The organism is Cohnella faecalis, from assembly GCF_003570905.1.
Classification (GTDB): Bacteria; Bacillota; Bacilli; order Paenibacillales; family Paenibacillaceae; genus Cohnella; species Cohnella faecalis.
Map to the genome: position 1 here is coordinate 1 of NZ_QXJM01000027.1, position 57,671 is coordinate 57,671.

The window sequence follows — 57,671 nt, forward strand, 5'->3', positions numbered from 1 at the left end:
TCGAATTCGAAGGCACTTATAACTTGCCCGAAGCGCAGCTTGACCGGTTTCTAATGAAAATCAAGCTTGGCTATCCCGACATCGCATCCGAAAAAAGGCTGATCATGGAGCCCCGGGCCAGCCGCGCCAGCGACAACATTCAAGCCGTCGCCACCGTCGAGGACGTCGCCGAGATTCAGAGGCTGGCGGCCGCCGTACATCTCGACGCGAGCGTGGCCGATTATTTGATCGCGCTCATTCGCGGCACCCGCGAACACGCTTCGATTCTGCTCGGAGCGAGTCCCGCGCGACAGTCGCCCTCGCTTCGGCCGCCAAAGCCTATGCGTTCCTTCAGCATCGCTCATTCGTTTTGCCTGACGATATTAAAGCAATGGCCGTGCTCGTGCTGGGACATAGGCTCCACCTTCGTTCGGAAGCCCGCATGCAAGGCACCAACGCGTCTTTCGTGCTCCAAGACGTCATGCGTCGCATCGCGGTTCCGGTCGGATCGGAGCGTTGAGCATGAATCGGCTGCTTTTTCCCGGATATGGTGGCTGAGCGGCTTGCTCTATGTCAGCTCGCTCTTATACTTGTTGTTTCAGGGCGGCAAGACGTCGCTTATGCTGTTCGCCATTTTGAATGTGTTAGGTTTTTATTTGCTCTTGGGAAGATGGAGCGGGATCGGCGGAGTCGCCGGCGACAGGCTGGTGGATTCGGCGGGCGTCAGCCTGTTGACCGCAGGCAATCAATTGAAGGTGAAGCTGCGGATGCAGGTGCCCGGCATATGGCCGATTCCGTATATAATCGTCAGGGACAAGCTCGTGAGGACGTCGGGAGGAGAATCCCAGGTGTACGAGCTGTCGTTCGTGCCCGATTATCGCCGTCGCGGCGAAGTCAGCTATGAGACGGCTCCTCTGCGCAGAGGCAGGTATCGGTTCCAAACGACGGAATGCTCGACGAGAGATATATTCGGGCTTTTCGAGCACCGGGGCTCCTTCGAGCAGCAGGCCGATGTCACCGTCATGCCTCGTATTATCGAGTTGAAGGAATGGCGGCTGTTTCGCCGTTCGGACAGAGGAATGTTTCAGCAGACGTATTCCTCGCGCTGGGCCAAGGAGACGACGCAAATCGACGGAGTGCGGGAATACATCCACGGGACCGGTTTTCCCGGATTCATTGGAATGCAACCGCCAAGACAGGGCAATGGAAGTCGAAGGAGTATGAACGGGAAGCTTTGCCGCGAGTCGTATTCGTCCTGGACCGCAACGCGGCTTCCTACCGTACGCCCGAACTGTTCGAGCTCGCTCTGTCGACCGCGGCCTCCCTTGTGGAGCTGTCGCAGCAAAAAGGAATGCAGATCGGATTCGTGTCGGCGGGCCGCATCGCCTCATACTTCGGTTCCGGCCATGCCGGGTATCGCGCGAGGAGGTGCTGCACCATCTGGTCGATGCCGAAGCGGACGGCTCGGAGAAATTAGGCGATATTATCGGCCAAATTATCGAGCGCTACGAGCCCGGCATTCAAATCATCCTCATTAGTCCGTTCAAGGAAGATAAGACGCTTGCTTCGCTTAGCTCGCTGGAAAGCAGACGGATGGTCCCTTGCCTCATCCATGTAGCCGAGCAAGTCGAAATGCCGGACGAACAAAACCGGCTTCGGCTATGGCGGCAAATCAGCAGGTCGAAGCAGTGGGATTGGTTCAGCGTCAAGAAATTGGACGATTTGCCGCGAGTATTGGGGTGGGCTCGGCATGAAGACGGCTACCGCATCGCCTCAAGGGCTGCCCTCGCTTCGTTCGCTCAAGGAAGCGTCCTTTTGGCATCAGCTCATCCTGGAAAGGCTCCACAGGCTGTTCGCGGCGATTATCGTCCTGCAGCTCGTTCAATGCTTCGGAAGCTTCTGGTGGGAAGAGACGTACTCCATCATTTACGGCACGGTAACGGTAACGATCCTTTTGGAGCTGTTGTCCTCGCGAGGATATTATTGGAAATTTGCCGTGCAAGTGATATTTGCCGCTTTGTTTACGCTAGCGTTCGCGCCCTACTTCCATTGGGACGGATGGCCGGATAACTGGCATTCCATCGAGCAGCTTCGCCATTTGATCGTTTTTCACGCAAGACAGCTTCATCCGTTCATCGAGATCGCAGCTGGCGTCGTGTTGTGTATACGGCTGTTGTCCTGGATTGGCGGCAGCAGACCGGGAGTCGTCGCCGTGATCGTAGGCTCGCTGGGCTCTATGGCAATCGCCGATTCTTTCTTTCCGCTGGAGCTATGGACGAACATTGCCTGGATTGTCGTAGCGGGCCTGGGCTGGCTGTTCGTCCTTCATTTGAAACAGCTGCGCAGCCGGCATCCCGACAGTTGGGAGGCATTGGCCGAACGGCCGTTCGAGCTGTTCGTTCCCGCCATCCTTATCATCTCATTACTCATGATCTCGGGCATCTTCCTGCCTCGCGCGCCGGTCATATTGAAGGATCCGTACACGATGTGGACCGAGGCTCAAGGGAAAGAAGTGCCCGCGTTCGCCGGAGAAGGCGGCGTCGTCAAGGTCGAGTCGTCTACGAAGAGCGGCTCCTCCCAATCGGGATACGGGCGCGACGACCGGACGATCGGAGGCGGCTTCGATTTCGATTATTCGCCGGTCATGACGGTAACGACGACGCGCAAAAGCTATTGGCGCGGCGAGACGAAGGCGGTATACACCGGAAAAGGCTGGAGCGACCGCAAAGACCCGGAGGTCATCCCTTATGTATCGGGCAGCAAGCAAGTGCTTTCGCTTGCGGGTGAAAGAAGCAAGGAAGCGAAGACGGAGCAAATCGTCCAGACGTTCACTTTTCAGCGCAAAGACAAAATTCCCGTTCTGTTCGCGGCGGGACCGCTCGCCCAACTGCAGGACATCAAGAGCAGCGACAACGTCGCTCTGAAGTGGAATCCGAACGAGTGGGAGCTTCGATTCAACAAAGCTTCCCGCACGGAGTCGTACACCGTCGTCTCCAACGTTCCCGTTCTCGACGAGGATCTCCTTCGGCTAACGCCCGACGTTGCAGACGGCGGCGCCTCGATCGACATCGCTCCGTATTTGCAGCTGACGGATAAGATTCCGCAGCGCGTAAAAGATTTGGCCGTTCAGGTTACTTCGGAAGCCCAGGCTACCAATTCCTACGATAAAGCCAAAGCGCTGGCCGCGTATTTGCAGGTTACGTATCCGTACAACAATAAGCCCGATATTAGCAAGCGGCAAAGCGAAGACGTGGTCGATGCGTTCCTGTTCGAAATCAAGGAGGGCTACTGCGATTATTATTCGACGTCGTTCGTCGTCATGGCCCGATCGCTCGGCATTCCCGCAAGATGGGTGAAGGGCTATGCGACCGGCTTCGATCCGGCGAATAACGAACGCATGCGTTTCGGCGCTCCGCCCGATCCGCTTGGAGCGGGCACTTATACGGTTAGGAATGCCGATGCCCACTCGTGGGCGGAGGTCTACTTCGAAGGATATGGCTGGATTCCGTTCGAGCCGACCTCGGGATTTACCGTTCCTCAAGCTCTGCCGGAAGGCAAATCGCTGGAGCCGGTTATCGACTCTCTGCCTGCGACGGAGTCGGATGCCGACGAGTCCAACAACGAGAGCTTCGGCTGGCTGCTGCCGGCTGGAGGAGCGGCCGGGTTGTTGTTGGTTGTCTCAGTCATTCTATGGCGTGTCCGCAATCGCAATTTCTCGCTGCTGTGGAATAGAATCCGGTATTCGGGAACGAGTCCGAACGGGCGAATCGTCCGGGAGATGGAGAAGCTGCTGCGGTTCATGAGCCGCCGCGGAATGCGCCGGGAGCCTCACGAAACGTTGCGCGAGACGTTCGCGCGCTGGGGAAGCAAGTTCGGATCGCTTCGCGCCGATTTCGACGGCGTTCTGCAGCAATTCGAGCGAGCCAGATATGGCGGCGAAGGCGGCGACGCTTCGGCCGTAGCGGAGTTCTCGGCCGCGGCCGAGAAGATTCGCAAGGCACTTTGACGCTGATGCAAGTTGCTCGTTAACGGCAGCGTAATTTCGAAGGGGCTGACTCGAAGTTCTTCGCGGACTTGGAGGCAGTCCCTCTTTTTTTGCAAGGTCTCGCAAGGGTGTGGTATATTTTTTTCATGATTGGACGCGATTCCATGTTCGTATAGACAGGAGATTGTACCATGTTTGAGCGGCTGTTGCCCGATCAAATCGTAAATACCGTATTCGATATCGATTTGAACGCATTGAAATCCCAAGGGGTTCGCGGCATTATTACGGACCTCGACAATACGCTAGTCAGCGCCAAGACGGCGCTTGCGACTCCAGAACTTATCGCATGGCTGGACCGTGTGGAGAAAGCCGGCTTCAAGGTTGTTATCTTATCGAATAACAACGGCTCGCGCGTATCCAAATTTGCCGAGCCGCTAGGCATTCCGTTTATTCCGATGGCGCGCAAGCCGCAAGGCAAATCATTCCGCAAGGCACTCGTCCTGCTGGAGCTATCCGCCAATCAGGCGGTCGTCGTCGGCGATCAGATGATGACCGACGTATTGGGCGGACGGCGGATGGGCCTGCATACGATACTGGTTACGCCGATTGCCCGCGGCGAGGAAGGCTGGGGCACACGTATCAACAGGCGGATCGAGAAGTTCGCGCTTGCAAGGCTTAGCCGAAAAGGGCTATGGCCCCTCAAAGGAGGGAAAAAGCCATGACGGAAAAAACAACGATCCGTTGCGCAGGCTGCGGCATTCCGCTGCAGAGCGAAGACAAGAATATTCCCGGCTACGCTCCGGAATCGACTTTGTCACGGGAGGAAGCCATCTGTCAGCGCTGCTTCCGCATTAAAAATTACAACGAAGCATCGTCCATCACCGTCGATCAGGATGAATTTTTGAAGCTGCTCGGCGGCATTGCTTCCACGGACAGCTTGGTCGTCCATATCGTCGACCTGTTCGATTTCGAAGGAAGCATTATTTCGGGGCTGCAGCGGTTCGTCGGCAACAACCCCGTTCTGCTCGTCGTTAATAAAATCGATTTGCTGCCCAGAGTGACGAACTGGAACCGTCTTCGCAACTGGGTTCAGAAGCAAGCTCGCGAGAGCGGGCTCAAGGTGATCGATACGGTGCTGTGCAGCGCGCGGCGCAATATCGGCTTCGACCGGGTCGTGGAGACGATCGGCAATCTTCGCGGCAGCCGGGACGTCTACGTCGTCGGGGCGACGAACGTCGGCAAAAGCACGCTCATTAACCGCCTTATTTCGGATTACAGCGATTTGAAGCGGGAGCTTACCGTCTCCCGTTACCCCGGCACGACGCTCGATGCCGTTCAAATTCCTCTGGACGACGATCGAAGCATCATCGATACGCCGGGGATCGTCTATGAATCGCGGCTGACCGAAATTATCCCGCGCGGGGATCTCGGCTCTCTGCTGCCCGACAAGCCGCTGAAGCCGCTAACCTATCAATTGAACGAAAAGCAGACGCTATTTTTCGGCGGGCTCGTTCGATTTGATTTTGTGGAAGGCGAGAGGCAATCGTTTACCGTCTACGCTTCGGGAGCTTTGCCCGTTCATCGCACGAAGCTCGAGAAGGCGGATGCGCTGTACGAGGAGCATAAGGGAGTAATGCTGTCTCCGCCGGGCAAAGACGAGCTTGCGTCGATGCCGTCGTGGACGCGGCATCGTCTGCGCATTCCGAAGGGATCGTCCCAAGATATTTTCGTCTCGGGGCTTGGCTGGATCAAGGCGAACGGAACGGCAGGCGCCGTCGTCGACGTGCATGCGCCTCGCGGCATTAAAGTGATGCTGAGGGATTCGATGATTTAGGTTGGAGAGGGGAACCATTCGGAATGGACAGCCATACGGTATTGTACGGGGTCATCGGCGACCCGATACGCCATTCGAAATCGCCGATTATGCTGAACCGGGCGTTCAAGGAAACCGGTGTTAACGGAGCTTACGGCGCTTTTCACGTCGCCTCCGAACGGTTGGGGGACGCGATTAACGGAATCCGGGCGCTCGGCTTTCGCGGATTGAACGTTACGATTCCGCACAAAATCGAAGTGATGGCTTACCTGGACGATATCGACGAGAGCGCGCGGGCGATCGGAGCGGTCAATACGATCGTGAACGACGGCGGGCGGCTCGTCGGCTTCAACACCGATGGAATCGGCTACGTTCGCTCTTTGATGGAAGAAGCGGAGCCCGATCTTGCCGGCAAAAGGATTGTGGTCGTCGGAGCGGGAGGAGCTTCCCGCGGCATTCTATGGGCGCTTGCTCGCCAGCGGCCGGGAGCCGTATGGCTTGCGAATCGGACGCAGGACAAAGCGAGCGAGCTGGCCGACGATTTGGGCGGCAAGGCGAACTCGATAGAAGCGATTCCATGGGAACGGCTGCGCGAAGCATGCGGCGAAGCCGACATCGTCGTCAATACGACATCGGTCGGGATGTCGCCGAACGTCGAAGCCGTTCCGCTCGACCCGGCTTGGCTGAAGCCCGGCGCGGTAGCCAGCGATCTTATTTATAATCCACTGACGACGGCGTTTCTGGAAGGCGCTCGGCAACAGGGCTGCCGAATTCATGGCGGTCTTGGGATGTTCGTCTATCAGGGAGCTTACGCTTTTGAATATTGGACCGGGCTTCCGGCTCCCGTCGCGGCGATGCGGGAAGCGGTGCTGGAATCGTTCGGGCAAGCGAAATGATAAGAGAAGGAAGCAGGTACACATTATGTTGACTGGCAAGCAAAAAAGGCATTTGCGCTCTTTGGCGCATCATCTCGACCCGATTTTCCAAGTTGGAAAAGGCGGAACGAACGATCATTTGGTTCGTCATATTGAAGAGGCTATCGAATCGCGCGAGCTTATCAAGCTGTCTGTGCTTAATAACTTCGAAGGCGACCGCGACGAAATTGCCGCAGAGCTTGCCGACAAGTCGGGCTCGGAGCTCGTGCAAGTCATTGGCAAGACGATCGTTCTCTATAAGCAAGCGAAAGAAGAGAAAAATCGTACGATCGTGCTCCCACGCAAGTAGTTCACATACGAAAGGCGGGACTACACATGCGGCGGATAGGACTGCTTGGCGGAACGTTCGACCCGGTTCACTACGGCCACCTGCTTGCGGCCGAGTCGGCCAGGGAGGCGGCGAAGCTGGACGAAGTTTGGTTCATCCCGACCTTCGTTCCGCCTCATAAGCCGAAGCCCGGCGCAGGCGCCGAGGATCGCGTCGCCATGCTTCAAACGGCCATCGCTCTTTGCCCCGAATTTCGGGTAGAGCCGATCGAGCTAGGCAGGAAGGAAACCTCCTACACGATCGAGACGGTCGTTACTTTGCAGGAGCTTCATCCGGACTGCCAGTTTTACTGGATTGTCGGGTCGGACATGGTCAAGGATTTGCCGAATTGGCGAAAGGTTGAAGAGCTCGCCGAGAGAATCGCCTTCATCGGGCTGGAACGTCCGGGCGAGCCTTTGGGCGATACGGAGCTGCCCGTGTTCATCCGAAGAAAGCTGCATCGGGCCTCTATGCCTCCGATAGGAGTATCGTCTTCGGAAATACGGCGCCGCGTTAAGGACGGCGGCTCGATCCGGTTCATGGTTCCCGGCGAAGTCGCGGAGCATATACGGAGGTGCGGACTCTATGAAGCTTGATTGGGATAAGCTGAGGGAAGCGACCAAAGGGCAAATGCCGGAAAAAAGGTGGAAGCATACGCTAGGCGTCGTCGAAACGGCTATTAGCCTGGCGAACCGCTTCGGCGGTAATGCGGAGAAAGCCGAGCTGGCCGCATTGCTTCACGATTACTCCAAAGCCTGGCAGACCGACCGGATGGAACGGATCATTCGGAGGAAGGCTTGTCGGAGGAGCTTTTGTATTTTGACAAAGAGCTTTGGCATGCGCATGTCGGAGCTTGGGCGGTGGAGAAGGAGCACGGAATAGACGATCCCGAGGTGCTGGACGCTATCCGTTACCATACTTCCGGGCGAGTAGGCATGACGCTTCTCGACCGGATCGTCTGCTTGGCCGATTATATCGAGCCGGGCAGGGATTTTCCGGGCGTGAATAAAATCCGCAAGCTGGCGGAGCATCAATTGGAAGAAGCGCTGACAGCAGGCTTTGACTCGACGATCTCGTTGCTGCTGGAAAAAGGAAAACGAATTTTACCGCTTACGGTGATGGCGCGCAACGATCTCATACGATTGAGGAAAGAGCAGAATAAGGGAGGCTGAGACATGGCAGAAACAGCGGAAAAATTGTTAAAGACGGTCATTGACGGAGCAGAGGACAAAAAGGCCAACGAAGTCGTGGCGCTGAATTTGAAAGGCATTTCTTTGGTTGCGGATTATTTCGTCATTTGTCACGGCAACTCGGATACGCAGGTGCAGTCGATCGCGACGGAAATTCGCAAGCGCGCGGACGAGCTGGGCGTTCGCGTTCGCTTAGAAGGAATGGATACGGCCCGTTGGGTGCTGATCGATATGGGCGACGTCGTCGCGCACGTCTTCCACCGGGACGAGAGAGAATATTACCATCTTGAGCGTCTATGGTCCGACGCCAAGGTCGTGACTCCCGTATGAGCCTGCTCGCAGGCACGGTAACGAGAGTATTCGTTCGACGCGAGCTGCCTCCATACGGGTGGTTCGTAGGCGAAGACGAGTCGGAGGGGCCGGATGTGCTGCTTCCGTACGGCGAAGCGGTTGTGAAGCGGCCCGAGCCGGGCGACGATATCGATGTGTTTCTTTTTCACGACGACAAGGGTCGGATGACGGCGACGCAACGGACTCCGCTTATCCGATTCGGAGAGATGGCAAGGCTTCAAGTGGCCGACTTCAACCCGAAGTTCGGTTACTTTCTGGAGATGGGAATCGGCCGCCAGCTTCTTCTTCCCGTGAAGGAGATGCCGCCGGAGCGTCGCAAAGTATGGCCGCAGAACGGAGACGAGCTGCACGTCGTCATGAAGCGGGACAAAGAGGGGCGAATGCTTGCCCGTCTGGCCAAGATCGACGATTTCGAGCCTGTCGTGTTCCGCGCTCCTTCCACTTGGAAGGGAGAATGGCAGGAGGCGTATGTGACCGACGTGTTCCGCGACGGCGCGTTCGCCTTGGTAGAGGGCGGAATTCTCGGCTACGGAGCTCTTGGGTATATTCATGACGGAGTAATGAGCCACCCGCTTCGGATCGGAGAGAAATTCCGTTCGCGCGTCATCCAGGTTAGGGATGACGGCAGAGTCACTCTGGGTATGAGACCGCCGAAGGAAGAAGGAAGGCTGGAGGATGCCGACCGTATACTCGCTTTTTTGAAGGAACGTCCCGGCGGCGGAATGCCTTACTCGGATGCGACGGAAGCGGATATCATCACGAAGCGGTTCGGAATCAGCAAGTCGGCGTTCAAGCGCGCGCTTGGCAAGCTGATGAAGGACGGTCTCGTGGTGCAAAAGGGAGCCTGGACTTATCTGAGCGGCGAAGGGCAAGGAGAGAAGTAACTTGGCGAGTTCTTATCGGCAGTTCGCCTCGGTGTACGATCGTCTGATGGAAGAGATGCCGTACTCGGAGTGGATGAGCTTCGCGAGAAAATGTTGGCAAACGTACGGAATGCCCCGCACGGTCGTCGATCTTGGATGCGGTACGGGCAACCTGTCGATTCCGCTGGCTCGTTCCGGCTTTCAAGTGTTCGGAATCGATCTTTCGTCGGACATGCTGGCGATCGCCCGCGGCAAATGGGACGAATCGTCCGTTCGAGGGCTTCGCTCGGAAGAAGGCTCCATTCGCTGGCTGCAGCAGGATATGCGCGATTGGGAGCTTCCCGAGCCGGTTGATGCCGTCATTAGCTTTTGCGATTGCCTCAACTATTTGACGGACGAGGATGGCGTTGTGGACGCTTTGCGCTGCACTTATGACGGCCTTGCGCCGGGCGGACTGTTCTTGTTCGACGTTCATGCGCCTTCCCAACTGGAGCGTTACGCCGAAGAGCAGCCGTTCGTCTACGACGAGAAGGATATCGCTTATTTGTGGACGAGCGAGTACGAGGAAGAGGCTCGCGTTATCAGACATGATCTTACTTTTTTCGTGCGGGAAGAAGCGGTCGGCTCGGGAGGCGGCAACGGCGGCGGTCTCTACCGGCGGTTCGAAGAGTCTCATGAACAGCGCGCTTACGAACCCGAATGGATAACGGCGCAGCTGGAGCGGATCGGATTCGAGCTGCTTCACCGGTGTGCCGATTTCAAATGGGACGAGCCGGACGAGCGGTCCGAGCGGTTGTTCTATGTGGCAAGGAAGCCTTCGCGGAACGGTTGACCGTTGGGCTCCTTATTGCAAAATCCCCTTCGCTCAGGAGGACGGGCTTAAGCCCGTCCCTGAGCGAAGGGGATTTTGTTTTAAGCCGCCGAAAGGTTAGGAGCAAGTGCCCCAGCGGGAGGAGCTCCCGCACATTCGGCGAAAAGCGTGCCGAGTGCGTCCAACACCTTGCTGCCTAAGAGCTGCGGACGTTACGTTCTTCGATTGGCGCGTACTTGCCGGGCCAGAATGCGCGGCGGCCGAGAAGCGTCGTGATGGCGGGGACGAGGAACGGCCTAACGACAAACGTGTCGAGCAGTACGCCGATGGCCGTGATCGTGCCGAACTGGACGAGCACCTGTATCGGCAAGGAAGCCAGGACGGCGAACGTGCCTGCCAGGATGAGTCCTGCCGACGTGATGACGCTGCCTGTTTCTCCGACTCCTTCGCGAATCGCTTGCTTGAGCGGCATCGTTTTTCGTTTTTGCCAAATGCTCGAAATCATGAAGATGTTGTAGTCCTCTCCCAACGCGACGAGGAAAACGAACGAATACAGCGGAATCGAGCCCGAGATAGCATCGACTCCGAACCCGAAGTGCAGAACGAGCCAGCCAAGCCCGAGTGCTGAAAAATAGGAGAGGATGACGGTCAGCACCAGGTAGACGGTAGCAACGACGGAACGAAGGTAAACGAGCAGCAGCAGGGTGATCATGCCGATAATGATCGGAATGATGACTCGCGTATCGCGGTCCCCGGTTACTTTGGTGTCGTGCTGCTCGGCTGTCTGCCCGCCGATCCATACGCTGTTCTCGGGCGAATCGGCTCCTGCTTTTTGCAAGGAGCTTTCGACGGCTGCGCGAAGATCGGGGATATGTCCCATCGCCTCCAAGGAATATGGATTCATGGATAACGTGACATCGTAGGCCACAATCGATGGCGTTTCCTTGCCGATAGTCGGCTTCGACAGCTCGGCTACGTACGGCAGTGCTCTGAGGTCATTCTCCAGCGACACCGCCTTGCCTTGCGTGTCCGCCATGACCTTGACCGGGGCGAGCTCTCCTTCGGAAAACTTTTCGCCGATCGTCTTGAAGCCTTCGCGGGAAGCCATATCCTCCGGGAACGACGACAAAATATCGAACGTAAATTTGATTTGGGGAGTGAAAGCGGCAAAGCCTCCAAGAACGATGATGGATGCGATGACGATCAAAGCCGGACGCTTGACGACGGCCGAGCCGATTCGATAACGGGGAGCGGCAGCGGCATGGGGAGCCGGCTTCCCTTTTTTTCGTGCCCGTTCGGCTTGCATTCCTTCCGTACGCGGCACGAACGGCCAGAACGAAGCCCGCCCGATAATGGCAAGCAAGGCGGGAACGAGCGTCAGACTGGCGATGCCCATGACGAAGATGGCAATGCTGAACGGAGCGGCGAAGCGATGATACGCTCCGTATTCCGCCGCCAGTAGAGCCAGAAGCGAGAGCACGACGGTAAAGCCGCTCATCGCGATAGCTCCGGAAGCTCCCGAGAACGCGGCGCGCAGCGCTTTTCCTTTGTCGCCTTCCGTTTTCAGCAGCTGACGGAAGCGGGCGATGAGGAACAGGCAATAGTCGGTTCCCGCTCCGAACAAGAGAACGGTCATAATCGATATGCCTTGAGAGTCGACCGTAATCCAGCCTTCGTGAGCCATCCAACCGAGCAATGGGCCGATGACACCGTACGCGAATCCGACTGCGACTAGCGGAATGAAAGCGAGAATAGGCGAACGGTAGATAAGCAGCAGCAGAGCGAGCACGAGTACGACAGTCGCCATCAGCAGGGCGAAATCGGCGTTTTTGAACAGTCCAGTCGCATCGATCTGTATGCCGACAGGCCCGGTCGCTCGTGCGGTTAGCTCGTTGTCGCTGCCGGCCGCCGCTTCGAACGGGTTGGCTCCCAATAACGCCGCCGCGTCCTCTTTTAGCTTATCGACGCCTTCCTTGAGTTGATCCGTATCCGCCGATTTGCTGAAAAAGACCGGAGTGACAAGCGTACTGCCGTCTTCGGATAACTGTCCCTTCAGAGCTGCAAGCGGAACCTGATGAAGGGGCGGGATGGAAGTCTGGTGCGGGACGGGAGCTTCGGTCCATTGCCCGGAAAGCTTCTGGATGTGCTGCAAGTCTTCATCCGTCAATCCTGTGCCCCGATGCCAGACGAGCAAGGCGGGAATGTCGGCGCCCCCGGGAAACTCCCGATTCGCCAACGCTTCCGCTTGGACGGATGGCTTGGAGTCGGACAGGTTCGGAGCGTTGTTCTTTTCTTCATTATTGACGGATGGCAGAAGGGCGCTCATAAGTCCTGCAGCGGCGATCCATATAAGAAGCGTTACCCAGCGGCTCCATTTGCCCGTCACCCATTTGGCCAATCCCGATTTCGGATTCATTTTGTCGTGTGCCCCCTCTAAATCTTCCGGTCTGATGATCGAAACGATGTTTTAGGATATAATGGTTTAACGCAGTTTGTATTAATTATATATACCGGAAGGTTAATTATGCAACTTTGAAATGTCGGGTAGGTGAAGTTCTCGATGTCAAAATCGAAAGAACCGGCCAAAAGATCGCCCGGGCGGCCGAAAGTCGTCGATCAAGGAACGCTTCCGATGAGGGATGCCATTCTGAGAATGGCGTCCGCTTTATTCATGGAGATGGGGTTCGAGCCTGTATCGGTTAATCAGGTGGCCGAAAAAACCGGTGTGACCAAGGCTTCCGTCTATTATTATTTCACGAGCAAAGCGGAGCTGTTCACGGCATCGGTATCTGAAATGATGGGGCGAATTCGGGAGAGCACGTTATACCATCTGCGGCAAACGGGAGATTTGAGAACGAGATTAAATCAACTTGCCGCCGCCAAGCTTCGCCATCCTCATATCGAGTTCGAATCGATGATGAGGGAAGCGATGCCATCGCTCTCCGAAGAACAGAGGGAGAGAATCCGTTCCGCAGAGCAACGAATCCACGATGCGGTGACGGACGGGTTTATCGAGGCGATGGAAAAGGGAGAGATTGCAAAAGCAAATCCGCTGCTGCTCTCGCATGCTTTCGGATCTTTGCTTATGATGGGCAATCGCGCCTCCGAGCTGGCTGGCGGTTCGTCCGGAAAGCCTTTGGCCGAGCAGATCGTCGATCTATTTTGGTGCGGGATCTCGCAAAATTCGAATGGAACGGTTTGAATGGCATGTACCGATAAGAGGAGGTAACGAAGTGAAGTCCATTCCGGTTCAAAGCTTGGTGGATCGATTCCAGCTTGAAGTATTGGCAGGGGAAGAAAGGCTGGATCGAAGCATTACACGCTCCAGATCGCATCGTCCGGGACTTGAATTCGTCGGTTACTTCGATTTTTTTCCGATGGAACGCGTTCAGGTGCTCGGGAGGAAGGAAATCAACTATTTGCATAAGCAGACCGCCGAGGAGCGGAAGCTCCACATCGGCAACGTCGTCAAATATCATCCTCCTTGTTTCATCGTAACGACGAATCAAGACGGGCTCAAATATTTAATGAAGTTTTGCCAGGAGGAAGGAATCCCGCTGCTGCGGACAGCCGAAACGACGACGGAGTTTATCGCCAAGCTCGATGCTTATCTGATCAAGGAGCTTGCTCCGGAAATTTCCGTGCATGGCGTGTGCTTGAACGTATCGGGAATCGGTATTCTGCTGCGAGGCAAGTCGGGCATCGGCAAAAGCGAAACCGCCCACACGCTCATACGGAGGGGACACCGGCTCGTAGCCGACGATATCGTCGTGCTCAAGAAGCTAAGCCCGCATACGCTGCTCGGTTCGCATAACGGGGTGACGAAGGAATTTCTCGCGCTGCGGAGCATCGGGCTCGTGAACGTCGTTCGCTTGTACGGACGAAAGGCTTTTCAAGACGAGACGCGTATCGTGCTCGATATCGAGCTGTGTCCTTGGAAGGATCAGGCGCTCAACAACGATCTGGAGCTTGAGGCGAAATACACCGAATATCTCGGGGTACGCATTCCTCATATCGAAATTCAACTGCAGCCGGGACGGGACGTCGCGGGGATGATCGAAGCTGCGGCGAACAATTGGTATTTGAAGCAGCAAGGCTATAGCGCGGCGGAGGAGTTCATGAAGCGGCTCGAGGGCGAGATTCGCAATTGAGGGAATGGATGGGATCTCGTCCCACTGTTTCGCGTCCGCACGCTTTCTCTGGGCGAATGTGTGGGAACGTGTCGGAAGGTGCAGGGCAATATGCCTGAAAGTGCGGCAGCGTCAACAGCTTGACATCTTTTGCTTCGGGTGGCTATAATCAGGGCATATGTTAGGGCAGTGAACAGGAATAGTAGTCGATTGGACGTACCCTTAGAGAGCCGGCGATTGGTGCAAGCCGGCGGACGTCCGCGATGAACTCGCCTGGGAGCCTTTGCGCGCAAGCGCGGCGAATCCCCCTCGTTACGGGGCACAAGTGGGCGAAACCTCAAGCAGAGGATTCGTCAACTAGGGTGGTACCACGGGAATTAATCCTCTCGTCCCTAGCGACATCGCTGGGGGCGGGAGGTTTTATTATGTTCAAGGGAGCTACGGAAGTTATGAGCGAAGACAACAAACAAGGCTACAGGCCTCTTGCAATCGAGCCGAAATGGCAGAAACATTGGGACGAGAACAAAACGTTCCGTACTACGGAAGAAAAAGGAAAGCCGAAGTTTTACGCGCTCGATATGTTTCCTTATCCGTCCGGGGCGGGCTTGCACGTCGGTCATCCGGAAGGGTATACCGCAACCGATATCGTCAGCCGCTATAAGCGGATGAAAGGCTTCAACGTTCTGCATCCGATGGGTTGGGATGCCTTCGGTTTGCCTGCCGAGCAGTACGCTTTGCAAACCGGCCGCCATCCGCGCGAAATTACGGTTGAGAACATTAACAATTTCCGCCGCCAGATCAAATCGCTCGGCTTCTCCTACGATTGGGAGCGCGAATTCAGCACGACGGACCCGGATTATTACAAATGGACGCAATGGATTTTTATCCAACTGTTTAAGAAAGGGTTGGCCTACGTCGCGGAAGTGCCGGTTAACTGGTGTCCGGCGCTCGGAACGGTGCTGGCGAACGAGGAAGTTATCGACGGCTTGAGCGAGCGCGGCGGCCATCCGGTCATTCGGAAGCCGATGCGCCAATGGATGCTCAAAATTACCGAATACGCCGAGCGGCTGCTGGAGGATCTCGAGGAGCTCGATTGGTCCGAGAGCATCAAGGATATGCAGCGCAACTGGATCGGCAAATCGACGGGAGCGGAAGTGACGTTCGCTATCGAGGGTCATGACGCGGCGCTGACTGTGTTCACGACACGTCCGGACACGCTGTTCGGCGCAACGTATTGCGTTCTGGCTCCCGAGCACGAGCTTGTCTCGGCCATCGCGTCGGACGAACAGCGGGCGGCGGTTCAAGCTTACGTCGATCAAGCCGCCCGCAAGAGCGACCTGGAGAGGACCGATCTCGCCAAGGACAAAACGGGAGTGTTCACGGGCGCTTACGCGATCAATCCGGTGAATGGCGCTAAAGCGCCGATCTGGATCGCGGACTACGTTCTGGGAGGCTATGGAACGGGCGCCATCATGGCGGTTCCGGGCCATGACGAGCGGGACTGGGAATTCGCGAAAAAATTCGATCTTCCGATCGTCGAAGTCGTCTCGGGCGGCAACGTCGAGGAAGCGGCATTCACAGGCGACGGCGAGCACGTCAACTCCGATTTCCTGAACGGCTTGTCCACGCCAGACGCGATCAAAGCGATGATCGAGCGGCTGGAGAACATCGGCAAAGGCCAAGGCAAGGTCACATACCGTCTGCGCGACTGGCTGTTCAGCCGCCAGCGTTATTGGGGCGAACCGATCCCTGTCATTCATTGGGAGGACGGTACGATGGATACGGTGCCGGAAGACGAGCTTCCGCTGCTGCTTCCTGATGTCGACGCGATCGAGCCTTCCGGAACCGGCGAATCTCCGCTCGCGAACGTAACCGACTGGCTGAATGTCGTCGATCCGAAAACCGGACGCAAAGGCCGTCGCGAGACGAACACGATGCCGCAATGGGCGGGCAGCTGCTGGTACTATTTGCGCTTCATCGATCCAAGCAACGACAAGGAAATCTGCTCGCCGGAGAAGCAGCGCGAATGGCTTCCGGTCGACCTTTATATCGGCGGAGCGGAGCACGCGGTTCTTCATCTTTTGTACGCTCGCTTCTGGCACAAAGTGCTGTACGATATCGGCGTCGTAGAGACGAAGGAGCCGTTCCACAAGCTCGTCAACCAAGGGATGATTCTCGGCATGAACAACGAGAAAATGTCCAAATCCCGTGGCAACGTCATCAATCCCGACGATATCGTGAACGAGTTCGGCGCGGACACGCTGCGGATGTACGAAATGTTCATGGGGCCGCTCGAAGCGACGAAGCCGTGGAACACGAACGGCGTCGAAGGCGTTTACCGTTTCCTCGCTCGCGTATGGCGGCTGTTCACGGACGAGAACGGCAAGCTGAGCGAGCGCATTCAAGACGTCGAAGGCGACGCAGCGTTCCGTCGCACTTGGCATAAGAGCGTCAAGAAAGTAACGGAGGATTACGAGGCGCTTCGCTTCAACACGGCGATCAGCCAAATGATGATCTTCGTGAACGAGGCGTACAAGACGGACGTGCTTCCGAAGCAAGCGATGGAGCATTTTGCTCAGATGCTTTCGCCGATTGCGCCGCACATTACGGAAGAGCTGTGGGAGCTTCTCGGTCACGGAGAATCCATCGCTTATGCCGCTTGGCCGCAATACGATCCGTCTTTGACGGTCGATGCCGAAGTCGAAATCGCAGTGCAAGTGAACGGCAAAATCGTCGATCGCGTCAACATCGCCTCCGATCTCGACGAAGCGGGCATGCAGGAACTGGCGCTCGCTCTCGATAAAGTCAAAACTTTAATTGAAGGAAAAACAATTCGCAAATTAATTGCCGTCAAAGGCAAGCTCGTCAATATTGTCGCCAACTGAAGCACAGGGGCGCTCTCCTCGCGGAGAAGCGCCCCTTTTTTGTACCCGTATTCAATTATCGTCGTTGCCGGCGGCTTCGATAGCGCTTGCCAGAGAAGCGTCGACCTTGCTTAAATCTTCGGCGTATTTCTCGTGCGTCGTCCGGAACACGTCAGCGAACGCCCCTGTCGTGCGGGCTTTCAGCTTTTCCAGGGCGGCTGCCGTTATTCCGCCCGGCACGGACACTTTGGCTTGCAGCTGTGCCGTCGAATAACGCTGTTCGACCAGCATTCGCGCGGTACCCAGCAGCATTTCGCCTGCAAGCTCGGTCGCCTTTTCCCGGTTGATTCCGGCTGTCGTGACGGCGGCTTCGATGAACTCCTCCAGCAAGTAGGAGATAAAGGCGGGACCGCACGCGGACAAGTCCGAGGCGGCTCGAACCTCCTCCTCGGCGATTTCAACCGGTCGGCTAATGTGAGAGAACAAATCCCATAGAAGCGTCCTGTCGCCGGGAGCCAGGCGGCTGCCCCACATGAACAACGATGCTCCGCAATAGGCGCTGTTGACGACGCTAGGGATGATTTTGGCTATTTTGCATGGCAGCACCTGTTCCAATTGGGAGAGAGTGACCGGGCTCGTTATCGATACGACAAGCTGCTCGGGGCTCATGACCGGAGCGATTTCCTCCAGAACGGCGCGAAAATCCATCGGCTTCACGCACAAAAACAACAAGTCCGAAGCATCCGCGGTATCGCTATTGGAGGGGAGCGCGGCAAGTCCGGGAAATTTTTCGGCCAGCTTCGCGGTTTTGGAGGGGGTGCGGGAGCTGGCCACGATATTGTCAGGCTGGATCGCGCCGGTAGCTATGAACGCTTCCATCAACAGGCTTCCCATGCTGCCCGCACCGATGAAGCCGATTTTCATCCTTCGTCCCTCCTCCGTTAACGTTCATTCATCCCAGTCTATGTGCGAGGGGTTGGCCGACATGCGCTTTTTAGATTCAAACGAATGAAAATGATCTTGTTAAGGAAGGTGGAGTCGCTAGATGCTCGACAGTTCGCAAGGCAGACGTTCGATTCGAAAAATGGCGGCGTATGCGGCGGTTGCAGCCGGGACGTTGCTGCTCGCCGTCGCTCTCTTGCTTCCGTCCAACAAACCGGCTGTGCCCGGATGGGAGACGGTGAACGGCGAAGTCGGGGCGCGGCTGGTCACGACTCCCGACGATCTCGGGCAAACGGGCGAACAGGCGGGGAGGAGCGCATCCATAAATACGGCCCCAATACCTTCTTCTCAGCCCTCGGCAACGACTCCGAATTTTTCAACATCGTCCCCGGAGCCGTCGCACAACTCGTCCGCTCCCGCCGCTTCGCCTTCGCCTGAACCGCTTCGGATAGCCGATCAGGCTGGCAAGCTGGATTTGAACAGCGCCACACTGGCGGAGCTGGACGAGCTGCCCGGTATCGGACCGGCCAAAGCAAAGGCGATTGCCGACTATCGGGACAAGCGAGGGAAGTTCAAGTCCGTGGATGAGCTGAGTTCCATCAAAGGAATCGGAACCAAGCTTATGGAGAAAATCAGACCGCTGGTGTTCGTTCGGGAATGAGGCTTCGCTGCGAGAGGCCGCATTGTCGGCTCGACGTCCTTCTTTCCCAATCGTTCAAAATATGCGACAATGATGAAAATCAACCTTATCGAATGGTTGAAGCTGCCAATTCATCGCGAGCGCGAGACTTAAGGGAGGACCAATCGGAATGACGGCATCCGTACGCAAAGACTGGGACACCTATTTCATGGACATCGCCTTTATGGTTTCGACCCGCTCCCGCTGTCCCCGCCGTCATGTCGGCGCCGTTCTCGTCCAAGGGAAAAAGTTGCTGGGCACCGCTTATAACGGCGCTCCGATGGGAGTTCCCGACTGCTCCGAGGCGGGCTGCATGATCGTGGAGGAATTGGAGCGGGTACCGCAGGGAGCCGGGGCCGGGGCTGGGGCTGGGGACGAAGCCGGTCCGGTCAAAAAGCAACGCTGCATCCGAACGATTCATGCCGAGCAGAATCTGCTGCTGTTCACGGATCGCAACGACCGCGAAGGCTCGACGGTATATGTGACGGACCAGCCATGCTGGACTTGCTCCAATATGCTCGCCAACAGCGGGGTAGCCGAAATCGTCTACATCCGAATGTATCCGAAGGATCATGAGAAGGTAGCTACGCTCATGCGGCAGCGAGGGATCGTTTTTCGCCGTATCGAGGGCTACGTTCCTCCGCCGGATACCGAAGTTCAGGACGGCTCATAACGGCTTGCAACAGAGGAAGAACCTCTTCGCCTATACGGTGGAGCGGTTTTTTCTTTTTAAAAGGGGGATTTTGAAGTGGGAAGACGGCCTCTCGTTCTATTTGCAGTGTGCTGGCTGGTCGGAGCTTCCGCGCCGTCGCTGCTGAGCTTCGCCGGTTCGCTTGCCGCGCTTGCAGGCGCAGCGTTTCTCCTGATCGGAACGACTGCGTTCCGGCGCATATCGGGAAAGCTCGCGCTGCTTTGCGCGGCGGCGCTCTTCCTGTCCTTCGGTCACCGAATGTGGGCGGAGCAGGGCAACCAAACGAAGCTATCGCCGGATGCAAGCGATGCCGCACGAACGGAAGCCGTCTTGACGGGCAGGCTCCTTTCTCCTGCAAGCGTGGACGGAGACTTGGTCGTTTTTAGAATAGCCGCGAATGTTGCGGATCTGGGCTTGACAGGGGAGTGGACGAACGTTGCGGGAGAGCGGCTAGCGGTGCGGGTCAAGCTGAAGGAGCGCACGGAACAGGCTGCAGCGAAGAAGTGGAAGAGGGGGATGACGGTAAGGATCGGCGGAGTGCTCGAACGGCCCGGAAGCGCCGGGAATTTCGGCACATTCGATTACCGCGCTTACTTGGAACGGCAGCAAGTTCATTGGCAGCTCACTGCCGAGGGAGCCGCTTCGGTCATCATAACGAAACGGAAGCCGCCGCTTTTTGTACGGCCGATGCAGTGGATCGATTTTTTGAGGGAGGCGATCGGAGAGCGAATGAACCGGTTATTCCCGAACGGCGATGCAGGGTATATGAAAGGTCTTGTCGCCGGTATTCAGGAGGACATCGATCCCGGGCAGTACGATGGCTTTTCTCGTCTCGGGCTCACTCATGTGCTCGCGATTTCCGGTTTGCATGTCGGAGTCGTCGTATTCGCTCTTCTGCGGTTCGGAGCGGTGCTCAGGCTAACGCGAGAACGCGGCATGGAACTGACGATTGCGGCTATGCCAGTCTATATGCTGCTTACCGGAGCTTCCGCTTCGGCGGTTCGGGCTTGCCTTATGGCCATGATCGCGCTCGCACTGGCCCGCCGGAATCAATTGAAGGACGGGCTTCATTTGCTTGCGGCCGCGGCTCTAATAATGGTCGTCGGCAAGCCGGCAATCGTGGAAGAGGTCAGCTTTCAGCTTTCGTTCGCCGTAACGGCCGGACTGCTGCTGTTTGTACCGCTTGTTGCGGCCTGGCTTCCGATCCGCTGGAAACCGCTTCGCAATGCGCTTGCCGTCGCGATAACCGCGCAGGCGGCATCCTTTCCGCTGTCCGCGTATTATTTTCACGGCTTGCACTTGCTGTCGCTCCCGGCCAATCTGATTCTCGTCCCCTTCATAAGCTTTATCGTGATGCCGCTGGGTCTGGCTGCGATTTTGCTCGGTTCGCTCTGGCTGCCGCTCGGAATCGTTCCGGCGAAGATCGCAACGGTCTGCAATGAAATGACTTTCCGCATCGTGGGTCAGTTCGATAACGCGACGCGGCTGCAAACCGTATGGCCTCAGAGCAACTGGCACTGGGTCGTCGCCGCTTATTTATTAATGGGACTGACGGCGCTCTGGCTGCGGCGATTATTGGAAGCGAGGCAATGGGCGGAGCAGGAAGCCGCCTTCGAGGCCGAGGAGACGGTTCCGCTTCGCGAAGCGGGATTGGAGGAATTCGGCGTCGGCAAACCGTTTGCCGTTGCGGGTATGCTGCTGCTCTCGGCGTGGGGGGGATGGCTGTTATGGGGAATAAAGCCCGCTTTTCTCGATTTGACGGCGAAAGCGATGTTTCTGGACGTTGGGCAAGGCGACAGCATATTGATTCGGACCGGAGGAGGCCGATACGCTTTGATCGATACCGGAGGCGCGGTTTCGTTCCGCAAGCCGGGGGACGAGTGGAGGGAACGCCGCGATCCTTACGAAGTCGGCCGGAAGCTTCTCGTCCCGCTGCTCAAGCAGCGGGGAGTGCGCGTCTTGGAAGCGCTCGTGCTCACCCATCTGGATCAGGATCACATCGGCGGAGCCGAGGCGGTTATTCGGAACGTGCCGGTTCGCCGAATCGTATTCAACGGCACGATCAAGGATGCTTCGTCCGTGCGCAAGCTGTTCCGGTTGGCACTTGACAAAGGCATACCTTTGTTCGCGGCCCGGGCGGGAACGACTTGGCGAATCGACGGCTCGGCAAGCATAGACGTTCTGTATCCGGAACGACACCCGGGAGACGCGGTATCGTTCGAGGACGAGCAGAACGATCGAAGCGTTGTGCTTAAGCTTGCTCTTTATGGCAGAACCTTTATGCTGCCCGGCGATCTCGAAGCGGCGGGGGAGAGGAATATCGCGACTGCCTACGCCGCCGATCGGTCGCGGCCTTCGCCGGAACCGGTCGACGTTCTTAAAGCGGGCCATCATGGAAGCAAAACGTCGACCGTCGCCGAGTGGCTCGAGCTTTGGACTCCGAGAGAGGCGGTCATATCCGTCGGCCGCAACAACTTATACGGCCATCCGCATCTGACTGTGCTGAACCGTCTGGACGAGTATGGCGTCGCCTATTTTCGTACGGACAGGGACGGGGAAATTCAGTATCGGATCAGTCCTTCGGGGAAGCTGGAGCGCCGGGAAAAACGCGCGGCGGAGGAAGTCCCATCAACCTTTTGAGGACAAATATATCGTTTTTTGCTAGACTGAATAAAGAATTGCCCGGGGAAGGACGATTGGCACAACTTTCCTTCGCGGCTAACGTAACCTTTGTGCAACCTTTTATCGGATGCTTGCGTCTGTGAGGGTGCAGAGGAGGAGGATCTTCTGTGATGGAGCCGGCTCTCATCAAAGCTGCGCAGGCGGGCGACAAGGAAGCGCTGGTCGCGTTGCTTCGCGAGATTGAGAACCAAGTGTATCGTACGGCTTATTATTTGCTGAATCACGAGCAAGATGCGCTGGACGCATCGCAGGAAGCTCTTATTCGAATTTATACCAAGATCAATTCCTACGAGGAAAAGGCTCAATTCCGGACTTGGGTTCAGCGGATCGTGACGAATATTTGCATCGACAAATTCCGGAGAAGCAAGCCGTCGGTGTCGATCGACGAGCATGAGCTTGTATTTGAATCTGGAGACAGCGTAGAAGGCGAAGTGTTATCCGCCTATGAAGCCGAAGAGATCCGGGAAGCGATTCAAAAGCTCCCCGAGCATCATCGCACGGTCGTCGTTCTTCGCTACTTGCAGGATTTTTCGTACAACGAAATAGCGGACTCGCTGCACTTGCCGCTTAATACGGTCAAATCATACTTATTCCGAGCCAGACAGCAGCTGCAGGTTCTGCTTCATGATTATCAGAAGGGTGGTGTCCGGGGATGATCTGCCAAGAGGTGATGGAACTCATGCAACGTTACGTAGATGACGATTTGAACGAGCAAGAAACGTCTCGCATGATGTCCCATGTCGAGGAATGCCCCGACTGCGCCGCCATGCTGGAACGTCTGCGCCGTTTGTCCGACGGGCTTATGCAGCTTCCGAAGGTAACGCCGCCGTTCAGTCTTGTCGATGCCATTCTGCCGCAGTTGGAGCTGCAGGCTGTCGGCACCGTCAGGGGTGAAGACAGCGGCTCCGCTTCGGTAACCGACGCGCCAACGCCATTGGCCGAAACGCGCTCCTCGCGCCCTCGCAGAGGGTTGTTCGGACGCATTGCGGGTGTCGTGGCGCTCGGACTCGCTATTGGCGCCATGCTGTACAATCAGCCCTTCCCGTTCGGGACAAGCGGCAGCCAAAACAATTCCGAGGCGGCCATGCCGAAGGAATCTTCTGCGCAAAGCTTCAAGATGTCCGATCAAATCGGCGCCGCTGACGATATGGTTGCTCCTTTGACTGCCGGGGCTCCTACTCCTTCAGCCGAGGAGGCTCCGGCTCCATTGGTCGAGAATGGCCCGGCGCCTTCGGTTGGGACAAAGCACAAAAACGAAGCCCGCCAAGGTATAGCCGAGACGGAGGCGGACAAGAAAAGCTTTGCCCCCGAATCCGCGCAGCCGGCAGCGGGCCAAGAAACCGATAGCGCAGGCGGCGGCCAAATGAAGGAAGCGCCAAGCTTGAAATCGCTGGGCAGCTCTCCCGGCGACATGGGACAGTCCCCGGACGGCAAATGGATGACTATTGCATCTGCCGACGGCTTGCTTACGGTAATCAAAGCGGAAGACGGCTCGACCGTATTCGCGACGCCGGTTCGTTACGGGATGCCTACCGGACTCTCGTGGAACGCCGATAGCACCCAACTGTCCTATACGTTCGCTGACGAGAACGGCAAGCAGACGAATTACGTGTACGATGTTACGACCGGCAAGGAATCGACTCGTTAACTTTCCCGCACACTCTAAGCGCTTCGTGCGTATGATAGGTCGTGGGAGTTGACGCCGTCCTTCAGGGCGCGTGTCACGTCGTTCGCGCACGGTACCATGGGCCGGCCGGCGAACGTTGATATAGATGTCCGAGGACGAAGGGATCGCGACCGAATAACGGCGTGATCTCTTTGTCGTATTAATGCGATAACCGAAGGAGAAGACGAGTATGGAGGCTAGTCAAGCGTTTCGCGAGCTGAGGGAAGGAACGGTTCGGCCCGTATACGTGTGCCACGGAACGGAATCTTATCTAATGAACGAATTCGTCGAACGGCTGACGGAGAAGCTGGTGGAGCCCGAGCATCGGGACATGGCGATTATTCGATTCGATACGGGCGAGATGCCGATCGACGTCGTGCTGGACGAAGCCGAAACGATGCCGTTCCTTGTGGAGAGGAAGCTTATTCTTGTGCGCGACAGCGTTTTGTTCGCATCGGGCAAAGAGTCGTCCCGCATCGAGCATCGCGCCGAGCGGTTGCTTGCGTATATGGCGCAGCCTATGGAGACGACCGTTCTTGTGTTTCTTGTCCCTCACGAGAAACCGGACGAGCGCAAAAAGCTCGTCAAAACCGCCAAGTCGTCCGACAGCGTTATCGCGTTTACGTCACTTCCGCCGGAAGAGCTGCAGAGGTGGGTGATGAAGCGCGCGGAAAGACAAAATCGCACTTTGGAGCCGGCGGCTGCCGAAGAGCTGCTGAAGAGGGTAGGCACCGATATGCTCTCGCTCGCGGCCGAGACGGACAAGCTTTGCTTGCACGCAGGCGAGGGCGGGAGGGTGACCGCCGGGGCGGTGGACGAGCTCGTGCCGATCGCCACGGAGCAGAACGTGTTCAGGTTGACCGAAGAGCTTGCCGCGTTAAGAACGGGTAAAGCGATTTCGCTTTATTACGATCTGCTGAAGCAGCGTGAGGAGCCGATCAAGCTGATGGCGCTTCTCGTGCGGCAGTTCCGCAACATGTTGTACGTGAAGGAACTGGGCGGACAAGGCTATTCGCCTCAGCAGATGGCTGGACAGCTCGGACTTCATCCTTACGCGGTCAAAATAACGGCGGAGCAGGCGCGAAAATTCAGCGTGGAGCGATTATCCAAGCTGCTGTCGGAGCTTGCGGATCTTGATTACGCGATGAAGACCGGACAAGTGGAGAAGACGCTCGGACTGGAGCTGTTTCTGCTGAGAACCGGCTCGGCCGGCGCGGGATGAACCGATAGGACAAAAAAGCCATCCTCGAAAGAGGATGGCTTTCTTCATGGCCGGCTTAAGCTATTAAGCTTGAGCGGACAGGGCGTTCAGCTTTTTGGCAAGACGGGACTTTTTGCGAGCTGCCGCATTTTTGTGAATGAGGCCTTTGGTCACCGCTTTGTCCAGTTTTTTCTGGGCCAGGACCAACGCGTCTTTTGCTGCGTTTACGTCTGTTCCAACGACGGCTTGATCGGCTGCTTTTACGGCCGTACGCAGGGCGGATTTTTGCGAAGCGTTGCGCAAGCGGCGCTTTTCGTTCGTTTTCGTCCGTTTAATGGCGGATTTGATGTTCGGCATTCTTTTCACCTCCTGAAAAACAAGAGTATTTCTCCACACAACTTGTAACATTCTATCATGGAGGGGTGTAAAAAGCAAGGCGAAAACCCACTCCATTCCGCTTGCGAAAGGGGTTGCCGAACACAGGTGGCATCCGATTTAAGCTTATATAACGTGCGTACCGATCTGGCGCTCGAGGCGAAGGAGCTCGCGACGCCTCCCGGAGGCGGAGATTTGCCTGGAGTCTGGTCGGAAGAGGAGAGCGGCGGAGGCATCACCGTTAGCCGGATGCACATTCAAACGGAGGAAGGCGCGCAAAAAATCGGCAAAATGATCGGTCATTACGTGACGCTGGACGTCCCTGAGCTTCGTCGCGGAGATACCGACCTGCAAGACAAGGTAGCGACGGCGTTCGCGAAGGAGTTTGAGGCGTTTTTGAGCCGAATCGGCATCGACAAGACGAAGAGCGTGCTCGTCGTCGGTCTCGGCAATTCGAACGTAACTCCGGACGCTCTCGGACCTCTCGTCGTCGAGAACATCATGGTAACGCGCCAATTTTTCGAGCTTATGCCGGATCAGGTCAGTCCCGGCTATCGTCCGGTCAGTGCGGTTGCTCCGGGCGTCCTGGGCACGACGGGCATCGAGTCGAGCGATATCGTCTTCGGAATCGCGCAAAAATCGAGCCCCGATCTAATCATTGCGGTCGACGCGCTGGCCGCGAAGTCTCTGGAGCGGGTGAACACGACCATCCAAATCGCAGATACTGGCATTCACCCCGGCTCCGGGATCGGCAACAAACGGCGCGGCTTGACGAAGGACATCCTCGGCGTTCCGGTTATCGGCATCGGCGTTCCGACCGTTGTGTATGCGTCGACGATCGTGAACAATACGATGGATCTCGTTTTTGGACATATGAAAAAGCATACGGAAAAAACAGGAGCTTTGTTCGGAGTGTTCGGCGACATGCAGGAAAACGAGCGTCTCGGACTCGTCAAGGAGGTTCTTCAGCCGCTCGGTCACGACTTGCTGGTTACGCCGAAGGAGATCGACAAGTTTATCGAGGACATCGCCAACGTCATTGCGAGCGGCTTGAACGCCGCGCTGCACGAAGCGGTGGACACGGACAACGTTGCCGCTTTTACGCATTGAATCGAACGACAATCAGACATTCCGGTTCGCCCGGGGTGTCTTTTTTTTGAGAATAACAGAAATCATGAATCGGAGGATTGGAAGTCCGTCAGTAGTCGTAAAATCGGAGCTGCGAGGGCAGTTTTCCTGCTCACTCGAGTACGGCTTCTCCCGAACTTTCTCTCTCAAACGTTCTATCACTATCGAATCTCTCATATGCTTCAATACCTGACAGAAAAAAGAGAGAAAGAGTTCCCTGTGGACAAAAGGCGGGGCTCGAACGGGAGGATGAATGGCATGAAACGAATCGTCGTAACGCTGAATTGGCCTCTGTTAAGAAACCGCTGGCGAAGAATTCTCATTACCGGACGAGCCTACTTTATTCTTAGTCTCGGCTCCATGCTCGTCTTCGTTATGCTTGGACTGGCCGGCATGCTTCAAAACGCGGTCGCGGCATCTCCCGTGCAATCGATGAAAGGCTTTGCCGCCTCGTTGTCCGGCGGTTTTTTCGGCTCCTTGCTCGGAATGGAGCTTCCCCATATGAAAACGGCCAAGGAGGATTCTCCATTGAAGTCGGACGTGGTCGCTTCCTTTTTGATCCGATTTCTGACGAACTTGAATCCGGACGATCCCAAAGCCTGCTGTCCGCCGAGATGCCGGGAATGCTTCCGGACAAGTCTCTGCTGCTCCGAACCGGCTCCGGAGGAACGGAGGAGCCCCCTGAGGATCACGGTCCGATCGAATCGGAGATCGGAAGCGGAGAGGATGACAATGGGCAGACGTCTCCGTCCGAAGAGCCAGACCCGTCATTGCCGCCGGATGGACAATCGCACAGCCGTCCGAAACTTCCGAGCCATCGCCTCCTGCCGACAACGAACCCGATCCGGCGTCCACGGACGGACGCAAGGTTGTGTTCATTTATCATTCTCATAACCGCGAGTCGTGGTTTCCAGAGCTGAAAGCCGGGACGAAGGACGCGAATTCCGGCAATATGAATATTACGCTGGTCGGGAAAAGGCTCTCGGCGCAACTGGAAAAAAACGGAATAGGCACCGTCCATTCGAACAAGGATTACGTTGGAACGGTCAAAGATTACAACTGGAACTTTTCCTACAAATACTCGCTTCAGACGTTGCGGCAGGCGGTCTCGCAAAACAAGCAGCTTAAATTCTTTTTCGATATTCATCGGGATTCGCTTCGGCGCAACAAGACGACGACAACGATCGGCGGCAGAGATTACGCGCAAGTGTTTTTCATTATCGGTCACCGGAACCCGAACTGGAAAGAGAACGAAGCGTTCGCGACGGCTATTCACGAGCAGCTGGAAAAAGACTATCCGGCTTATCCAGAGGGATTTGGGGCAAGACTGCGGCGACGGGCAACGGGGAATATAACCAATCGATTGCCCCGGACAGCGTGCTCATCGAGATCGGAGGCGTAGACAACACACTTCAGGAAAGCTATCGGACCGCTGACGTTCTCGCGAAAGTTATCGCAAAGCTGTACTGGGATAACGAAAAAACGGAAAAAGTAGATAATAAGATATCGAATTAGGAGGGGATTCGGATGCGTCGGGATACGTTCAAGCTGCTGTTGATGGCTGCGATTGTTGCGTTCGCGATTATGTACGGGATGGAGCTCGCTTCAAGCGGCATATCCAGCGTGAACGGACCGTGGTCGTCCGACGGAAAAGCCGGCGCACAGACGAAGGGCTCGGTCATCCATTCCGAAGAAGAGTGGGAGCTTCCATCGCCGACTCCCCAAGACGGCGCGACCGCGGAAGGGAAGACGAGACGGCAGTCCTCCGGGGAAAATGACGACACGATCCGCCAGCCGGACGAAGTCTTCATCCCTCGCAACGACCGGGAGCCGATCGTCGATCGCGTATCCGCCAAAACGGCGACGGTATTGCACGACGTTTCCCATAGCGGCATTCGGATTGTCGTGTCGTTGTTCGAAAAAATAACGGGCTCTTGAACAGGCGGCTTGACGAGGCCGCGCTCGGTCGGCTATGATGAAGAAACTTCACTCGTTAAGGGGAAATTTTGATGTTGGTCTTGGTTCTGAACTGACGAATTCCATAGTGGCTGCATAAGGAAGAAGCTTGGAATGGCGTGCCCTGACGGGTATGTTTGTTTCGGCGTACTCTTCATGCGGCGTGGAAGAGCCAGGGAGGAACGGTTTCAGACTACATCTGCCGTAACGCTAGCGCGTATCGGAGACGTCTGCCGTGCTCATTCGGGCACGGCTTTTTTGCGTCCATATTTTACCTTAACTTTTGGAGGAATCAACTACACATGAGAGAGCATTCGCTTAAAAAGCTGGAATATAACCGCGTTATCGAGACTTTGGCCGGATACGCCGCCACTTACTTGGGGCTGCGCCATGCTCGTGAACTAAAGCCGTCCGTCGATCTTGGCGCCATTGCAAAAAGGCTGGAGGAAACCGAGGAGGCTCGGGGGCTGCTGGCGAAGGGGGCGCATGCACCGCTTCCGTCGATGGAAGGGATGGAGCAGCTGATTTCGCTTCTCGGCACCGGCTATGTTTTGACGGAGGAGGATTTCGGACATCTCGCTCAATTCGCCAAAAGCTGCTCGCAGCTTCAGCAGTACATGGCTTCCAAGCGATCTGAAGCGCCCTCGGTCGCCTTGTATGCCGCTTCGATGCACAGTCTTGCGAAGCTGCGGGAAGAAATCGAGCGCTGCGTCGATCGAGGACGGATCGTCGATACGGCGAGCGCGGAATTGCACAAAATCCGCAAAAAAATTCGCGCCGCCGAAGAACGGATTCAGAAAAAGCTGGAAGGGCTGCTCGCCCGTTACGCCGATTTGCTTCAGGAGCGCCTTGTCAGCCAGCGGAACGGCCGCTATGTACTTCCGGTTAAAAAGGAACTGCGCAGAAGGTTTCCCGGAACCGTTCTCGACGAATCGGCGAGCGGACAGACGGTGTTCGTGGAGCCGGCGGAATTGGCGGGCTCGCAATATGAGCTCAGCGCTCTTCGCGTAGAGGAAGCTCGCGAGGAAACCCAAGTTCTTGCGAGGCTGACCGAGCTGGCGGAATCGTATTCGTATGAAATATCGGTTAATCGGGATGCGGTCGGCCATTACGATTTTTTGCTGGCGAAGGCCAAATGGGCGCTCGCTATCGGAGGAGAATCCGTCAAGCTGAATTCGAATGGGGTTATCAGGCTGAAGGAGGCGCGCCATCCGTTTTTATCTGTGAAGCCTGTCCCGCTCACAGTGGAGGTTGGAGGAGAGTATCGCGCGCTGCTCATAACGGGACCTAATACGGGAGGCAAGACAGTCGCGCTTAAGACGGTAGGGATCTTGACGCTTATGGCGCAGTCGGGATTGCTCGTCCCTGCGGCGGCCGGGAGCGAACTGGCCGTCTTCCGGTCGGTCGAGGTCGACATCGGCGACGATCAGAGTCTGGATGCTTCGCTTAGCACCTTTTCGTCCCATCTTCGCAACGTGATCGACATACTCGACCACACCGGACCTTCAACGCTCGTACTGCTCGACGAGCTGGCGACCGGCACCGATCCGGGAGAGGGAGTCGGCCTCGCAATCGCGGTGCTCGAAGAGCTGTATCGCAGAGGCTGCGTGTTGATGGCGACTACCCATTTTAACGAAATCAAGGAATACGCCAGAGCGACGCCGGGATTCCGCAATGCGAGAATGGCCTTCGACGAGGATTCGCTCAGACCGCTTTATCGGCTGGACATGGGGGAAGCGGGGAACAGCTATGCGTTCGTAATTGCGGCCAAGCTCGGGATTCCTTCGGCTATCGTGGAGCGGGCGAAGTCGATCTCTAAAAGCTTGAAGGGGGATGCTAGAGAAGCGGAAGAAGCGAGAAAGCCGGGAAGTGCGGGAAGTGCGGGAAGTGCGGATGAAGGGCAAACTCTTTCGGCACAGCTCGAGTTTTCGAAGGCAGCTACCTCTGCGGGAGCCTCGACGGCTGCGTCTTCCTCGCGCAATTCCGGCGGAGATCGTTCGGCCGTTCAGCCGGAATGGGAAGTCGGCGATGTTGTGTTTATCCCTCATCTTCGCCGGTCAGGCGTCATTTACCGGCTTCCCGACGGGCGGGGAAACCTGATTGTGCAAATCCAAAAGGAAAAAATCGAAATTAACCATAAACGAGTTAGGCGTATCATCGAGAAGAGGGATTTGTATCCCGAGGAGTACGATATGTCCATCGTGTTCGATACCGTCGAAAACCGTAAAAAACGCAAGCTGATGGGGAAACGGCACATTGACGGGCTGACTATCGAACATCCGTCGGAGAGTTGACACGGTGGTTGGCCCGGCATAACCGGCTGAGAGCGTGCTATTGGTTCGGGGCGCGTGCGAAAAGAGAGCGTAACCGGCTATGAGCAGGCTATTGGTTCGGGGTGCGTGGCGAAAAGAGAGCGCAACCGGCTGAGAGCGGGCTATTGATTCGAGGCGTGTGCGAAAAGAGAGCGCAACCCGCTATGAGCGGGCTATTGGTTCGGGGTGCGTGCGAAAAGAGAGCGTAACCGGCTGAGAGCGGGCTATTGGTTCGGGGTGCGTGCGAAAAGAGAGCATAACCGGCTGAGAGCGTGCTATTGGTTCGAGGCGCGTGCGAAAAGAGCGAGTTGCCCGCAGCCTTGAATGTATTCGATTGATGCGCCGAGCGTCCCTTGTTATAATGAAGTGATACACTATTGGACGCAAGGGACCTTCTGGAGGTACATCCATTCATGACAGATCATCAGGCTAACCAAAGCCGCATTCGCAATTTTTGCATCATCGCGCATATCGACCACGGAAAATCGACGCTGGCCGACCGCATTTTGGAATATACGGGGGCGATTTCGTCCCGCGAAATGCAGGATCAGATTCTCGACTCGATGGACCTCGAACGCGAACGGGGAATTACGATCAAGCTGCAAGCCGTGCGCTTGCAATACAAAGCCGACGACGGCGAGACGTATACGCTTCATCTGATCGACACGCCGGGACACGTCGACTTTACGTACGAGGTTTCCCGTAGCCTCGCCGCATGCGAAGGCGCGCTGCTCATCGTCGATGCCGCTCAAGGCATCGAGGCGCAGACGCTCGCGAACGTGTACTTGGCGCTGGACAACAATCTTGAGATTTTGCCGGTCATCAACAAAATCGACCTTCCCAGCGCCGAGCCGGAACGCGTCAAGCAAGAGGTGGAGGACGTTATCGGTCTGGACACGTCGGAGGCGGTGCTTGCTTCCGCGAAGAACGGCATAGGCATTAAGGAAATTCTCGAACAGGTCGTGCAGAAGATTCCGGCTCCTCAAGGCGACCGGAACAAGCCGCTTAAAGCGCTTATTTTCGACTCCCACTACGATGCGTACAAAGGCGTTGTCTGCTACATTCGAGTCGTGGACGGAACGATCAAAGCGGGAACGAAGATGAAGTTCATGGGCACGGGCGCTTCGTTCGACGTCGTGGAGGTCGGCACTTTTCGGCCGCGCGCGACCGTCATCGACGAGCTTGGTCCCGGAGACGTAGGCTTCGTCGTTGCTTCCATCAAGAACGTGAAGGATACCCGGGTAGGCGATACGATTACGGACGCCAAAAATCCGACCTCCGAAGCGCTTGCTGGCTACCGACGCATCAATCCGATGGTGTTCTGCGGACTATACCCGATCGAGTCGACGGATTACAACGACTTGCGCGACGCGCTCGAGAAGCTTGAGCTGAACGACGCTTCGCTCCGTTACGAGCCGGAGACGTCCCAGGCGCTCGGCTTCGGCTTCCGATGCGGCTTCCTCGGCTTGCTGCATATGGAGATCATTCAGGAGCGGATCGAACGGGAGTTCAACATCCCTCTCATCACGACCGCTCCAAGCGTTATTTATAAAGTCACTCTGACCAATGGCGAGACAATCGACATCAGCAACCCGGCCGATTATCCGGAAGCGGGCAAGCTGGAACGCGTGGAGGAGCCTTACGTCAAGGCTTCCATCATCGTGCCGAACGATTATGTCGGAGCGATTATGGAGCTGTGCCAAGGCAAACGGGGCGAGTTCATCGACATGCAGTATTTGGACACGAACCGGGTTACGCTGAAATACGACATTCCGCTCGCGGAGATCGTGTACGATTTCTTCGACCAGCTCAAATCGAGCACGAAGGGTTACGCTTCCTTCGATTACGAAGTGTCCGGCTATCGGCAATCCAACCTCGTGAAGATGGATATTTTGCTGAACTCCGAGAAGGTCGACGCTCTCTCGTTCATCGTCCATCGGGATCGGGCTTACAATCGCGGACGCGTCATTTGCGAGAAGCTGAAGGATCTCATCCCTCGCCAAATGTTCGAGGTGCCGATTCAAGCGACGATCGGCCAGAAGGTCGTCTCCCGCGAGACGATCAAGGCGATGCGCAAAAACGTACTCGCCAAGTGCTACGGCGGCGACATCAGCCGGAAGCGCAAGCTGCTCGACAAGCAGAAGGAAGGCAAGAAGCGGATGAAGCAGGTCGGCAACGTCGAGGTGCCGCAGGAAGCGTTCATGGCCGTGCTCAAAATCGACAACGACTAATGCGAGTATTTTAACCGCGACTGGATTGCAGCTTCTGCGATCCATTCGCGTTTTTTTCAATAAAAGTCGTTATGGCGGCAGAGAAAGAAGGATTAACGTGGGCAACCATTTACAAGCGACCCCAGGCACGTCTCCGCTGCATGGCTGGACGCCTCGGGCGCTGTACATTCATATCCCTTTTTGCACGAACAAGTGCTTCTATTGCGATTTCAACTCGTACGTCGCGGAAGGGCAGCCTATCGACGCTTATTTGGACGCGCTCGAAAAGGAAATGGAGAGGACGGCGGAGCATATTCCTCCTAAGCGGATCGATACGGTGTTCGTGGGGGCGGAACGCCGACGGTGCTGAACCCGACCCAAATGACTCGGTTTCTCGAATCGGTCAACCGTCATTTTCCGATCGCGCCGGACGCCGAATTCACGATGGAGGCAAATCCGGGAACGACGGATCCGGCGAAGCTTGAGGCGATGCGCGAAGGAGGCGTCAACCGGATCAGCTTCGGAGCGCAGACGTTCGACGAGCAGCTGCTCAAAACGATCGGCCGCATTCATGAAGCGCAGGATGTCGTCACAAGCATCGCAAATGCGAAAGCGGCGGGCTTTTCGAATCTTTCCATCGACCTCATGTTCGGGCTTCCGAACCAGAAGCTCAGCCAACTGGAGGAGAGCGTCGCCCGGGCCATTGAGCTCGACCTGCCGCATTACTCCTTATATAGCCTGAAGGTGGAGGAGAACACGCTGTTCCACCGGCTGTACCAGCGCGGGGAGCTTACTTTGCCGGAGGAGGACGAAGAGCTCGCCATGTACGAGCATCTGATGGATCGGCTCGGCAACGCCGGCTACCGGCATTACGAAGTAAGCAATTTCGCCCGTCCGGGCTTCGAAAGCCGTCATAACACCGTCTACTGGCATAACGAGCCCTATTACGGACTTGGCGCCGGAGCGCACGGCTATGCGCTTGGGAAGCGGCATATCAATATTAAAGGCGTGCAGCCCTATATTGATAAAGCAATGCAAGCGCTGCCGCTGTTGGAAGTCAACGAAGTATCGCAAAAAGAGGCGATGGAGGACTTCATGATGATCGGGCTGCGTTTGCGAGAAGGTGTGCGAAGCGCCGATTTCGCCGCCCAGTTCGGAGGAGTATCGCTCGAATCCGTCTTCGGACCGATCATGGAGCGCCAGATCGGGCAAGGGCTGCTCGAACGCCGCCCCGATACGGATGGCTATCGATTAACGGATCGAGGCGTTATTTTCGGAAATGAAGTGTTCGGGCAGTACATCTAATTAGAAAGCCCGGATTTCCGTTGCGGTTTGTTGAGAAACGGAGGACGCCGTCCGAGAATTCTCTCTTGTGAACGACGTGGGCCTGTTGTATATTTATTCATATCATACAGGGCTTCAGGAAGTCGGAAAGAAGGGGAACAACATGACGGTCGTCTGCCGGAAAGCGGAATCGTCCGATGTGGACGCGCTTCACGAACTTATACAAAGCTACGCCGAACAAGGAATTATGCTGCCGCGCTCCCGGGAAGCGCTTGACCGGAACATCGGTACGTTCATCGTCGCCGAAGACGACGGACGGCTCGTCGGTTGCGGATCTTTATGCAGACTCGGCAACGATTTGGTCGAAATTCGTTCGCTTGGCATAGCAGGCGGCTACAAGGGCCAAGGCATCGGCAGCCGGATGGTCGACTCCTTGATCGACGAAGCGAGATCCCAGCGCATTCCGAAAGTGATGGCGCTCACCTACGAGGTGGCCTTTTTTCAAAAAAACGGATTTCGCGTCGTGGACAAAGAGATTTTTCCCGAAAAAGTGTGGACCGATTGCGTGAATTGCGCGAAGCAGCATTGCTGCGACGAGATAGCCGTTCTCAAAGTGATCGAATAAGTTCCATTAAATAGGCCAAATCGAGCCGGTCAGTTCTTGACACGATCCGGTTCGGTTTGGTATTTTTGTAGTAGCTGTTAGCACTCGCTTAATCGGAGTGCTAACGAAGGGCGGGAAGCCTAATGAATGAGGAGGAATTCCGGATGCTTAGCGAACGGCAACGAATGATTCTTAGCGCAATCGTCGACGATTATATCCGCTCTGCGGAGCCTGTCGGTTCGCGCAGCATTTCCAAGCGTACCGACGTATCGTTCAGTCCGGCGACCATCCGCAACGAGATGGCCGATCTGGAAGAGCTCGGACTGCTGGAGCAGCCTCACACGTCTGCCGGCCGGATACCTTCCATTAAGGGCTACCGCTATTATGTCGATCATCTCGTCACCCTGGGCGGTGTCGGGGAACAGGACGTTCGCAAGATTCGCGCGTTTTTCGCGGAAAAGATGAATCACTGGGAAGGCGTCATCGGGCAGGCGGCCACCATACTATCCCAATTGACCAACTACACGTCGATCGTGCTTGGTCCCGAGACCTTCTCGACTTCGCTCAAGCATTTCGAGCTGGTGCCTCTCAACGAGCGTTCCGCCGTCGCCATCATCGTCGCCAATACGGGCCATGTGGAGCATCGCACGATGACCATTCCCGACGGCATCGAGATGGAAGACTTGCAAAGAATCGTAAGGATTCTGAATGAGAAGCTGGCCGGAGTCCCTTTTATCCGGGTAAAGACGGTGCTGCACAGCGAAATCGCGAACGAGCTGGGAAGATATGTGGACCGTTGCGAGCAGGTGCTGGCCGTTCTGGAGCAGACGCTCTCGGAGCAGCAGGATCCGAAGATGTACATGAGCGGAGCGTCTAACATGCTCGGTCAGCCCGAATTCAAGGACGCCGACAAGGTGAAGCCGATACTCGACGCGCTGGAAGCAACGCCGCAGCTGCTGCAGCTGTTCCAGTCCGCTCAAGAAGGCATTCAGGTACGGATAGGAACGGAGAACGCCCTCCAAGCGATCAATTCATGCAGTCTGATTACCGCTTCCTATTCGATCGACGGCAAGTCGCTCGGCACGATCGGCATTTTAGGTCCGACCCGCATGGAGTACGGGAAGGTCATTAGCTTGCTCGATTATTTGTCCAAAGATATCGAAGCGATTATGACCAAATGGTACAAATGATTAGAGTATAGCCGTCCCGTCGGGGTGGCAGTGTAAAAGGAGGTGAATTTGGCTTGAGCACGAACGAAACGAAGGAGAACGAACAGATGGCGGAACAGCAGGAAGAGCAAGTTAACGCCGATGCCGGGCAAGCGGAACCGAATCTTGACGAGGAGGTCGCTGAAGTCGAGGTAATCGAAGCGGATAGCTTGGCGGACGAATACAAACGGCAGGCGGAAGAAAACCACGGCCGATATTTGAGGGCGCAAGCCGATTTCGATAATTTTCGCAGAAGGACGCAGAAGGAGAAGGAAGAGCTCGCGCAATACGCTTCTCTGAAGCTCGTTAACCAACTGCTTCCTGTCGTGGACAATTTCCAGCGGGCGTTGCAGACGAGCGGCGGCGAGAACGGGGAAGCCGGCACATTCGCCAAAGGCGTCGAGATGATTTACCGGCAGCTGTTCGAGGTATTGGAAAACGAAGGGCTCAAAAAGATGGAGCCGGTCGGCCAGCCTTTCGACCCGGAGCATCATCAAGCGATCATGGCGGTCGAGAGCGACGAGCACGAAGAAGGCATCGTCGTCGAGGTCGTCCAATCGGGCTATTGGCTGAAGGACAAAGTCATTCGCCCGGCAATGGTCAAAGTAAGCGGCTAAATCGCGGCAGGCACAGCTTGCCCATTCCATTATAATGCAAGCTTCAAATAGGAGGACATTTGTCTATGAGTAAAGTTATCGGTATCGACTTGGGCACGACAAATTCGTGCGTAGCGGTTATGGAGGGCGGCGAAGCCGTCGTTATCCCTAACGCGGAAGGCAACCGCACGACCCCTTCGGTCGTCGGCTTTAAGAAAGACGGAGAGCGCGTCGTCGGCGAGACGGCGAAGCGTCAAGCCATTACGAACCCTGACCGTACGGTCATCTCGATCAAACGTCACATGGGTACGAACCACAAAGTTTCGATCGACGGAAAAGATTACAGCCCGCAAGAAATTTCGGCCATCATTCTCCAAAAGCTGAAAGCCGACGCGGAAGCATACCTGGGCCAGCCGGTTACCCAAGCGGTCATTACCGTTCCGGCATACTTTAATGACAGCCAGCGTCAAGCGACTAAGGACGCGGGCGCGATTGCGGGTCTTGAAGTGCTGCGGATCGTCAACGAGCCGACGGCCGGCGCTCTTGCATACGGTCTGGAAAAAAGCGAGGACCACACGATTCTCGTATTCGACCTTGGCGGCGGTACGTTCGACGTTTCGATTCTTGAGCTCGGCGACGGCTTCTTCGAAGTTAAAGCAACTAGCGGAGACAACAATCTCGGCGGCGACGACTTCGACCAAGTGGTTATGGAATGGCTGTCCGGCGAGTTCAAAAAAGAGCACGGCATCGATTTGCTGAAAGACAAAGCGGCCGTGCAACGTCTTAAAGACGCAGCGGAGAAAGCGAAAAAAGAGCTTTCCGGCACAGTGTCTACGACCATTTCGCTTCCGTTCATCACGGTAGTCGACGGCATTCCCCAGCACTTGGAGCTGAACCTGACCCGCGCGAAATTCGACGATTTGACCGCTTCCCTCGTGGAGCGCACGATGGGACCGACCCGTCAAGCGTTGTCCGATGCGGGCATGACGGCTTCCGATATCGACAAAGTCGTTCTCGTCGGCGGATCCACCCGGATTCCGGCCGTACAGGAAGCGATCAAAAAGCTGATCGGCAAAGAATCGCACAAAGGTGTTAACCCGGACGAAGTCGTCGCTCTCGGCGCGGCCGTTCAAGCGGGCGTCCTGACAGGCGATGTGAAAGACGTCGTTCTGCTCGACGTAACGCCTCTGTCTCTCGGCATCGAAACGGCCGGCGGCGTCTTGACGAAGATGATCGACCGCAACACGACGATCCCGACCAGCAAGTCTCAGGTGTTCTCGACATACGCGGACAACCAGACATCGGTTGAAATCCACGTCCTGCAAGGCGAGCGCGCCATGGCCCGCGACAACAAGACGCTCGGCCGCTTCATTCTGAGCGATATTCCTCCGGCTCCTCGCGGCATTCCGCAAATCGAAGTTACGTTCGATTTGGACGCTAACGGCATCGTTAACGTATCCGCACTGGACAAAGGAACGGGCAAAAGCCAGAAAATCACGATTACTTCCTCGAGCGGTTTGAGCAAGGAAGAAATCGAGCGCATGCAGAAGGAAGCCGAGCTGCATGCCGAAGAAGACAACAAACGCCGCGAGCTAATCGAAGCGAAGAACGGCGCGGATCAATTGATTTATACGGTCGAGAAAACGATCAAGGATCTTGGCGACAAGGTTGACGCCGGCGAAATCGCGAAAGCCGAGGAAGCCAAAGAGAACGTCAAGAAAGCGCTGGAAGGCGACAACCTTGACGAAATCAAAGCGGCTACCGAAGCGCTGACGGAAATCGTTCAGCAGCTGTCCGTGAAGCTTTACGAGCAAGCGGCACAAGCCGAGCAAGCCGGGCAAGATGGCGCGGCCGATGCCGGAGCCGCTTCCGCCAAGAAAGACAACGTTGTCGATGCCGACTACGAAGTCGTCGACGAAGACAAAAAATAAACAAGTCATTTTCCACGCCCCGGGGTTTCGCGCATAAAGCGCGAGGTCCCGGGGTACGACTGTAAAATCATGGGGTGAGGAATTGGCCGACAAACGCGATTTTTACGATGTCCTTGGAGTAAACAAAGGCGCCTCCGCCGACGAGGTGAAAAAAGCTTACCGGGGACTCGCTCGCAAATATCATCCGGACGTCAATAAAGCGGCGGATGCGGAAGAGAAGTTCAAGGAAGTCAAAGAAGCTTACGACGTGCTGAGCGACGATCAGAAGCGGGCACGCTACGACCAATTCGGCCATCAGGACCCGAATGCCGGGTTTGGCGGAGGCGGGGGCGCCGATATGGGCGGCTTCGGCGACATTTTTGATATGTTCTTCGGCGGGGGCGGCGGACGCAGAGATCCGAACGCGCCGCAGCGCGGGAACGACCTGCAGTACACGATGACGATCGAATTTAAGGAAGCGGTGTTCGGCAAAGAAACCGACATCAACATTCCGCGCACCGAATCGTGCGACACTTGTCACGGCAACGGCGCCAAACCGGGAACGAAGCCAGAAACGTGTACCGTCTGCCGGGGCTCCGGCCAGCAGGAAGTGGCGCAGAATACGCCGTTCGGCCGCATCGTCAACCGCCGTGCATGCTCCGCCTGCGGCGGACGCGGCAAAATTATCAAAGAGCGCTGCGGAACATGCGCGGGTGCCGGGCAAGTGAAGAAGCAGCGTAAAATTAACGTTAAAATTCCGGCCGGCGTCGACGACGGCTCGCAATTGCGCATGAGCGGCGAAGGCGAAGGCGGCGTTCGCGGCGGTCCGGCGGGAGATTTGTATATCGTCCTGCGCGTCAAGTCGCACGACTTCTTCGAGCGCGAAGGCGACGATATTTATTGCGAGATTCCGCTTACGTTCGTTCAAGCGGCTCTCGGCGATGAGATCGAAATTCCGACGCTGACGGAAAAGGTAAAGCTCAAAATTCCCGCCGGCACGCAGACGGGCACCTTTTTCCGCTTGAAGGGCAAAGGGGTTCCGAAGCTTCGCGGCTACGGTCAAGGAGATCAGCACGTTAAGGTGGCGATCGTCACGCCGACCCAGCTGAGCGACTCCCAGAAGGAGCTGCTGCGCGAATTCGGCGCAACGAGCGGCGAGTCGACCCATGAGCAGCACCAGTCCATTTTCGAACGGATGAAGAAAGCGATTTTGGGCGACTAGAGAACGTGAATACGGCTTCCGCGCTTTTAGGCGGGAAGCCGTTTTTTTCGTTTCACGGCATGGATTGCTAACAGCGCGAGCGGAAGCAGAACGGCCATCGTCATATCCCAATAAGGCCAATATTTGAATCCGATTAGATTGAAATAGACAACGTTGGGAGCGAGCAGAAAGGAAATGCCATAAATAAGAAAGGCGCAAGGGAAAATTAGGAGCCGATAATCGGGCACCTTCACCCATTGCGACAGCCCCGTCACGAAGCCGTAATAATAAATGACGGATTTGAAAAAGCTGGTGATGATCCAATTGATGGCGAGAATGACCTCCATGCGTTCCAAAAAATGCCCGATGCTTATTTTGCGCGCCATCGCATAGGAGGGGTAGATGTGCTTTGAGGTCAAGTATTGTCCCAGTACGAGAATAGAAACGCCCGTAATGGTTGTTAGCACAACACCTCCCAAGGCGATGCCGAGGAAAAAATCGCGCTTTTTGTTTTTTTCGCGCTTGACTAACGGCAAGATCATGACGATGACGATGAGCTCGCCATAAGTGACCCCCGAAGTAACGATTCCTCCAAACAAAACGGGAGAAACCCCCTCGCCCAATACAGGCATCATGTTGCTCCAATTGAAATCGGGTAGAAGAAACGCGATAAGCATGACGAAAAGAACGGCCGCCAAAGGGAACAGAAGCTCCCCCGAGCGGGCAATCGTTTCGAGGCCATGCTTCATCGTCCATACGATAGTGATGAGGAGAATGAAAAGCAACGCTCTTATCGGCGTTTGCGGCATAATGTGAGTAACCAGAAAATTTCCGATGTTCCTGACGACGGCTGCACCGGTTAACAGGAAATAGAACAAGTAACATCCGAATATGCAACTGCCGATCCATTTTCCAAGAAGGGAACGATTAAATTCGAAGAAGCTCGAATTTTCCAGCAGAAGGGACAGCCGCCATATGATCCAGCCGATGCCGAGCCCAAGCAGAAGACTGAGGCAAGCGGATAGCAGCGAATCCTGCTTGGCGATGGCGGCTGTCTGGGCGGGAATGAATATGATAGTGTCACCGACGATGGTGAACATCACCAGAATGGTCATTTGTTTAACGCTGATCCGTTCTTTCATTAGCGGATTCACCTTCCCAGAAAGAGCGTCGACAGCCAGTTGTCGATCGGCTTGTACATTGCGATGAGCCACCCCATCGGGTTCTGCAGCCCAATCAAAAGCAAGGACATGATGGACAGAATGGAGCCTGTCGCCAGTATGAACATATAGACGGCCATCGCCAAAAAGGGCCGATTCGCTTGGAGCTTCATATCCAACGCGCATGCCGCAATGGCGAGCACGATGACGCCTGCCGATGCCAACAACGTGAATCACCTCTTCAGATCTTCGATGAACGAGTTGCCCTTTGTGGATGTCCTCCGAATATAAAAATGGATGTGAAATCGAACTTCGGTACGTTGGAACATTTCATTTGCCCATTTATCTTTGACTTTCTTCCATTGGCGCGGATGGTAGCGGTGAATCGCGTCCCCGAAGCCGAATATGTCGGTATTGTATTTTTGCTTTACCGAATCGATCGTTTCGTCCAAAGCTTTGACGGTCAATTTGGCAGCTGTCTTCTCCAATTGGCGCAGGGACTGGGGATCGGTGATGTCAATATCGCAAGCGATTTCGCCTACATTCGCCTCTGCGGTAAAGGTAAGATCGATGACCGGCTTGTCGCCAACCATTTTTCCTGTCATTTTCGTATGGCTGCGGAGAATTTCGACGATAACGTTGCCGCCGTTTGGACAAGTTACGGGACCCGCCGTGCTGTAGAGGTTGTTCATGATGATATTGTAGCCGCGGCTTTCTTCTTCGTTGAGCCAGCCGACGAGCTTGTCTCTCCGGAAGACCGCAAGCCCGGAAAAGACGAGCCGCGCGGCCGGATCAATATTTTGAACGTTGCGGTTCGATTCTCCTTCATGCTGGCTGCCGACGATATCGATGCCGGTGAGCACCGGATTGAGCCCGTCGGTAACTAACTGATTGATAAACTTGTCAAGCGTGAACGTCGTTGTCGGTGCCCATGACCTGGCGGAAGCGTCGAGCGAATAATACATTTTGTTGGCCGGAATTTTTTCGAGCGGAGTTATGATTTTCAGCACGTTTTCGGCACTTGTTTTCCTGGCAATCATGATGAAAAAATCGGTGCGGGACTCCGACCCTCTGGACTGCATCTCCAACGCTTTGGCAATTCCATCCCTGGCCAGCTCCTCGCCGATGACAAGAACGCGAAGATGGGAATTGTAAATTTTGCGCGGACTCGTCTGGGTTAGTTTCCGATAGGCTTCCAATATGGATGGAGCCGATGCTTTATACATAGTCACAGGAGCACGGTTGATTCCTCCCGAGCCTTTAGCCGATGCGACTTGGCCTGGATCGACGACTTGGACGGACAATTCGTAGCCTTCGGAGGATTTGTCGATGGCCGCGCCCAGTTGAATGCCGAGCTCGTTCAATTCCCGACGATCCCAACAACCGGTTCCTGTAATTAACGCCAGCAAGGAAACAAGAATCACTCGAAGCGCGATTTTCATCGTCCGCCTCCGCTGCTTTTTGGCGTTTTTTGCCGGGTTCGATTATCGACGCCGGGAAGCCGGGGCCTGGACAGCATCTTGGGCCAGGAAATCCGGAACAGCGTATCCTTCTGATCTTCCGGAATAAAAGGCGCCAGCGGCGTTGTGTAAGGGACGCCGACGGAACGCAGCCCGCAGACATGAACGGTGAGCGCGATAAGTCCCATCAGGATGCCGAAAAATCCGAATGAAGCCGCGAGCCCCATAAGAGCGAACCGAATGAGCCTCACGGTAATATTCAGATTGCTAGCCGGAATAACGTAGCTGGAAATGGCCGTGATCGACACGATAATGACCATAACGGCCGAAACGATACCGGCTTCCACGGCCGCTTGCCCGATAACGAGCGTACCGACGATCGATACTGCCTGGCCGACGTTGCGGGGCATACGGATGCCGGCCTCCCTCAGAATTTCATAGGTGAGCTCCATCAATACCGCTTCGATGAAAGCGGGAAAAGGGACTCCCTCGCGCTGGGAAGCCAGGTTAATAAGCAAGTTGGTAGGAAGCATCTCTTGATGGAAAGTCGTGACCGCGATATAGAACGAAGGAGCCAGCATCGCGATAAAGAACGACAGGTAGCGAAGCATGCGCAGCAAGCTGCCGATATCGGCTTTTTGGGCATAGTCCTCAGGAGATTGAAAAAAGTGAACGAGCAGCGCGGGAACGAGCATGACAAAAGGGGCCGTCGACGAGGATGGCGATTCTTCCTTCCAGCAGCCCTGCTGCGATCGTGTCGGGACGTTCGCTGTTATAGACGGTAGGAAACGGCGAATACGTCCGGGACTGAATGAATTCCTCGACGTAGCCGCCTTCAAGAATTCCGTCGATGTCGATAAGGTCGAGCCGCTTGCGGATTTCGGCGACAGCCTCTTCGCTGGCTACTCCGTTGATATAGGCGAGGGTGACGCTCGTTTGGGTCAGCCGTCCGATTTGGCGGGTTTCCAGCCATAGGCGGGAGTTGCGAATCCGTCTGCGCAGCAGCGTCGTATTGGTTCGGATGTTTTCGGTGAAAGCCTCCATCGGACCGCGGACGACGGATTGCGACGTCGGTTCGGTAACGCTGCGGTTTTCCCAACCGGGAGATGCAATCCGAATCGCGTCGGAAATGCCGTCCAAGAATAGAATGACCGACCCCGAGAGCAACTGCTCCATCAGAGCGGCGCTCGTTCGGACGATGCCGATATCTCCGGCTGTGAGCACCCTTTCCGTTAAATAAGCAATCGTGTCAGCCGTACTGTTCAAATTTTTCAGATCGTTCCGAAGCAGGAGCATGTTCAACGGCTCCATGACGGCGCTTTGAATGTGCTTCGTATCGATCATACCGTCTATATAGCAGATAGCGGAACGGAGATCTGTTCCTAGCGGAAGCCCTTTAACGATCAGATCGTCGCTTTTCCCGAACGATTGCTTCAGGAGCACCGTTCTTTTGTGAAGAACGGTCGTTTGAAACAATCGGGCTTCCGGAGACTGTTCGGTGCTGAGCATGCCAATCCTCCTATGTCAATCCACTCTACCTAATATAACCAATATTGGGGCTGAATTATTTAGAAGCCGGACGCATAACTTTTCCAACCTTGCGCAAGCTATTCCATGGATTTCCCGAAGAAGGAGCTGCGACAATGACAAACCATTCCAATTCGCATTTGGAGACGGAAGAGCAAGAAAAGGACGGCTTGGCGGAAGACGTCGAGTTTTCCGAAGAGCTGGCCGACGCGGACGATTTGGAGGCGCAGCAGCGGGCGAACGATGCTGACGACAGGGCGGCCGAGTACGAAGGAACGGATTAAGATGGATATGCAGCCTATGCATGCGACCTTCGAAAATCAGGACGACGCCGAGGAGGCCGTTCGCAAGCTTTCCGCACTGCGCGGCGATCGTTTCAGACTGGAAAAGGTGGCCGGAAAGCCGGCGGGAGTCGACTCGGATGCCTCGATTGAAGCTGCTGGATCCTTAGGAGACCCGGATTCCGCCTTCTCCTCGAACGAGACGGGCGGCGTTCCCGCTTTCACGCTGTCCGCCAACATTCCAGCGGAAGCGCTCGAACGAGCCAGAACGGTTATCGAGCAAGCAGGCGGCTCCTTCTCCGAATAGGAGGCGGATAAATATCTCGGCGTCAGGAAGGAGCTGTCCAAGAGCGGATGGCTCCTTCTTTTTTTTGCGTCAGGCAAAAAAGAACGTGTATAATGGAGGCTGACGAATGGCCGAAAGGCCGATGAAACCGGGCGGCCATACGATGGCGCGCGCCGGTTTACATGGAGGAGGAACGACCGTTGCGCTGGCATGAATTAACGATATTGGCAACTGAACCGTCGCAAGAGATGGTTTCTCATTATTTGTACGAGCTGGGCGCGGCAGGCGTATCCATCGAGGAATCCTGGACGGAGGACAAGCCGCGGGACACGTCGCTCGGTCAATGGTACGACAAGCCCTTGAATAATATCCGCGCGGGGTATGCTGAAATTCGCAGTTATTTTGCCGACGAGACGGACGTAGAATCGGTCGTGAAGCAACTGACGGCATTGCTCGAGGGGCTGCCCGAATTCGGCTACGACGCGGGAGAATTCACGATCGCTGCCGGCGAGGTGGACGACGAGGATTGGGCGGACTCGTGGAAAAAATATTTCAAGCCGATCCAGGTTACGGAAAAGCTTACGATTAAACCGACTTGGGAAGAGTATGAAGCCCGTCCGGAGGAAGTCATTATCGAGCTTGACCCGGGCATGGCTTTCGGAACGGGAACCCATCCGACGACGGTGCTTTGCCTGAAGACGCTGGAGGGAGCCATTTCCGGCGGCGAAGAAGTTATCGACGTCGGAACCGGCTCGGGCATATTGGCGATCGGAGCGATGAGGCTAGGAGCCAAGCGCGTGCTCGCGCTCGATCTCGATCCGGTGGCGGTATCCAGCGCGACGGAGAACATCAAGCTGAACGGCTTGCAGGACGACGTTGAAGTGAAACTCAGCGATCTGCTCGGCATCCTTCGGGATTCGGGCATCGATCGCCCGAACGGCGTGAAGCCGCCCGTCGACCTCGTCGTGGCTAACATTCTTGCAGAGATCATTTTGCTATTCATTGCGGACGTAATGGAAGTATTGAAGCCCGGCGGCATATATATTGCATCGGGCATTTATAAGAACAAAGAACAGGACGTGGAAGCCGGACTGCTGGCGGCCGGGTTCGAAATCGTTGATAAGGTCCGTCAGGACGACTGGGTTGCGTTCGTAGCCGGAAAACCGAAAGGGGACGATGAAGAAGGATGAACTTTTTCTGGTTTCCGCTAGAGGATTTGCCTTTTATCGTGCTTGCGATGCTCGTCGCGTTCACGGTTCATGAATTCGCGCATGCTTGGACTGCCTACAAATTTGGCGATTCTACGGCATATGAAGCGGGGCGCGTGACCCTGAACCCGATGGCCCATATCGACTGGATCGGTTTGATCTTTCTTGTCGTTGCCGGCTTCGGCTGGGCGAAGCCCGTACCGGTTCGCCGCAGCCGGTTCAAGCGTCCGCGTCTGATGAGCATTCTCGTAACGGCAGCGGGACCATTCAGCAATTTGCTTCTCGCCTTCATCGTCTTGTTTGTTTTTTACGCTTTGGTTGCGGCTGGCGTCATGAACGATTCTTCCGACGCTGCGCTGGCGACGTTATGGACCTTTTTGAAATATTGGCTGCAAATCAATTTCGTGCTATTTATTTTTAACCTTATTCCATTGCCTCCGTTGGACGGGTATCGAATCGTCGAGGAGTTCGCGCCTCTGCGCATAAGGCTGCAATTGCAAAGATTCGAGCAGTGGAGCTTCTTTATTTTTCTGCTTCTCGTCTTTGTTCCTCCGCTGCGCGCCGCGACAATCGGACCTTTGTTCGAGCTTAGGGATCCGATTTTCAGAGGAATGCTCGATTTGCTTGGAACGTTGTTCGGCTCTTCAGTCAACGAATCCTTTATTAACCTGCTGATAAAAATGCAGATGACGGTAGCGTAACGATGCGGTTCGATGTATGATGATGGGTGGAGTAAAGCGGGAGGCTTGCCGATATGCAACGGTATTTTGTTTCGCCGGAGCAGATAACCGACAATACGGTTACGCTCGAAGGCGACGACGCCCGTCATTTGGCGCAAGTAATGCGCTCGAAGGCTGGGGATCGCTTCATTGCGTGCGACGGCAGCGGACGGGATGTTTTGGCCGTTATCGTATCCGTCGACAAACAGGCGGTTGAAGCGGCAATCGAAGAGACGCTGCCTGTAACCTCAGAGATGGGGTGGCGGATTACCGTCGCGCAAAGCTTGCCCAAAGGGGACAAGCTGGAGACGGTCATTCAGAAAGGAACGGAAGCGGGAGCCGCCGCGTTCCTGCCGTTCGTATCCAAGCGAACGGTCGTTCAATACGATGAGCGTAAGGAAGCGAAGCGGATCGACCGATGGCGGAAGATCGCTAAGGAAGCCGCCGAGCAGAGCCATCGAAGCGTCGTGCCGGAGATTCATCCGGTATGCTCGTGGAAACAGCTCATTAAGCAATTGAGCGGCTACGACCTGGTATTGTTATGCTATGAGGAAGAAGGACGCCGAGGAGCCGGACTGCGCGAGGTGCTGGGAAGCTTCCGGTCGGAATTGTCCGGCAAAAGCGATCCAAGCATTCTGGTGGTTATAGGACCGGAAGGCGGATTCGCCCCAGAGGAAGCGGAGGAAGCGGCTGCGGCGGGAGCCCGGACCGTTGGCCTTGGACGTCGAATACTTCGAACGGAAACGGCGGCTTTATTCGCTCTGGCGTGTCTCGCTTATGAAGCAGGAGAGTTGGGAGGTTAGTGCCGATGCCTAGCGTGGCATTTTATACATTGGGCTGCAAAGTAAACTTCTACGATACGGAAGCGATGTGGCAGCTGTTCAAAAACGAAGGCTATGAGCAAGTCGATTTCGAAACGACAACGGCCGACGTGTATGTTATCAACACTTGCACGGTTACGAATACCGGCGATAAAAAAAGCAGGCAAATCATTCGCCGTGCGGTTCGACGCAATCCGGAAGCGGTCGTGGCCGTAACCGGTTGTTACGCTCAGACATCGCCGGCTGAAATTATGGCGATTCCAGGCGTCGACCTCGTTATCGGAACGCAGGATCGCGAAAATCTGATGACGCATATTAACGGCGTGCAACAAAACCGCGAGCCGGTTAACGCCGTCCGCAACATTATGAAAACCCGCGAGTTTGAAGAGCTCGACGTACCGGATTTTACGGAGCGGACTCGCGCGTTTCTTAAGATCCAGGAAGGCTGCAACAATTTTTGCACGTTCTGCATTATCCCTTGGTCGCGCGGCCTTTCGCGGAGCCGCAAGCCGGAAAGCGTCTTGAACCAGGCTCGCGCGCTCGTCGCCTCCGGCTACAAGGAAATCGTGCTAACCGGCATTCATACGGGCGGGTACGGAGACGATCTGGAAAATTATCGTCTGGCGAATCTGCTTGAGGATCTTGACCGGATCGAAGGGCTGGAGCGTATTCGCATTAGTTCTATCGAAGCCAGCCAGATCGATGACGACATGATACGCGTGCTGAAAAAGTCGCCGAAAATGTGCCGTCATTTGCACATTCCGCTGCAAGCGGGAGACGACGCTATCCTCAAGCGTATGCGACGCAAATATACGACCGCCGAATTCGCGGAAAAAATCGACCGCATCAAGGCAGCAATGCCGGGCGTCGCGATTACGACCGACGTTATCGTCGGTTTTCCCGGCGAGACGGATGAGCAGTTCGAGAACGGGTATCGGTTCATGGAGCAAATCGGATTTTCCGAGATGCACGTTTTCCCTTATTCGAAAAGAACAGGAACCCCTGCTGCCCGGATGGACGAGCAAGTGGACGAGGAATTGAAGCACGAGCGGGTTCATAAGCTTATCGATTTGTCCGAACGGATGCAAGCCGAATACGGTGCGACATGGGTAGGCAAAGTGCTTGATGTCATCCCCGAACGCGAAGCGAAGGGCGAGGAAGGCAAGGGCGTACTGTCCGGACATACCGACAATTATTTGCATGTCGTTTTCAAGGGGGATTCTGCGCTGATCGGAGAGCTGTGCCGAGTGCGCGTTACGGATTCCGGAGTGAACGAATGTACAGGGGAGCTGCTGGAAGTGCTAAGTCCGGCACGGTTGCTGGCCTCAAACGCTTAATACGCTGAATCGAAGATTTCACCCGCATGCGGGTGAAATCTTTTTCTGCTTCATGTTTCGTGGGGTCGAGTTTGGCTAATTCGAACAGGAGAGAGGAACTGAAGATGAAGGAAATATCGGCAGGCGGAGTCGTTTATCGAAAAGAGAACGGGGCAATCGAAATCCAATTGATACAAGACCGATTCGGCAAGATGACGCTTGCCAAAGGAAAAATGGAGCCGGGTGAGACGATCGAGCAAACGGCTCTTCGCGAGATCGAGGAAGAGACGGGGATCGTAGGAGCCATCGTAGATACGTTGTCCGTCATTGCCTATCAATACGAAGCGAAAGGGCGGGGCACGATACATAAAGAAGTGCATTATTTCCTCGTCGAAGCTACCGAAGGCCGTCTCCAAGCCCAAGTTGAGGAAATAACCGGCGTCGGTTGGTATTCCCCGGAGGAGGCATGGCGTCTGCAGCTTTTATCCGGATACGACAATAATGATGAAATTGTCCGCAGTGGATTGCGCAAGCTAGGGACCGAGGTGGAGCCGAATGCCCGAAGCAGTTAATACAGCAAAGCGGATAACCCCATCCGACGCAAGAGAGACGGAGATCGAAAATTGCCCGAACGACGATCCCTCGATCCTGGAATATCGGTTTCCGATTTGGGTTCCGGGAACCCGCACGGCGGCGTTTATCGATTACACATTCCTTCGTCCTGAGGCGAATGCAAGAGATATTGCGGTTATTTGCGCGGAAGCGAAGGAGTATGGCTTCCATAGCGTTTGCGTCAGCAGCGGATGGGTCCGATTAACGAGGGAAAAGCTGAGCGGTTCGCCTGTGAAAGTGTCCGCTGTCGTCGGGTTTCCTCTTGGCGCGGTAGCTACTCGTTCCAAGGCGTTCGAAGCAGCTGCGGCGTTGGAGGATGGAGCGTCGGAGATCAGCATGGTTATATCGATCGGCAAATTGATTGATGGCGAGCACGAAGCCGTAGAACGCGATATTGGCGCGGTCGTTCAAGCCGTGCAAGGCGGAGCTTTGATCAAAGTTATTTTGGAAACGGCATCCTTGACCGACGGGCAAAAGGCAGAGGGCTGTCGAATCGCCGAGGCGGCAGGCGCGGACTTCGTCCAGACGTCTACCGGATTCGGTCGGGGCGGCGCTACGGTTGCCGACATTCGGTTAATGCGGGCTGCGGTTTCCCCTATGATGGGAATTAAAGCCTCGGGCGGCATTCGCAACCTCGCATCGGCCCAAGCGCTTCTTTCGGCTGGCGCACAAAGAATCGGCTCCAGCTCCGGTGTCGAGATCGTCAATCGGTTAGAAAGTTCAACCGATGCATAGGGTTATTATCGGAAAAACCGTATGTCGGTGGGACATTCGGTTTTTTCGTTCATGAGGGTGCGTGAAAAAACCTCCCCCCTTTTCCTCCTTAGTACGATATCCCCTTCGCTCAGGATCGCGCCCAACCCCCGCAAACCCCGCAAACCCCGCAAACCCCGCAAACCCCGCAAACCCCGTGAACTCGATAGTTTTGATATTAGAACAGTAATAAACGCTTTTCAATTAAGTAGACCACATCAAATAGAGTGAGAGCGATAGCGATGGAGATATGCCAAAAAGCTAGCTGGCTCTAGCGGAACGAAGAGTGGAAGGACGAGAGCTTCGAGATGAGCGCCCGGACGAGGAACGGGTTAGTAGCGGATATGTAATTGTCGGTGTAATGGCGCAAATACGAATAAGCTCCAGGAATAAAGGTTGATCTTGTCGGTTCCACATGTAGCAAAACTGATCAAGATAAGCGTCCAAGTGCTTGGGACCGATCCCGTTAAACGTATCAGCCAGCCAATGTTCGACTTTACTTGCAATGTCTAGAAGTATGTAATTACGCTTTTGTCGATCGAAACGATAGGAAACGATCGCTTGGTGCTCGAATTCAGGGTCGACATACCTGTCAAGGAATGGAGCCGGCGATGGTCGGGAAAATCGGCTTTCGGGAAGCTTCTCGGGTTGCTTCTTAATGATTATGCGAGTAATTTTACCAGTCTCCGACTCCGAAGAGCCGATGAATAAGGGCTGCTCGTGCGCATCCCAATCGCGAGAGCCGCTGAATCTTTGCCCGTACACGGCGTCCGTAATACGAACAATTCCGCTTAGCCGTTCTCTGGATTCAACGTCGCTCATAGCGAAACGAATTTTGTGATACATAAGCCATCCTGTTTTGTAAGTGACGCCGATAACGTTGGAAAGCTGAACGGCATTGACGCTATCCGGTCTCGAAAGAAGAAAAATAGCTTGAAACCAGACGCGAAGAGGCGTGCGGCTTCCCTCTAATATAGTGCCCTTTTGAAGAGAGGTCTGCGTGCGGCAAGCTTTGCACTCGTAAAGGGGCATTCTTCTTGTAGTAATGACATAAGCGAAGCGATGGGCGCAGCTGGGGCAACGAAAGCCGTCCGGCCATTTGGAGGCGAAAAGCAGCTTCACGCACTCCTGCTCGTCGTTAAATAGCTCACGGACTCTATCAAAAGAAATATCCTCCGAGGACACGCACATCGAATTCAGCCACCTCTTCGCACACATGATATCTTATACCGCTATGTACATTTTACCAAACGTATGTTCGTATTTCAATATTAAAAATGATATCGATTTATTAGAAAAAAATTTCCAGAAGCGAGGGTCAAATATGAAAATAAGCCTTTTCTGAGCGGACGGGATATCGTTATAAGTGGAAAAAGCGAGGCCATGAGAGAGAGGGAGTTTCGGCGCATCGAACGGCGGGCATACAAATTTACCTGAGCCGATGGGATATTGAAACGCGGTAGAAAGCTGCAAGAGTTGGCGGACTTGAGCGTACTCGGGTTATAATCAGATATGTTGTAATTATCCGAAAGGCGTGATCAAACGCATGGCGAATCAAGCCCGCGCGGTGTTAAGCCGTTCCCGGCGGCCCCGCTTGGAGCAGGGGCATCCCTGGATTTATGCGAACGAAATCGAGAAATGGGAGGGCGAGCCGCCCGAGGGAGGACTCGTTCAGGTCGTCGACCATAAAGGAAAGTTTTTGGCAACAGGTTATGCGAATCCGGTCTCGCAAATTACGGTTCGCGTCGTCGCCTATAGCCCGCTGGAAGAAATGAACGGAGTCTTTTTTCGGGAAAGGTTCGAGCGTTGCGCGGCTCATCGGGCGCGTTTCGTCAGCGACCATCTTTCGTGCAGGCTCGTTTATGGAGAAGCCGATTTTTTGCCGGGACTGGTTGTCGACCGATTTTCCGATATTCTGGTCGTGCAGGTGCTTTCCTTGGGCATGGAAAAAGCAAGGGACGCCTGGCTGCCCGCGCTAATTGACGTTTTTTCCCCAAAAGGCATTTACGAACGAAGCGACGTGGGCGTCCGCGCGCTCGAAGGGCTTGAGGAGAGAACGGGCGTTTTGTACGGGGATTGTCCGCGCTATACGGAGATCGAGGAAAACGGACTTAAAATCGAAGTCGACATCGAGGGAGGGCAAAAAACGGGCTACTTTTTCGATCAGCGTGAAAACCGCGCCTCCATCGCGCCGTTAATGAAGGGATGGGGTGCAAGAAGCGGCATTTTGCTGCAGGAGCGGGCAGCCGATGACGGCCAACTGCAGTCGGTACCGGTCAACAAAAGCGGAAATGTCGTTACCTATCCTTATTGGGACGGGGCGACTGTGCTGGAATGCTTTGCTCACACGGGCAGCTTCACGCTTCATGCTTGCAAATACGGAGCGAAAAAGGTGACCTGTCTCGATATTTCGCAGCATGCGGTCGGTACGGCGAAGCGCAACGTTGACAGCAATGGATTCGGAGATCGGGTCGAATTCGAAGTGGCGGACGCTTTCGAATATTTGCGCCGCCAGGTGGCGGGCCGGGAGGAGCGAACCGCTCGCGGCGCCGGGCAGAAAACGGACACGTCCAAGCCGTTGACCGGGGATGGACGGACATGGGACGTTATTATTCTGGATCCTCCGGCTTTCGCCAAGACGAAACGAGCGGTGCCAAGCGCGTGCAGAGGGTATAAGGATATTAATTTGCAGGCGATGAAGCTTCTGAATGAGGGAGGATATCTCGTCACGGCGAGCTGCTCCTATCACGTTAGACCGGAGCTGTTTCTCGAAACGATCCAGGAAGCCGCCGTCGATGCCGGAAAAATATTGCGCAGGGTCGAATGGAACGGCGCGGGAAAAGACCATCCTCAGCTCGCTGGAGTCGAGGAAGGGCATTACCTTAAATTCGGTATTTTCGAAGTGAGGACGAAGCGGGAGTTATAAAAGATAAAGAAATCATCAAGCTGCTTTCGCGCGGCTCACGGCATGTCTATTCCGTTCCTGAGAGGACGGAAGGACATGTCTTTTTCTATGTGCGGGGAGAAGCGGGCTCGGCTAATACAGAACGCCCGAACAGATAAGCGATCGGGAGGGCGGCAACCGAAGAGACGACGTTGAAAAGTGTTTGGGCATGGGCGATCTGGGCCGAGAGGTCGCTTGGAGCAAGGGCGGCGGCTGCGGAATGCAGGAGCGGGATGAGAGGGAGGAAGAGCAGCGCGCCGACGCCGTTGATCCCAAGCTGTGACAAAGCTACGAAACGTCCGCCCCTCCCGCCGCCGAGGGAGGCTACGAGTCCGGTGAAGCACGTGCCTACATTGGCGCCCAGCACGATGGCGATGCCGGCTTCGGGCGGCAAAGCACCGGCGCCTGCCAGGCTCATCGCCATGCCTATGACGGCGGCGCTGGAGTGAATCGCTGCCGCAAGCGCCGCGCCTCCAAGCAACCCCCAGATGGCGTTTTTTTCCGCATGGTTTAACAGGAGGTTGAAGTAGCCGTTTTCCCGAAGCAATGGAGCCATTCGCTGCAGGATGCCAAATCCGATGAATAGCAGACCGAGCCCGGCCGCAGCGACCGAACCGTATCGGATGTACAATATTCCGCCCGCGGGCTTGCCGCGATCGGAACGGGAAACTCGCAATTCGTGCCCAACCGCCGTCAGCATCCAAGCGGCAATGGCAAGGAGGACAAGCGGGCCTCCAAAGCGGTGAAACTGAAGGCTCATAAGTTCCGTTGTCAGGCACGTGCCGACGTTCGTCCCTAGCAGAATGCCAAAGCTGCGCGATAGAGTCATCCAGCCCGCGTTGACGAAGCCGATCGTCAGGACGGTAACGGCTGTGCTGCTCTGAAGAAGCGCCGATGCCGCCGTTCCGAACAGAAAGCCGCGAAATGGGGTGGAGGTTGCGCGAGACATCCATGAGGAAAGCCGGTTGCCCGCCCAGCTTTTCAGCGCGAATTCCGTCAGCTTCATTCCAAGCAGCAGCAATGCGAAGCCGGCTACGGAAAACCAAAGAAGGCTTGCCCACATCGTAACCCCCTCCTTGCCGCTCTATTTTCATGATTTAATTGCCCTCTTTGTTAACCTATGTTGGACATGGACAGGTCATGATTAAATGAAATGTTAGCTAAATGTTAGGAAATGAAATTGCCCATGCAACGCGTTCCCCCGAACTTCCTTAACATCGATAAGCTACACTTGGACTAATTTAAGTTACGGACGGGGGAAGCGGTTATGGTGTATGACATCATCATGTTCGGAAAAAGAGCGGTGCCGCTTGACAATCGCGCAAAAAAAGAGGGAAGCAGACAGCGGCTGAACGAGCGGGTGCACGAGCTGGCGGACGATTTGGAATTCCGGCGCCGTTGGAAGCGGGTAAACAGCATCGAGCTATGGTCGGATGCGGCTATCTTCCGTTTGAATGACGGAAGCAAATGGTATCTGAACATCGGATAAGGATCAAATGGACTTACGTCAACGGGCCCGAGGGTCCGTTTTTTGCATTCTAATGGATATTGGATGCTTTTGGCTGACGGCGAACGTCTGTGCGTGTGCTGCGCCCTTATGGTACAATGGCGAAAGAGAAAGGGTCGTCAGGGAGGGAACGAATAATGTCGCTTAGACTCGTTACGGGTCGTTCCGGAAGCGGAAAAACGAGGTTTATTCTCGATGAAATTCGCGCCAAGCTTGCGGAAGACCCGCAAGGCTCGCCTCTCGTCCTGCTCGTCCCCGAGCAGGCAACCTTCCAGGCGGAATACGCGATGGCGAATACTCCCGGGCTTGGCGGATTCATGCGGGCGCAGGTGCTCAGCTTTCGTCGGCTCGCCTTCCGAATCATGCAGGAGACGGGCGGTTCCGCGGTCGTACCGATTCATGAAAACGGCAAAGCGATGCTTTTACATAAAGTTCTGGAGGACCGTAGAGAAGAGCTGAAGCTTTTTCGCGGCGGCTCGAACGAGACCGGCCTGATCGCCCGCATGGGCGAGCTGTTCACCGAGCTGAAAAGATACGGCGTCGACGGCGCGGGGCTGTCCCATGCCGCCCGGGATGCCCGCTCGGAGTCATCGCTATTGAAGGATAAGCTCCATGACTTGTCTTTGCTGTACGCGGAGACGGAGCGAGAGCTCGACGGGAAGTGGCTGGACGGAGAAGACATGCTCGGACGGCTGTCCGACGGGGCGCTCGCTTCCGCCTGGCTGGCGGAAGCGGAAATATGGGTGGACGGCTTCCATGGCTTCACGCCCAACGAATATTCTGTTATCCGAAGCCTTTTGCGCCGGTCAAAGAGGGTGACTGTCGCGCTTTGCGCCGATCGTCCCTACTTGGCGGGCGATCGCCCGGACGAGATGAACGCCTTTCATCCGACGGCGGAAACCTCGGCGAAGCTTTGCGAACTGGCTGCGGAATCAGGAGTCGCGACCGATGCTTCGGTTCACTTGAATCCCGTTATCTTTCCTCGGTTTGCGAGAAGCCGGATGCTGGCTTTTCTTGAGAAGGAGTGGACGACACGGGTTCGCTGGACGGAAGAGACGGCCGTTCTTCATCCGGATCATCCCGATTGCGGCATCTCGCTTCATGCCGCGGCAGGCAGGAGAGCCGAAGCCGATGCGGCCGCCAGAGACATGCTTCGCCGCGTCCGCGAGGAAGGCTTCCGGTACCGGGATATGGCCGTTTTCGTCAGGCAGATGGAAGACTATGCGGATTTGCTCGCCGGCGTTTTCGATTCTTACGGCATTCCCTATTATTTGGACGGCAAAGCGGGAATTTCGCATCATCCTTTGTCGGAGTTTGTCCGTTCCGCGCTGGAATGCGTGACCGGAAGCTGGAAATCGGAAGCGGTGTTTCGTTGCGCCAAGACGGATTTGCTTGGTGCGAAGGGCGCAGGCCTCTCGCGCGACGAGATCGACAAATTGGAAAATTACGCGTTAGCTGCGGGCATCGACGGCTGGAGATGGAACGACGACCGGGTATGGCGTCCGCTTTTTACAGGAGATATCGAACAGGAGATCGAGGAAGACCGCGAGGCCGGGGATTCAAGGATGGCTGAGCTGCTGCGCGTTCGTGACGCATTGGTCGGACCTTTGCGGGCGCTGGAGAAACGGTTGAAAAGCGCCAAGACGGTCCGCGCACTATGCGAAGGACTCTACTCGTTTCTGGAGGAAACGGGCGCGGCCGACTCGCTCGAGCGATGGAGCAGGGAGGATGCCGAAGCCGGGCAACCGGGAAGAGCGGCGGCTCACCGTCCGATATGGGACGGCGTCATGAATTTGCTCGATCAGCTCGTGGAGCTTACCGGCGATTTGAAGCCGGATTTGAAGCTGTTCGCCGGCATGGTCGATTCCGGCTTGGAGGAGCTGAAGCTTGGGGCTGTGCCGCCTTCGCTTGACGGGGTCCTGATCGGCAGTCCGGAGAGGACCCGATCGGACCGCGTTTCCGTCGTCTACTTGCTTGGAGTGAACGACGGAGTAATGCCGAAGCGGATGGCCGAGAACGGCTTGCTGTCCGAAGAGGAGCGAGACGCGCTCGCTTTATCCGGCTTGGAGATGGCGCCGGGAGCGAGACGCCGATTGCTGGACGAAAGGTTTCTCGCCTACTTGGCGCTCACCGCCGCGTCCCGTCACCTATGGATCGGCTATCCGATCGCCGACAACGATGGCAAGAGCTTGCTGCCGTCCGAATGGATCGGAAGAATTCAGCGAAAGTTCCCCGGCATGCCTATCCGCATGGAAGCGGCCGAGCCTCAGGACGGAGACGGCGAGGACGCGCAGCTTTCGTTCGCCGTTCATCCGGGCAGGGCGATGACGCATCTGCTCGCGCGGCTCCGAAGGTGGCGGCAAGGGGATTCCATCGCGCCCGGCTGGTGGTCCGTATACGAATGGCTCCGGGAGCGCGGTGAATGGAAAGATCGCATCGGTCAACTGCTGCGTTCTTTGCACTTCACGAACGTGGAGCCGCCGCTTGCTCCGGAGACGAGCAGACTTCTGTACGGGGATCGGCTGCTTGCGAGCGTGTCGCGAATGGAACGGTTCGTTTCTTGCCCGTTCCGACATTTTGCATCGAACGGATTGCGGCTAAGAGAACGCCAATTGTATCGGGTCGATGCGCCGGATATCGGGCAATTGTTCCACGCGGCGCTCCGCCAAACGACCGAGAGGCTGTTCGCCGACGCGAACGCGTCTCCGACGATGGAGCAATTGCGCCTGGAAGCCGCGGCTTCCGTCGAGCGGCTTCTGCCGAAGGTGCAGCAGCAAATTTTGTTGTCCTCGAGCCGTCATGCCGTCATGGCCCGTAAGCTTCGTGCTATCGTAGCCCAGGCGGCCGGCATTCTGGGCGGACACGCCGAGCTTGCCGCTTTCCGCCCTGTCGGGCTGGAGCTTGATTTCGGACCGACGGGCGCGCTGCCGCCGCTTTCGCTCGAGCTGGGCGGCGGACGCTGGATGGACGTCGCCGGAAGGATAGACCGGGTCGACGCGGCGCAGTCGCCGGAAGGGCTGCTGCTGCGCGTAATGGATTACAAATCGAGCGGCATGAAGCTAAAGCTCGACGAGGTATCGTACGGCTTGTCGCTCCAAATGCTGACTTACCTCGACGTCGTCGTCACCCATGCTCCGCATTGGCTCGGACAGACGGCCGCTCCGGCGGGCGTCCTCTATTTTCACGTGCACAATCCTCTTCTGC

Annotated in this window: 48 protein-coding genes, 4 pseudogenes and 1 other annotated feature (1 of these 53 running past the window's edge); of the genes and pseudogenes, 43 read left to right on the plus strand and 9 right to left on the minus strand. The window is 55.9% G+C overall.

Annotated elements, in window-relative coordinates:
• Positions 1 to 85: 85 nt before the first annotated feature.
• From D3H35_RS34650 to D3H35_RS05920, 11 genes and pseudogenes are all read left to right on the plus strand, one after another.
• Positions 86 to 499, plus strand: coding sequence for a hypothetical protein (locus D3H35_RS34650; protein WP_158593989.1), 414 nt, complete (start codon positions 86 to 88; stop codon positions 497 to 499).
• Positions 500 to 1,729: 1,230 nt separating this feature from the next.
• Positions 1,730 to 3,985 (plus strand): DUF4129 domain-containing transglutaminase family protein, encoded by a 2,256-nt coding sequence (locus tag D3H35_RS05875; protein ID WP_119148198.1) that lies wholly within the window; start codon positions 1,730 to 1,732, stop codon positions 3,983 to 3,985.
• 170 nt (positions 3,986 to 4,155) lie between these two features.
• A complete protein-coding gene (locus D3H35_RS05880) occupies positions 4,156 to 4,686 on the plus strand; it encodes a YqeG family HAD IIIA-type phosphatase (protein ID WP_119148199.1) in 531 nt (176 codons plus the stop codon).
• Positions 4,683 to 5,798: a ribosome biogenesis GTPase YqeH gene (gene yqeH / locus D3H35_RS05885; RefSeq protein WP_119148200.1), complete on the plus strand. Its 1,116-nt coding sequence runs from the start codon at positions 4,683 to 4,685 to the stop codon at positions 5,796 to 5,798. The genes D3H35_RS05880 and yqeH overlap by 4 nt, the downstream gene beginning before the upstream one ends.
• A 23-nt stretch (positions 5,799 to 5,821) precedes the next feature.
• Complete coding sequence (gene aroE, locus D3H35_RS05890; RefSeq protein WP_119148201.1) at positions 5,822 to 6,673, plus strand: shikimate dehydrogenase; 852 nt, start codon at positions 5,822 to 5,824, stop codon at positions 6,671 to 6,673.
• Positions 6,674 to 6,698: 25 nt separating this feature from the next.
• On the plus strand, positions 6,699 to 7,001 hold the full coding sequence (yhbY, locus tag D3H35_RS05895) for a ribosome assembly RNA-binding protein YhbY (protein WP_119148202.1): 303 nt from the start codon (positions 6,699 to 6,701) through the stop codon (positions 6,999 to 7,001).
• Positions 7,002 to 7,027: 26 nt separating this feature from the next.
• Positions 7,028 to 7,615, plus strand: a complete 588-nt coding sequence (nadD, locus tag D3H35_RS05900) for a nicotinate-nucleotide adenylyltransferase (protein ID WP_119148203.1) — start codon at positions 7,028 to 7,030, stop codon at positions 7,613 to 7,615.
• Positions 7,605 to 8,191 (plus strand): annotated as a pseudogene (yqeK, locus tag D3H35_RS05905) (bis(5'-nucleosyl)-tetraphosphatase (symmetrical) YqeK). The gene nadD and the pseudogene yqeK overlap by 11 nt, the downstream one beginning before the upstream one ends.
• A gap of 3 nt (positions 8,192 to 8,194) precedes the next feature.
• Entirely contained in the window at positions 8,195 to 8,539 is a 345-nt protein-coding gene (rsfS, locus tag D3H35_RS05910; protein ID WP_119148204.1) for a ribosome silencing factor, read from the plus strand.
• Positions 8,536 to 9,444: a CvfB family protein gene (locus D3H35_RS05915; RefSeq protein WP_119148205.1), complete on the plus strand. Its 909-nt coding sequence runs from the start codon at positions 8,536 to 8,538 to the stop codon at positions 9,442 to 9,444. Before rsfS ends, D3H35_RS05915 begins: the two co-directional genes overlap by 4 nt.
• 1 nt (position 9,445) lies before the next feature.
• Entirely contained in the window at positions 9,446 to 10,255 is an 810-nt protein-coding gene (locus D3H35_RS05920) for a class I SAM-dependent DNA methyltransferase (protein ID WP_267901351.1), read from the plus strand.
• Between the two features lie 175 nt (positions 10,256 to 10,430).
• Here D3H35_RS05920 and D3H35_RS05925 read toward each other — a convergent pair whose 3' ends face one another.
• Entirely contained in the window at positions 10,431 to 12,650 is a 2,220-nt protein-coding gene (locus D3H35_RS05925; RefSeq protein ID WP_119148206.1) for an MMPL family transporter, read from the minus strand.
• A gap of 144 nt (positions 12,651 to 12,794) precedes the next feature.
• Between D3H35_RS05925 and D3H35_RS05930 the strand changes: the two genes are divergently transcribed.
• The 3 genes from D3H35_RS05930 (at position 12,795) to leuS (ending at position 17,249) form a co-directional block, all read left to right on the plus strand.
• Positions 12,795 to 13,436, plus strand: a complete 642-nt coding sequence (locus D3H35_RS05930) for a TetR/AcrR family transcriptional regulator (protein ID WP_147355760.1) — start codon at positions 12,795 to 12,797, stop codon at positions 13,434 to 13,436.
• Positions 13,437 to 13,467: 31 nt separating this feature from the next.
• On the plus strand, positions 13,468 to 14,385 hold the full coding sequence (gene hprK, locus D3H35_RS05935; protein ID WP_119148208.1) for an HPr(Ser) kinase/phosphatase: 918 nt from the start codon (positions 13,468 to 13,470) through the stop codon (positions 14,383 to 14,385).
• 159 nt (positions 14,386 to 14,544) lie between these two features.
• Positions 14,545 to 14,761, plus strand: a binding site (T-box leader).
• A 28-nt stretch (positions 14,762 to 14,789) separates the two neighbouring features.
• A complete protein-coding gene (gene leuS, locus D3H35_RS05940) occupies positions 14,790 to 17,249 on the plus strand; it encodes a leucine--tRNA ligase (protein ID WP_378125422.1) in 2,460 nt (819 codons plus the stop codon).
• 51 nt (positions 17,250 to 17,300) lie between these two features.
• Here leuS and comER read toward each other — a convergent pair whose 3' ends face one another.
• Entirely contained in the window at positions 17,301 to 18,152 is an 852-nt protein-coding gene (gene comER / locus D3H35_RS05945) for a late competence protein ComER (RefSeq protein WP_119148209.1), read from the minus strand.
• 121 nt (positions 18,153 to 18,273) lie between these two features.
• Between comER and D3H35_RS05950 the strand changes: the two genes are divergently transcribed.
• The 6 genes from D3H35_RS05950 (at position 18,274) to holA (ending at position 25,110) form a co-directional block, all read left to right on the plus strand.
• Positions 18,274 to 18,831 (plus strand): ComEA family DNA-binding protein, encoded by a 558-nt coding sequence (locus tag D3H35_RS05950; RefSeq protein ID WP_119148210.1) that lies wholly within the window; start codon positions 18,274 to 18,276, stop codon positions 18,829 to 18,831.
• Positions 18,832 to 18,979: 148 nt separating this feature from the next.
• Positions 18,980 to 19,522 (plus strand): deoxycytidylate deaminase, encoded by a 543-nt coding sequence (locus tag D3H35_RS05955; RefSeq protein WP_119148211.1) that lies wholly within the window; start codon positions 18,980 to 18,982, stop codon positions 19,520 to 19,522.
• Between the two features lie 75 nt (positions 19,523 to 19,597).
• Entirely contained in the window at positions 19,598 to 22,180 is a 2,583-nt protein-coding gene (locus tag D3H35_RS05960; RefSeq protein ID WP_119148212.1) for a DNA internalization-related competence protein ComEC/Rec2, read from the plus strand.
• Between the two features lie 149 nt (positions 22,181 to 22,329).
• On the plus strand, positions 22,330 to 22,878 hold the full coding sequence (locus D3H35_RS05965) for an RNA polymerase sigma factor (RefSeq protein ID WP_119148213.1): 549 nt from the start codon (positions 22,330 to 22,332) through the stop codon (positions 22,876 to 22,878).
• A gap of 14 nt (positions 22,879 to 22,892) precedes the next feature.
• Entirely contained in the window at positions 22,893 to 23,870 is a 978-nt protein-coding gene (locus D3H35_RS05970) for an anti-sigma factor family protein (RefSeq protein WP_267901357.1), read from the plus strand.
• Between the two features lie 208 nt (positions 23,871 to 24,078).
• Positions 24,079 to 25,110 carry a DNA polymerase III subunit delta gene (holA, locus tag D3H35_RS05975; protein WP_119148215.1) on the plus strand — a complete coding sequence of 344 codons (1,032 nt, stop codon included), beginning with the start codon at positions 24,079 to 24,081 and terminating at the stop codon, positions 25,108 to 25,110.
• Positions 25,111 to 25,173: 63 nt separating this feature from the next.
• Here holA and rpsT read toward each other — a convergent pair whose 3' ends face one another.
• On the minus strand, positions 25,174 to 25,446 hold the full coding sequence (gene rpsT, locus D3H35_RS05980; RefSeq protein WP_119148216.1) for a 30S ribosomal protein S20: 273 nt from the start codon (positions 25,444 to 25,446) through the stop codon (positions 25,174 to 25,176).
• Positions 25,447 to 25,572: 126 nt separating this feature from the next.
• On the opposite strand from rpsT, the gene gpr reads away from it, so the two are divergent.
• From gpr to dnaJ, 12 genes and pseudogenes are all read left to right on the plus strand, one after another.
• Positions 25,573 to 26,574 carry a GPR endopeptidase gene (gene gpr, locus D3H35_RS05985; protein ID WP_119148217.1) on the plus strand — a complete coding sequence of 334 codons (1,002 nt, stop codon included), beginning with the start codon at positions 25,573 to 25,575 and terminating at the stop codon, positions 26,572 to 26,574.
• A 276-nt stretch (positions 26,575 to 26,850) separates the two neighbouring features.
• Complete coding sequence (locus tag D3H35_RS32130) at positions 26,851 to 27,486, plus strand: hypothetical protein (protein ID WP_119148218.1); 636 nt, start codon at positions 26,851 to 26,853, stop codon at positions 27,484 to 27,486.
• A pseudogene (spoIIP, locus tag D3H35_RS05995) lies at positions 27,464 to 28,107 on the plus strand (stage II sporulation protein P). Before D3H35_RS32130 ends, spoIIP begins: the two are co-directional and overlap by 23 nt.
• Before the next feature lie 12 nt (positions 28,108 to 28,119).
• Positions 28,120 to 28,530, plus strand: a complete 411-nt coding sequence (locus D3H35_RS06000; protein WP_119148219.1) for a hypothetical protein — start codon at positions 28,120 to 28,122, stop codon at positions 28,528 to 28,530.
• A gap of 320 nt (positions 28,531 to 28,850) precedes the next feature.
• On the plus strand, positions 28,851 to 30,842 hold the full coding sequence (locus tag D3H35_RS06005) for an endonuclease MutS2 (protein ID WP_119148220.1): 1,992 nt from the start codon (positions 28,851 to 28,853) through the stop codon (positions 30,840 to 30,842).
• 431 nt (positions 30,843 to 31,273) lie between these two features.
• Positions 31,274 to 33,091: a translation elongation factor 4 gene (gene lepA, locus D3H35_RS06010; protein ID WP_119148221.1), complete on the plus strand. Its 1,818-nt coding sequence runs from the start codon at positions 31,274 to 31,276 to the stop codon at positions 33,089 to 33,091.
• Positions 33,092 to 33,227: 136 nt separating this feature from the next.
• Positions 33,228 to 34,375: pseudogene (gene hemW, locus D3H35_RS06015) on the plus strand (radical SAM family heme chaperone HemW).
• Between the two features lie 142 nt (positions 34,376 to 34,517).
• Positions 34,518 to 34,979: an N-acetyltransferase gene (locus tag D3H35_RS06020; RefSeq protein ID WP_119148513.1), complete on the plus strand. Its 462-nt coding sequence runs from the start codon at positions 34,518 to 34,520 to the stop codon at positions 34,977 to 34,979.
• A gap of 143 nt (positions 34,980 to 35,122) precedes the next feature.
• A complete protein-coding gene (gene hrcA, locus D3H35_RS06025; protein ID WP_119148514.1) occupies positions 35,123 to 36,148 on the plus strand; it encodes a heat-inducible transcriptional repressor HrcA in 1,026 nt (341 codons plus the stop codon).
• A 53-nt stretch (positions 36,149 to 36,201) separates the two neighbouring features.
• Positions 36,202 to 36,783 carry a nucleotide exchange factor GrpE gene (gene grpE / locus D3H35_RS06030; protein WP_233567787.1) on the plus strand — a complete coding sequence of 194 codons (582 nt, stop codon included), beginning with the start codon at positions 36,202 to 36,204 and terminating at the stop codon, positions 36,781 to 36,783.
• A gap of 65 nt (positions 36,784 to 36,848) precedes the next feature.
• Entirely contained in the window at positions 36,849 to 38,693 is a 1,845-nt protein-coding gene (gene dnaK / locus D3H35_RS06035) for a molecular chaperone DnaK (protein ID WP_119148222.1), read from the plus strand.
• A gap of 82 nt (positions 38,694 to 38,775) precedes the next feature.
• Positions 38,776 to 39,894, plus strand: a complete 1,119-nt coding sequence (gene dnaJ / locus D3H35_RS06040) for a molecular chaperone DnaJ (protein ID WP_119148223.1) — start codon at positions 38,776 to 38,778, stop codon at positions 39,892 to 39,894.
• A 26-nt stretch (positions 39,895 to 39,920) separates the two neighbouring features.
• On the opposite strand, the gene D3H35_RS06045 is transcribed toward dnaJ, so the two are convergent.
• The 4 genes and pseudogenes from D3H35_RS06045 to D3H35_RS34660 all read right to left on the minus strand — a co-directional run bounded on the left by D3H35_RS06045 (position 39,921) and on the right by D3H35_RS34660 (position 44,002).
• Entirely contained in the window at positions 39,921 to 41,015 is a 1,095-nt protein-coding gene (locus D3H35_RS06045; protein WP_158593969.1) for a GerAB/ArcD/ProY family transporter, read from the minus strand.
• An 8-nt stretch (positions 41,016 to 41,023) separates the two neighbouring features.
• Positions 41,024 to 41,260: a hypothetical protein gene (locus D3H35_RS30605; protein ID WP_158593970.1), complete on the minus strand. Its 237-nt coding sequence runs from the start codon at positions 41,258 to 41,260 to the stop codon at positions 41,024 to 41,026.
• A 6-nt stretch (positions 41,261 to 41,266) separates the two neighbouring features.
• Positions 41,267 to 42,475, minus strand: coding sequence for a Ger(x)C family spore germination protein (locus tag D3H35_RS06050; protein WP_119148225.1), 1,209 nt, complete (start codon positions 42,473 to 42,475; stop codon positions 41,267 to 41,269).
• A pseudogene (locus D3H35_RS34660) lies at positions 42,472 to 44,002 on the minus strand (spore germination protein). Before D3H35_RS34660 ends, D3H35_RS06050 begins: the two are co-directional and overlap by 4 nt.
• Positions 44,003 to 44,136: 134 nt before the next feature.
• Here D3H35_RS34660 and D3H35_RS06060 point away from each other — a divergent pair.
• The 8 genes from D3H35_RS06060 to deoC all read left to right on the plus strand — a co-directional run bounded on the left by D3H35_RS06060 (position 44,137) and on the right by deoC (position 49,998).
• Entirely contained in the window at positions 44,137 to 44,304 is a 168-nt protein-coding gene (locus D3H35_RS06060) for a YfhD family protein (RefSeq protein ID WP_119148226.1), read from the plus strand.
• Between the two features lies 1 nt (position 44,305).
• Positions 44,306 to 44,608, plus strand: coding sequence for a hypothetical protein (locus D3H35_RS06065; RefSeq protein ID WP_119148227.1), 303 nt, complete (start codon positions 44,306 to 44,308; stop codon positions 44,606 to 44,608).
• Positions 44,609 to 44,787: 179 nt separating this feature from the next.
• The gene (gene prmA / locus D3H35_RS06070; protein ID WP_119148228.1) at positions 44,788 to 45,777 is read left to right on the plus strand and encodes a 50S ribosomal protein L11 methyltransferase; all 990 of its coding nucleotides are present in this window, start codon (positions 44,788 to 44,790) and stop codon (positions 45,775 to 45,777) included.
• Positions 45,774 to 46,496 carry a site-2 protease family protein gene (locus D3H35_RS06075; RefSeq protein ID WP_119148229.1) on the plus strand — a complete coding sequence of 241 codons (723 nt, stop codon included), beginning with the start codon at positions 45,774 to 45,776 and terminating at the stop codon, positions 46,494 to 46,496. The genes prmA and D3H35_RS06075 overlap by 4 nt, the downstream gene beginning before the upstream one ends.
• A 53-nt stretch (positions 46,497 to 46,549) precedes the next feature.
• Positions 46,550 to 47,317 (plus strand): 16S rRNA (uracil(1498)-N(3))-methyltransferase, encoded by a 768-nt coding sequence (locus D3H35_RS06080; RefSeq protein ID WP_119148230.1) that lies wholly within the window; start codon positions 46,550 to 46,552, stop codon positions 47,315 to 47,317.
• Positions 47,318 to 47,322: 5 nt separating this feature from the next.
• A complete protein-coding gene (gene mtaB, locus D3H35_RS06085) occupies positions 47,323 to 48,672 on the plus strand; it encodes a tRNA (N(6)-L-threonylcarbamoyladenosine(37)-C(2))-methylthiotransferase MtaB (protein WP_119148231.1) in 1,350 nt (449 codons plus the stop codon).
• 104 nt (positions 48,673 to 48,776) lie between these two features.
• Positions 48,777 to 49,223, plus strand: coding sequence for an NUDIX hydrolase (locus D3H35_RS06090; RefSeq protein WP_119148232.1), 447 nt, complete (start codon positions 48,777 to 48,779; stop codon positions 49,221 to 49,223).
• Complete coding sequence (deoC, locus tag D3H35_RS06095; RefSeq protein ID WP_119148233.1) at positions 49,207 to 49,998, plus strand: deoxyribose-phosphate aldolase; 792 nt, start codon at positions 49,207 to 49,209, stop codon at positions 49,996 to 49,998. The genes D3H35_RS06090 and deoC overlap by 17 nt, the downstream gene beginning before the upstream one ends.
• 279 nt (positions 49,999 to 50,277) lie before the next feature.
• Here the strand turns inward: deoC and D3H35_RS06100 are convergent, their stop codons facing one another.
• Positions 50,278 to 51,207: a transposase gene (locus tag D3H35_RS06100; protein ID WP_119148234.1), complete on the minus strand. Its 930-nt coding sequence runs from the start codon at positions 51,205 to 51,207 to the stop codon at positions 50,278 to 50,280.
• Positions 51,208 to 51,562: 355 nt separating this feature from the next.
• Between D3H35_RS06100 and D3H35_RS06105 the strand changes: the two genes are divergently transcribed.
• A complete protein-coding gene (locus tag D3H35_RS06105; RefSeq protein ID WP_119148235.1) occupies positions 51,563 to 52,942 on the plus strand; it encodes a class I SAM-dependent rRNA methyltransferase in 1,380 nt (459 codons plus the stop codon).
• 85 nt (positions 52,943 to 53,027) lie between these two features.
• On the opposite strand, the gene D3H35_RS06110 is transcribed toward D3H35_RS06105, so the two are convergent.
• Positions 53,028 to 54,023 carry a Na/Pi cotransporter family protein gene (locus D3H35_RS06110; RefSeq protein WP_119148236.1) on the minus strand — a complete coding sequence of 332 codons (996 nt, stop codon included), beginning with the start codon at positions 54,021 to 54,023 and terminating at the stop codon, positions 53,028 to 53,030.
• A 204-nt stretch (positions 54,024 to 54,227) separates the two neighbouring features.
• On the opposite strand from D3H35_RS06110, the gene D3H35_RS06115 reads away from it, so the two are divergent.
• Together D3H35_RS06115 and addB are read left to right on the plus strand one after the other, a co-directional pair.
• Entirely contained in the window at positions 54,228 to 54,449 is a 222-nt protein-coding gene (locus D3H35_RS06115; protein WP_119148237.1) for a hypothetical protein, read from the plus strand.
• A gap of 155 nt (positions 54,450 to 54,604) precedes the next feature.
• Positions 54,605 to 57,671 carry the 5' portion of a helicase-exonuclease AddAB subunit AddB gene (gene addB / locus D3H35_RS06120; RefSeq protein ID WP_119148238.1) on the plus strand. It continues 464 nt past the right edge of the window, so the window shows 3,067 of its 3,531 coding nt (coding positions 1-3,067); its start codon is at positions 54,605 to 54,607; its stop codon lies off the right edge, out of view.

What these genes read in the sequence shown, in the direction of transcription:
- dnaK (WP_119148222.1), top strand. Translation starts at nt 36,849, where the DNA reads ATGAGTAAAGTTATCGGTATCGACTTGGGCACGACAAATTCGTGCGTA.
- D3H35_RS05970 (WP_267901357.1), top strand. Translation starts at nt 22,893, where the DNA reads ATGGAACTCATGCAACGTTACGTAGATGACGATTTGAACGAGCAAGAA.
- holA (WP_119148215.1), top strand. Translation starts at nt 24,079, where the DNA reads ATGGAGGCTAGTCAAGCGTTTCGCGAGCTGAGGGAAGGAACGGTTCGG.
- D3H35_RS06100 (WP_119148234.1), bottom strand. Translation starts at nt 51,207, where the DNA reads ATGTGCGTGTCCTCGGAGGATATTTCTTTTGATAGAGTCCGTGAGCTA.
- deoC (WP_119148233.1), top strand. Translation starts at nt 49,207, where the DNA reads ATGCCCGAAGCAGTTAATACAGCAAAGCGGATAACCCCATCCGACGCA.
- yhbY (WP_119148202.1), top strand. Translation starts at nt 6,699, where the DNA reads ATGTTGACTGGCAAGCAAAAAAGGCATTTGCGCTCTTTGGCGCATCAT.
- rpsT (WP_119148216.1), bottom strand. Translation starts at nt 25,446, where the DNA reads ATGCCGAACATCAAATCCGCCATTAAACGGACGAAAACGAACGAAAAG.
- D3H35_RS06080 (WP_119148230.1), top strand. Translation starts at nt 46,550, where the DNA reads ATGCAACGGTATTTTGTTTCGCCGGAGCAGATAACCGACAATACGGTT.
- D3H35_RS05930 (WP_147355760.1), top strand. Translation starts at nt 12,795, where the DNA reads ATGTCAAAATCGAAAGAACCGGCCAAAAGATCGCCCGGGCGGCCGAAA.
- D3H35_RS06075 (WP_119148229.1), top strand. Translation starts at nt 45,774, where the DNA reads ATGAACTTTTTCTGGTTTCCGCTAGAGGATTTGCCTTTTATCGTGCTT.
- nadD (WP_119148203.1), top strand. Translation starts at nt 7,028, where the DNA reads ATGCGGCGGATAGGACTGCTTGGCGGAACGTTCGACCCGGTTCACTAC.
- D3H35_RS06005 (WP_119148220.1), top strand. Translation starts at nt 28,851, where the DNA reads ATGAGAGAGCATTCGCTTAAAAAGCTGGAATATAACCGCGTTATCGAG.
- D3H35_RS06020 (WP_119148513.1), top strand. Translation starts at nt 34,518, where the DNA reads ATGACGGTCGTCTGCCGGAAAGCGGAATCGTCCGATGTGGACGCGCTT.
- D3H35_RS05875 (WP_119148198.1), top strand. Translation starts at nt 1,730, where the DNA reads ATGAAGACGGCTACCGCATCGCCTCAAGGGCTGCCCTCGCTTCGTTCG.
- comER (WP_119148209.1), bottom strand. Translation starts at nt 18,152, where the DNA reads ATGAAAATCGGCTTCATCGGTGCGGGCAGCATGGGAAGCCTGTTGATG.
- rsfS (WP_119148204.1), top strand. Translation starts at nt 8,195, where the DNA reads ATGGCAGAAACAGCGGAAAAATTGTTAAAGACGGTCATTGACGGAGCA.
- D3H35_RS32130 (WP_119148218.1), top strand. Translation starts at nt 26,851, where the DNA reads ATGAAACGAATCGTCGTAACGCTGAATTGGCCTCTGTTAAGAAACCGC.
- D3H35_RS06045 (WP_158593969.1), bottom strand. Translation starts at nt 41,015, where the DNA reads ATGAAAGAACGGATCAGCGTTAAACAAATGACCATTCTGGTGATGTTC.
- D3H35_RS06115 (WP_119148237.1), top strand. Translation starts at nt 54,228, where the DNA reads ATGGTGTATGACATCATCATGTTCGGAAAAAGAGCGGTGCCGCTTGAC.
- D3H35_RS05925 (WP_119148206.1), bottom strand. Translation starts at nt 12,650, where the DNA reads ATGAATCCGAAATCGGGATTGGCCAAATGGGTGACGGGCAAATGGAGC.
- aroE (WP_119148201.1), top strand. Translation starts at nt 5,822, where the DNA reads ATGGACAGCCATACGGTATTGTACGGGGTCATCGGCGACCCGATACGC.
- D3H35_RS05915 (WP_119148205.1), top strand. Translation starts at nt 8,536, where the DNA reads ATGAGCCTGCTCGCAGGCACGGTAACGAGAGTATTCGTTCGACGCGAG.
- D3H35_RS06000 (WP_119148219.1), top strand. Translation starts at nt 28,120, where the DNA reads ATGCGTCGGGATACGTTCAAGCTGCTGTTGATGGCTGCGATTGTTGCG.
- hrcA (WP_119148514.1), top strand. Translation starts at nt 35,123, where the DNA reads ATGCTTAGCGAACGGCAACGAATGATTCTTAGCGCAATCGTCGACGAT.
- D3H35_RS06090 (WP_119148232.1), top strand. Translation starts at nt 48,777, where the DNA reads ATGAAGGAAATATCGGCAGGCGGAGTCGTTTATCGAAAAGAGAACGGG.
- yqeH (WP_119148200.1), top strand. Translation starts at nt 4,683, where the DNA reads ATGACGGAAAAAACAACGATCCGTTGCGCAGGCTGCGGCATTCCGCTG.
- D3H35_RS06110 (WP_119148236.1), bottom strand. Translation starts at nt 54,023, where the DNA reads ATGTGGGCAAGCCTTCTTTGGTTTTCCGTAGCCGGCTTCGCATTGCTG.
- D3H35_RS05950 (WP_119148210.1), top strand. Translation starts at nt 18,274, where the DNA reads ATGCTCGACAGTTCGCAAGGCAGACGTTCGATTCGAAAAATGGCGGCG.
- D3H35_RS05880 (WP_119148199.1), top strand. Translation starts at nt 4,156, where the DNA reads ATGTTTGAGCGGCTGTTGCCCGATCAAATCGTAAATACCGTATTCGAT.
- D3H35_RS06105 (WP_119148235.1), top strand. Translation starts at nt 51,563, where the DNA reads ATGGCGAATCAAGCCCGCGCGGTGTTAAGCCGTTCCCGGCGGCCCCGC.
- leuS (WP_378125422.1), top strand. Translation starts at nt 14,790, where the DNA reads ATGTTCAAGGGAGCTACGGAAGTTATGAGCGAAGACAACAAACAAGGC.
- D3H35_RS06050 (WP_119148225.1), bottom strand. Translation starts at nt 42,475, where the DNA reads ATGAAAATCGCGCTTCGAGTGATTCTTGTTTCCTTGCTGGCGTTAATT.
- D3H35_RS06065 (WP_119148227.1), top strand. Translation starts at nt 44,306, where the DNA reads ATGGATATGCAGCCTATGCATGCGACCTTCGAAAATCAGGACGACGCC.
- D3H35_RS05955 (WP_119148211.1), top strand. Translation starts at nt 18,980, where the DNA reads ATGACGGCATCCGTACGCAAAGACTGGGACACCTATTTCATGGACATC.
- mtaB (WP_119148231.1), top strand. Translation starts at nt 47,323, where the DNA reads ATGCCTAGCGTGGCATTTTATACATTGGGCTGCAAAGTAAACTTCTAC.
- D3H35_RS06060 (WP_119148226.1), top strand. Translation starts at nt 44,137, where the DNA reads ATGACAAACCATTCCAATTCGCATTTGGAGACGGAAGAGCAAGAAAAG.
- lepA (WP_119148221.1), top strand. Translation starts at nt 31,274, where the DNA reads ATGACAGATCATCAGGCTAACCAAAGCCGCATTCGCAATTTTTGCATC.